A 55165-nucleotide genomic window follows, 5' to 3' on the forward strand; every position below is an offset into this window, starting at 1 on the left:
GCGGTGGCGCAGCGCATCCGGGGCGCACTGCGGTTCCGCAACGCGCTGACCGAACCACCGTTGGCGGTGTTACTGGACCGTGACGACACCCTGATCTACGACGGCCCGTATCTGGCGGACCCGGACCGAGTGACTCCACTGCCGCACGCCCGCCGGGCGTTGAAGCGGCTGCGCCGCCACGGCCTGCGGCTCGCGGTGGTCAGCAATCAGTCCGGGGTGGCGAAAGGTTTGATCAGCCCCGAGCAGTTGGCTGCGGTCAATTCCCGGGTCGACGAACTGCTCGGTCCGTTCGACAGCTGGCAGGTCTGCCCGCACGACGACGGCGACGACTGCGCGTGCCGCAAGCCGGCCCCGGGGCTGGTGTCCGCGGCGGCCGACGCGCTGGATGTGCAGCCTCGCCGTTGTGTGATGATCGGCGACACCGGTGGCGACGTGGCCGCCGCTCGGGCCGCCGACGCCGACGCGATCCTGGTCCCCACCCGGCGCACCCGGGACGCCGAAATCGCCGACGCTCGCGCCAACGCCGCGGTTGCCCGCTCACTGAACGCGGCAGTGACGTTGGTGCTCAAGGAGGTTCGATGAGCACCGCGGTGGTGGCGCGGCTGGACAGCCTCGGTGACGTGCTGATCTCCGGCCCCGCCGTGCGGGCCGTCGCCGCAGCGCACGACCGGGTGGTGTTTCTGGCCGGTCCGCGCGGCGGTGCGGCCGCTGAGATGCTGCCCGGAGTGGACCGCGTGGTGCGGTGGAGCGCCGGCTGGGTGGACTTCGACGCAGGACCGGTCACCGCGGGTGCGGTGACGCAACTGGTCGACGTGCTGGCGGCTGAACGGCCAGACGCGCTGCTGGTCCTCACCTCGTTTCACCAGTCGCCGCTGCCGCTGGCGCTGATCGGCCGGATGGCGAGAGTGGCCTGGATCGGGGCGATCTGCTCCGACTTTCCGGGACATCTGCTGGACCTGCGTCACCCCGACCCCGGCGACGTGCCCGAGCCGCTACGGGCACTGTCGCTGGCACAGGCCGCCGGCTGGCAGCTGCCCCCCGGCGATGACGGACGCTTACGGGTCCAGCCGCTACCGCGGCTTTCCGGACCACTGCGGGCGGCGCTGCGCGGCGGCGACTACGTGGCATTCCATCCCGGAGCCGCGGTACCGGCCCGGCGGCCCTCGGCCGGAAAGTCCGCAGAACTGGTGCAGGCGTTGACGCGGGCCGGCCATCACGTCGTCGTCACCGGCACCGCCGCCGATCGGCAGCTCACCGCTCGGGTCGCCGGTGACGCCGCAACCGACTTGGGTGGCCGCACCACGCTGGCCGACCTCGGCGCGGTGTTCGCCGGCGCTCGGGTGGTGGTGGCGCCCAACACCGGGCCCGCGCATTTGGCTGCGGCGGTCGGCGCGCCGGTGGTCTCGCTGTTCGCGCCGGTGGTGCCCGCCGGTCGCTGGAGTCCGTATGGAGTTCCGGTGGTGCTGTGCGGCGACCAGACGGCGCCCTGCCGTGGCAGCCGGGCACGAGACTGCCCGGTTGCGGGCCATCCCTGTCTGGACGGCATCGCTGCCGACGAGGTGGTGGCGGCCGTGGCCCAAATCGAAAGTCGAGGTGCGGCATGATCGCACGGCATATGGCGGAGCTGCAGCGAGCGATCGTCCGGGTGCGCCCGGCGGCCGCCCAGCTCTCGGAGTGGGGTGCTCGACTGGCCGAGGTGCTGGCCGGCGGCGGGCGGTTGCTGGCTTGCGGCAACGGCGGCAGTGCCGCCGAGGCTCAGCACCTGACCGCAGAACTTGTCGGCCGCTTCCATCATGAACGAGAACCGCTGTCGGCCATCGCATTACACGCCGACACCTCGGCCAGCACGGCGATCGTCAACGACTACGGCGCCGAGGAGATGTTCGCTCGAGGGGTGCGTGCCCATGGCCGGCGCGGTGACGTGTTGATCGCGCTGTCCACCAGTGGCACCAGCCGCAACGTGCTTGCCGCGGTCAAGGCGGCGCAGGAGATCGGTGTGACCACATGGTCGTTGACCGGGCCGGCGCCCAACCCCCTGCTGGCGATGAGCGACGACGGGATCGGCGTAGACGCCGATTCGACGGCCACCGTGCAGGAGATCCACCTGCTGCTGCTGCACAGCCTGTGCATGGCCGTCGACGCGGTGCTGCTCGACACGGATCGGACACGCAGATGAAACCGCTTGTGGTGGTGGGCGACACGATGCTCGACGTCGACGTTGACGGCATGGCCAGCCGGCTGTCACCGGAAGCGCCGGTCCCGGTGGTTGACCCGGAGCGGATCTGGCAGCGGCCCGGGGGAGCCGGGCTGGCGGCGGTGCTGGCCGCCCGCGAGTATCCCAACGTCGTCCTGATTACCGCGACCGCCGACGACGCCACCGGCCGTAGCCTGGCCAGGATCTTCGCCGACGACTACCCGGGCATCCGGGTGATCGGGCTGCCGCTGTGCGGCGGCACGCTCAGCAAGATCCGGATCCGCGCCGGGGGGCAGTCGGTGGTGCGCGTCGACCACGGCGACGGCTACGCAGCCGACAAGCGACTTCCCGCCGAGATCACTGAACTGCTCGGCGAGGCAGCCGCGGTGTGCGTCGCCGACTACGGTCACGGCGTCGCTGCTCACGAGGGGCTGCGTTCGGCACTGACCACCACGGCGGCGCGTACACCCGTGGTCTGGGACCCGCACCCGCGCGGCGCGGTGCCGATCCCGGGGTGCGCGCTGGCTGCGCCGAACGAGAATGAGGCGAAAACCTTTGCGCCGTCCTGCGGCGGCGGGCAGCGGGCCGACGCACTGCGGCGAGCGTGGGATGCCGGCGCGGTCAGCATCACCTTGGGCGCCGGCGGCGCGCTGTTCGCCGACGCCGGGCATGCCGCGCACCACATCCGCTCGCCCGGCACCGCCGGCGGTCACAGCGATACCTGCGGTGCCGGTGACCGTTTCGCGGTGGCCGCCGCGCTTGCCCTGGCTGACGGCGCCGACGCGCTGGCGGCGGCCACGGCTGCGGTCGCCGCGGCGTCGCGCTTCGTGTTGACAGGCGGTGCGGCCGCAGTGTCCAGCGTCATGCCGATCCCGGGCGGGATCGACCTGGCCACACCGGGCGGCGCGGTGACCGGGATGGCAGCGGTGAGCGCACTGGCGCAGCGGGTCCGCCACCGCGGCGGCACCCTGGTGGCCACCGGTGGGTGTTTCGACCTGCTGCACACCGGACACATCCGGTTGCTGCGGCGGGCTCGCGATCTGGGCGATGCGCTGGTGGTGCTGATCAACTCCGACGATTCGGTACGCACGCTCAAGGGCGCCGGGCGTCCGGTGGTGGCCGCTGAAGACCGCGCTCGGGTACTGGCGGCCTTGGCCTGTGTGGACGGGGTGGCGATCTTCCATGAGACCTCGCCGACCGCGGTGCTGGAGCGGCTGCGGCCCGACATCTGGGTCAAAGGCGGCGACTACGGCGGGGTGGAGCTGCCCGAGGCGGACACGGTGCGGCGCAACGGCGGCCAGGTGATGGTGCTGCCCACCATCCCGGGCTACTCGTCGTCGAAGTTGATCGCAGCCGTGCGCTAGCGAGGAAAGAAGAGGTGCGGGAGATGGAGATGACAGCAGCTTTGGGCAATATTTTGATCGCCGGGGGCGCCTCCGGTCTGGGCGCCGCCACGGTGCGAGCGGTGCGGCGCGCCGGCGGGACACCGCTGGTGATCGACATCAACCAACCGGCCGAAGATGTCGCGTATCGGTCCGCCGATCTCGCCGACACCGCGGCGGTGGAGGACGCCGTCGCCGATCTGGCCGGAACCGCCGACCAGCCGCTGCGCGGGGTGTTCACCCCCGCGGGTATCGACAGTTGCGGTCGGCTGGATCGGGTCCCGGCCAAAGACTGGGAAAGGGTGTTGCACGTCAACCTGCTGGGCACGGCCGCGGTGATCCGCGCCGCGCTGCCGTATCTCGACGCGGCGGGAGCGCGAATCGTCACCTGCGCATCGACGCTCGGCATCAAGGCGGTCAGCGACGCCACCGCCTACTGCGCGTCGAAATTCGGGGTGGTCGGCTTCACCCGGGCGCTGGCTGCCGAGCTGGCCGGCGAAGTCGGCGTGACGCTGCTGATCCCCGGCGGAATGACCACGCCGTTCTTCGACGGCCGCGCCGAGCAGTACAAGCCGCCGCCGGATGCCAACCTCAACGATCCCGACCGGGTGGCCGAAGCGGTGTTGTTCGCGCTGCGCCAACCTCCCGGCAGTGAAATTCGGGAAATGGTGGTGTGTTCCAGCGAGGAGTCATCGTGGCCGTGACCGGCGACACCAGCGTGTTGGTGTTGCGTGCGCTGGGGCTGGGAGATCTGCTGACCGGGGTTCCCGCGCTGCGGGGACTGCGGCGGGCTTATCCGTCGGCCCGGATCGTGCTGGCCACTCCCGCGGTACTGGAGCCGCTGGCGCTGTGGTGCACCGGCGTGGACGAAGTGGCGCCGACCGCCAGGCTGGGGGAGCTGTGCTGGGCCGGTCCGGTGCCGGACGTAGCGGTGAATCTGCATGGGCGTGGCCCGGAAAGCATTGCTGATCTGCTGTCCACGGGCGCGAAAACCATTATCAGCCATCGTAATTGCGCCTACCCGGACGTGCGCGGTCCACTCTGGCGGGACGACATCCATGATGTGGATCGGTGGTGCGTGCTGCTCGAATCAGCGGGGATCGGCTGCTGTGGCGATGAACTCGGGATCGACCGGCCGCCGGGATATCCGCGGAGGGAAGGCGTCGTGGTGATTCATCCTGGCGCTGCCGCGCCGGCGCGGCGCTGGCCGCCGGACCGGTTCGCCGCCGTCGCCGCGGCGCTCACCCGGTCGGGATATCGGGTGGTGGTCACCGGGTCGGCCGCGGAACGGTCACTGACCGAAATCGTCGCCGCCTATGCCGGATTGAGGTCGACGTCGGTGCTGGCCGGCGAGCTGGACCTGCTCGGCATGGTCGCGTTGATCAGCGATGCCAGGCTGCTGGTCTGCGGGGACACCGGAGTCGGCCACATCGCCACCGCCACCGGAACTCCCTCGGTACTGCTCTTCGGTCCGACGCCACCGGCCCAGTGGGGCCCGCGCGGCTCAGGGCGTCACATCGCCTTGTGGACTGGTGACCGCGGCGACCCTCACGCCGACCGGCCCCACCCGGGCTTGATGCTGATCACGGTGGCGCGGGTGATCGCCGCAGCCCGAGAGCTGCTGGCGGAGTGCGCATGACGGTCCGGACCGTGGGTGTCGTCGGAGCCGGATATGTCGGGTTGACCAGCGCGGTGTGTCTGGCGGCCAAGGGCATCAACACGGTCTGCATCGACACCGACCGGCACCGCGTCGCAGAATTGCGCGGGGGCCATACGGCCATCGACGAGCCGGGTGTCGACGACCTGCTGCGTGCCGGGCTGGGCGACGGAACCCTGCGTGTCACAGACGACTACCGCATGCTAGCCGACCGCGAGGTTGTGTTCGTGTGCGTGCCGACGCCGACCGGCGAAGACGGCAGCGCTGACCTGCGTGCCGTCGAACTAGCGGTGGCCCGGCTGGCCGAGACGCTGTCGCCCGGGTCGGCGGTGGCGATGAAATCCACTGTCCCGGCCGGGACCTGCCGCCGGATCGGTGAGACGCTGGCCGCCCGCGACATCCACATCGTGGCCAATCCGGAGTTTCTGCGGGAAGGTTTCGCCGTTGAGGATTTCCAGCATCCCGATCGGGTGGTGATCGGCGCGGACGCCCAGCAGGCTGCGACGGCCGACCGCGTGGCAGAGCTCTATGACGGCCAGTCCGGCGGCATCATCTTGCGGATGAGCTTGGAGAGCGCGGAGCTGGCCAAGTACGCCAGCAATTCCTTCCTCGCGGTCAAGCTGTCGTTCGTCAATTCGCTGGCCCAGCTTTCCAGCAGGGTCGGGGCCGACATCAGCGACATCGCTCGATGCATGGGTGCTGATCCGCGGATCGGGCCGCACTTTCTGCGGCCGGGACCAGGCTGGGGCGGTTCGTGTTTACCGAAGGACAGCGCGGCGCTGGTGAGCACCGGCCGGGCGCAGGGCGTCGAGCTGCGCGAGATCGAATCAGCCCGGCGCACCAACACCGCCCAGGTGCACCGGATCGTCACGATGCTGAAACGCCAGACGAGCCGGCCACTGTCGGAACTGAAGGTGACGGTACTGGGCGTGACGTTCAAAGCGGGCACCAGCGACATCCGTCACTCGCCGGCGCTCCAGGTGTGTGCCGAGCTGCTGCGGGCCGGCGCGCAGGTCACCGCCTATGACCCGCGGCTGGCGGTGATCGGGGCCGCGCGACTGCCCACTGCGGTCGCCGATGACCCGTACGTCGCAGCCAAGGACGCCGACGCGATCGTGGTGCTCACCGAGTGGCCCGATTTTGCCGAGTTGGATTGGGAAGCGGTGTCCCGCTGTGCCGCCGCCGGGGCGGTGGTGGTCGACACCCGCAACATCGTGGACCGCCGCGCCGTCCGCGGCGCCCGAATGGCCTGCTTGGGCAACGGGACACCGGGCGGGTACTGAGTATCCGACTACAGCGCATGGTCGCCGGTGCGATCCGCATCCGAGATGTAGAGGTCGAGCCCGATACCCGAGCCCGAACCGCTAACCACGATTAGTCACGCCCACGACGGGTATGTCTGACTCATGACGACCCTGGGTTATGCGTTGTCCTGCGAGGAATTCTCTCCCCAGGAGCTGGTTCGCCAGGCGGTCCGGGCACAGCAGGCCGGGTTTCAGGCGCTGTGGATCTCCGATCACTTCCACCCCTGGACCGACCGGCAGGGGAACAGCCCGTTCGTGTGGTCGGTGATCGGCGCGCTGTCGCAGGCCTGCGCTTTGCCGATCACCACCGCGGTCACCTGCCCGATTGTGCGGACCCATCCGGCGGTCGTCGCGCAAGCGGCAGCCACCAGCGCCGCGCAACTCGACGGCCGCTTCACCTTGGGTGTCGGCACCGGAGAGGCCTTGAACGAACACATCACCGGCCGGCGCTGGCCCACGGCCGCCATTCGGCGCGGCATGCTCGAGGAGGCTGTCGCGGTGATCCGCGAGTTGTTCACCGGCGCACAGGTCAACCACCACGGGCGTTACTACACCGTCGAAAACGCCCGGCTCTACACGTTGCCGCCGCGGCCGACCCCCATCTATGTCTCCGGGTACGGACCGCGCTCGGCGCGGCTGGCGGGCCGGATCGGCGACGGCTACCAGTGCAGCATGCCGGCGGCAGAGCTGGTGTCGGAGTTCCATCGCGCCGGCGGTATGGGCAAGCCCACCCAGGCCGGCTTCAAGGTGTGTTACGGACCGTCGAAGGACGATGCGGTGCGCACCGCACACGCGATGTGGCCCATTGAGCATCTTCCCGGTGAGCTGGGCCAGAACTTGCCCACGCCGGCGCATTTCGAGCAGGCGTCGAGCTTGGTGACCGCCGAGGCGGTGGCACGGTCAATCCCGGCCGGGCCGGACGCCAAACCCTATCTGGACCGGATCCGCGAGTTCGCCGACGCCGGCTTCGACGAGGTGTACGTCCAGCAGATCGGGAAAGACCAGGAGAACTTCTTCGCCTTCTGGGAATCCGAGATCGCGCCGGAGCTGGCGGCGTAATGGTGGCGACGAAAGAGCCTGGGGCACAGCGCTACCTGCCGGAGCGGCGGACGCTGGACGCACTGCGTGAGGCGGCTGCACAGTGCCGCGGCTGCGCGCTGTACCGCGACGCGACGCAGACCGTGTTCGGTGAGGGTCGGCGGGGCGCGCCGCTGATGCTGGTTGGGGAGCAACCCGGCGATCACGAGGACCTCGAGGGCCACCCGTTCGTCGGCCCGGCCGGACGCTTGCTGGACCGTGCGGTGCGGGACGCGGGCATCGATCCGGCGCAGGCGTATGTGACCAACGCGGTCAAGCACTTCAAGTTCACCCGCCGCGAGGGCAAACGCCGGATCCACCAGAAGCCGGGCCGCACCGAGGTGGTGGCGTGCCGGCCGTGGCTGATCGCCGAAATCGACTCGGTGCGGCCGCAGGTGGTGGTCTGCCTGGGCGCCACCGCCGCACAGTCACTGCTGGGTCCCTCGTTTCGTATCTCCACCGGTCGCGGTGAGCTGCTGTCCCTGCCTGGCTTGGCGGGGTCCAACGGCCGGCCGAGGGTTCTGGCCACCGTCCACCCCTCGGCGGTGCTGCGTGACCGCAGCGACCAGCGTGCGCAGGCCTACGACGCTTTCGTCGACGACCTGCGGATAGCCCGCAACGCCGTGACCGGAGGTGGCGCACCACTGGTGCACCCCGCCGTTTGACAAAGCCGCTGGCGGGTAACCGTGTGCGTGTTGAAGGGAGCAAACTATGCCGAAAACCGCGGACTTCATCCTCGACAGGCTCCGTCAGTGGGGGGTGCACCGGATCTTCGGCTACCCCGGTGACGGGATTCTTTCGATGATCGGGGCCTTGGACCGGGCCGGCGGAGACCCGGAACTCATCCAGCCGCGCCACGAAGAGATGGCGGCCTTCATGGCCACCGGCCACGCCAAATTCACCGGCGAGCTCGGCTGCTGCCTGGCTACCTCCGGCGGCGGGGCGATCCATCTGCTCAACGGGCTCTACGACGCCAAGCTCGACCACCAGCCGGTGGTCGCGATCATCGGTCAGCAGAAGCGGATGTCGCTGGGCGCGGCCTTCCAGCAGGAGATCGACCCGAACTCGCTGTACAAGGACGTCTCCTCGGACTTCGTCCAGACCTGCATGGCGCCGGTCCAGGCCCGCCACCTGGTGGACCGGGCCTGCAAGGTGGCGCTGACCAACCGAACCGTGGCCACCATCATCCTTCCCGAGGACGTCGCCGAGGAAGAAGCGGTCCCTTCGCCGCCGCGCCAGCACGGGGCCGTCTTCAGCAGTGTCGGGTGGACCAAACCGCGGATGATCCCGCCGCAGAACGAACTGCGCAAAGCCGCCGAGATCCTCAATGAGGGCGAGAAGGTGGCGATCCTGGTCGGCGCTGGAGCCGCCGACGCCGCCGACGAAGTGGTGGAGGCCGCCGATCTGCTCGGCGCCGGGGTGGCCAAGACGTCGTTGGGACGCGCCGCGCTGCCCGATGAGCTGCCGTACGTGACCGGGCCGATCGGCCTGCTGGGGTCCACGGCCAGTGAGGCCATGATGTCGGGAGCCGACACCTTGCTCATGATCGGAACCAGCTTTCCCTACGCCGAGTGGCTGCCCAAGGAAGGGCAGGCCCGCGGAGTGGAGATCAACCACGACGGTCGGATGATCGGGGTGCGCTACCCGGTACAGGCCAACCTGATCGGCGACTCCAAAGACACGCTCGCCGAACTGATCCCGTTGCTGACTCGGAAGAAGGACCGGTCCTGGCGGCGCAAGATCGAAAGCGAAGTGGAGACTTGGTGGCGGGTCCTGGACGACCGGGCCCACGACAAGGCCAGCCCGCTCAACCCCGAGTTGGTGGTCCACGAACTCTCCAAGCGCCTGCCTGACAACGCCGTCGTCACCACTGACGCCGGGTCGGTCGCCAACTGGTGGGCACGGCACCTGCGGCTGCGGCGCGGGATGGCGGCCTCGCTGGCCGGGAACCTCGCCACGATGGGGCCCGGCACCCCGTATGCGATCAGCGCCAAGCTCGCCCAACCCGACCGGCCGGTGATCGCCGTTGTCGGTGACGGCGTCTTCCAGATGAACGGGATGGCCGAAATGATCACCGTGAAGCGCTATCTGGACCGGCTGTCCGACGGGCCGCTGATCTTCTGCGTGTTCAACAACCAAGACCTCAACCAGGTGACGTGGGAGCAGCGAGCGATGGGCGGCGAGCCCAAGTTCGAAGACTCGCAGATGATCCCGGACGTGCCGTACGCCGAGTTCGCCAAGCTGCTGGGACTCACCGGCATCCGGTGTGACAGCCCGGACACGATCGGCCAGGCGTGGGACCAGGCGCTCTCCGCGCCCGGTCCGGTGGTGCTGGAAGTCGTGGTGGACCCCGACATCCCGCCGGTGCCGCCGCACATCGAGAAGATGATCGCCAAGAACACTGCCAAAGCGATCCTCAAAGACCCGGACCGCGTCAGCGTGGTCACCAAGGGCGCGAAGCAGAAGATGCATGAGTTCACCGAATCGGCCAGGCAGTCGGTGCGCGACATCCGTAGCAAGAACGGCGGGTAGGCGCCGATGACCACCTTGGGCGTGCCCGGCGCGCTGCGCCGCCGGCTGCCGAAACTGGACGGTGTCTACGTGCCGCAAGAGGATTCGCATCTTCTCATCGAGACCATCGAACGCACCGGGTTGGCCCGCGGGGCCCGTGTGCTGGACCTGTGTACCGGCAGCGGCGTGGCGGCCATCGCGGCCGCCGAGCTGGGCGCCGACAGTGTCACCGCGTTCGATATCTGCCCGCGGGCGGTGCGCTGCTCTCGGCACAACGCGCGTGCCGCCGGCGTGGACATCACGATCCGGCAGGGACCGTGGAGTGGCGCGTTACGGTGCGCCCCTTTCGACCTCGTGGTGGCCAATCCGCCCTATGTGCCCTCGCCGCGAAACGGTGGACCCATCCCGTCCGCGGGCGGTCCGGAGTGGTCGTGGAACGGTGGCGTGGACGGGCGAGTTGTGCTGGATCCGCTGTGCCGGTCGGCAGCGGCGCTGATGCACAGGGGCGGTTCCCTGCTGCTGGTGCAATCCGCTCTCGCCGACGTCGCGCACTCCTTGCAGACCCTGCGGGAATCGGGTCTGTCTGCTGAGGTCGCTGCCGTCCGAAGCGTCCCGTTCGGCCCGGTGCTCTCGGCGCGCGCCGAGTGGCTGGAATCCACCGGCTTGGTGCCACCGGGCTGCCGCGTGGAACAGCTGGTGGTGATCAGGGCGGACAAGCCATGACCGGGCGGCAGCCGACGGTGGTGCAGCCCGTCCGCAACGGCCCGGTCCTGATCGCCGGACCGGTGCGCATCGAGACACCCGAGGGCGTTGTCGAATCAGATCGCTTCATGGTGGCGGTCTGCGCCTGCGGGCGCAGCCGCAATTACCCGCTGTGCGATACCAGTCACCGGTGCGCTACTCGCCGGTCTCGTAGTCGTCCTCGGGAAGCGGCACGCTGATCGCCTGATCGATCACATCGGCCGGGTTGGCGTCGACCTCGGCGATATTCTCCACGGCGGCGGGGTCCAGACCTTCGTCGTCGTCATCGGCCCCGATCCACTGTTCCGCGAGGTCTGCCTCTGGAACGGCTTCGGTCGACGGTAGCCCGTCAGGGTTGGTCATCACGACCCCTTTCGTTTCCGCGCTCGCGGCGCGCCCGAGGCCGCCCGGTCGGCGCGCTGGGCGGCCAACAGGGCATAGTCCGACTTCAGCTGGGTGTTGTCCGACCTTAGCCGAGTGTTGTCGGATTGCAGCTTGCTGTTGTCGGACTCCAATCGGGCGTTGCGCGCTTCCAGGCCCAGGATCTGTCCGATACCTGCCACATTGATGCCGATGTCTACCAGTTCGGTGATTCGTCGCAGCCGGGCGAGATCGTCATCGCTGTAGCGACGCGTCCCGCCCGCGGTGCGCGCCGGGGTCAGCAGACCGCGGCTCTCGTAGAGCCGCAAGGTCTGCGGACCGACACCGGACAACTCGGCAGCCACCGAGATGCCGTATACCCCAAGCCCGGATCGGCCATCCATTTCGTCGACCATTGCGCATCGCTTCCCGCTCGTCGGAAATTCCTCGTGCACCTCTTGCGCGAACCTACCACGAGTGCTATATAAAAATCTATGTCGGCAGACATAGATGATCTGCCACAGATCTAGGAGGTGGAGATGATGTTGATGCGTACCGACCCGTTCCGTGATCTCGACCGCTGGACCCAGCAGGTGCTGGGCACCGCGGCACGGCCGGCGGTCATGCCGATGGACGCCTGGCGTGACGGCGACCAGTTCATCGTCGAGTTCGACCTGCCCGGGGTCGCGGAGGACTCCCTGGATCTCGATGTCGAACGCAATGTGCTGACGGTGCACGCCGAACGTCCGGGGCTTGATCAAAGCCGCGAGATGGTGTCCGCGGAACGGCCGCGCGGCGTGTTCAGCCGCCAGTTGTTCCTCGGCGACAATCTCGACGCCGACCAGATCCAGGCCAGCTATCAAGACGGCGTGCTGCGGCTGACCATCCCGGTCGCCGAGAAGGCAAAGCCGCGGCGCATCAAGGTCGCCGGCAGCCACGGCGAGCGGGCCATCAACTCCTGATTGCGAGGGGCCGGGCGGCGGCCTGCTACCCGGTGAAGGAGGTGAGCAACATGACCACCGACACGCTGGCCGCGGAGGTGCTCGACGAGGCGGAGAGCATCGTGCGCGCCGAATGGCTGCGCCTGTTAACCGCCGGGGCACCCGGAAACTGCACCGCGGCACCCACCGAAATGCCCGTCGCCCGGCCTCGTCCCCCGAAGCTCGCCCTTCGTGGCGCCCCTCCTGATCGGCGTGATGCGCCACTACCAGCCAGTCGCCGGCATCGTTCGGCCACGCGGCGGCGCAACAGGCGAGTGTGGCCGACGCAGCGGTCTCCTCCGTGATGCCGCTGCCGACTTGGTCAAGCAGTTGCCGACGAGGGAGGTGATGGCCTTACGCGATTAACACCAGCGGACGGTGACTCTCGTGCGTCGCTCACGGCTATCCGACCATCGTGAGCGCGTCGACGCAGCCCGGTTCTGCGCGCGCATCGCCACCGATGTGGCAGCGAAATGACGTGGGCCGCGCACGATGTCACCGCAGGGTTCGACGGGGCCCTGCTGCCGTCAACGCTCTCTCTCCGGCAGCAGGCCTCGCCGGCCGAACGGCAAGTCGATCAGGTACGACCAACCCCTGCTTGGCCCTTGGTGGCGTTATGAGCAAGAGTCCCGACCCCTACGCAGTGCTGGGTGTGACAGCGGCGGCCACGCCGGCTGAGATCAGCCATGCCTTCCGCGCCAAGTTGCGCACGCTCCATCCCGACGCCGGCAATGCGGGCCGTCCGCCGACCGCCGACGCGGAGGAGCAGTTACAGCAGCTGCTGGGCGCCTATGCCCGGCTGCGCCAGGGTAGCCGCCACCAGGCCGGCGACGAGCGGCCTCCGCCGGCATCGTCCAACGCGAATCGACAAGGGCCGGTACAGGTCCCGGTCACCTACCGCGGCGAGCCCGCTCCGACACCACGGAAAGACCTGTGGGCCGGCCCGGTGCGCCGGCATCGCTGACAGCTATGGCCCGGGCGCGATCGCCACGCCTGGACGCTCAAGCGTCAGGTGGTCTCGATCTGGACGTTAACGAAGTCGAGGAGGGCGACCAGCCGGCGCACTACTGCTCGATCGCTGCGCAGCACGGCCTTTCGGCCGTGGGCGGCGCAGTAGCGGTCGAGCAGGCAGAGCTGACGGTGCCCGACGAACTCCAGTTCCCGCGCGTCGATCTCAAGGGTGTCGTGCGACAACAGCGGCAGAACCCCGCCGCAGGGTGGTGACGAACAGCGGCTCGCTCGCGGCGTCGAGATTGCCCGCCAACGCGATCGCGTTGCGCCCAGCAGGCTGGGCGTACAGCTGGAATGGCACCGAACTGGGGCCGGCCGCCGGGTGGAGGCACACCAACCCGGCTGCGGCGTCACCGAGTTCGGCGACGTCGTAACCGCACATCGCCGCGACAGGCAGCGTGGCGATCCGGCGGTCTCCGAGGAACTCCAGTGCGGCCTGCGCTTCGCGCTGCGCGGGTGTGCGAGCCGCCGACGTTGTATCGATGACGACCCGCAGCCCGTTGTAGCCCCCGGCGACGGCCTCGACTGCGGCCGCCGCGTAGCGCTCGGTCATGCGCTCGGCGTCGACGACGTCGCCCCGGAACACGAAGTGCTGCAGAACCGTCTTGACGTGCACTTCGCCCGCATCACCGCCGAGCCCGGCAGCAGCCAGGCTGGCCCGCATGGTCACCGGATCGTCCTCTCCGACGTAGGTGACCCGCTGGCCCAGGTTCAAGCCATCCGCGATGTACTCGGCCGCGCGGTACAGAAATTCGCTCCGATCCCGGTATTCCCAACCCACGTGGCCGAATTCGCCCGAGGGATCCGCTCGATAGCCGCCCATCACGCTGACTTCCTCATCCGTAGGTGCGCCTGCACCGTGGTTCCGGAGGCTGCGGTGTGGATGCGCACCAGATCCGCGGTCGCGTTGACCACGAACAATCCGCAACCGTGATCGCCAAGTCCGAGGATCGGCCGCCGCCCGGCCAGCCGGTCGGTCAAGCGGCCGGTGTCGCTTACCTGGCAGATCAATTGGTCGTCGGCCTCCCACAGCAGCAGGGTGCACGGTCCCCGTCCGTGCTGCAGGCTGTTGGACGCCAGCTCATTGACTATCAACTGCAGGTCCGCGATCTCGGCGGCGGCGAAACCGAACCAGCGTGCGTACTTGGCGGCGAATTGGCGGGCTCCGGCCAGGTCGGTAAGTCGGTTCAGGGTGTAGCTTGCCGCTGTTGGGCTGCTGGGCAGCGGTTCGTTGTAGCGCACCCAGGCGGCATCGGGAGCGAAGCCCGCGCTGGTGCGGTCCGGTTGTCCGACGTGGCCCAGCCATGGATGGGTGATCTCGGCGTCGACGAGGATATCTGAGTCCAGATGTGTTGCGTCGTAAGGGCAGAGAAGGGTCAGACCCCGGCCGGTGAACGCCTCATTGACCAGGGCCTCATGCTGAACGCAGGCCGGATACTCCAGCTCCGACCGGTCGCTCCAGACCGGTTCGCCGACCATTCGCACCGGCCACGATGGATGCCGGGCCGCGAAAGTGCCCAGCACGCCGCCCAATATGTGGGTCGGGTTGCGTCCGACTTGGCTCATGTCGGCCAGCGTCACGAATTCGACTGCGTCGTTGGGGAGTGCGGCGCGCAGCAGCGAGAGGTTGGGTTCAGGTACGGCCACCAAGACCGGGAGACCGTCGGCGACGCCCTCGGCGACGAATGGCACCAGGTAATCCAGATATTCCTGCGGCGACCGGTAGAACAGCGCGATATGCCTGAAGGAACCGCGATCAGCGTCGGCAGCGACGGTCATCGCATTGTTCGCGGCGTGCTTCGGTTGCGCTCACTACCTGATCAATACCAGTAGCGCCGCCCCGCGACCGGACGACCGACCGCGCCCAGAATCCAGAGTGCCGCGCCGACAACCAGCAGAATGACGCCGACCGTCCATAGGACGTTGATCTTGAAGATGAGCGCCAGAATAATCAGGACCACTCCGAGGGCAATCATCACCAATCCCTTCTCTCACACAATCAAACCCACCGCACCCAACGAAGAGGGTTGCGGCAGATGGCAATCGGACACGACCGGGTTGAGCCCGAAGTAGTTCAAGGGACCCGCCAGCGTAGTGACGGCGATGGTTCCGGCATTTGCGCAACTGGTTTGGCTGCCGTGGAAATAGTCGCGCTGCCATGCGGCGAAAACACCTATCAGCAGCCAGAGCAGCACAATGGTTCCGGCCAATCCGCCGATTCGCATCCGTCCTCCATTCATCTGTACCCCGATCAGTTCCCCGTTCCACCGCTGTCGAAACCTGGCACCAAAAGCGCGCGTCGGGCGATGTTTGACCGCGGTGGCGGCAGGGTACTGCCGGGTTTTGGGGATGAAACGTCGGCGAGCGGGACGGAATGCGCAGATGATGTTGCTGGAGACAGGCGGGTCCGGTGCGCGGGCAGGTAGTCACGCGGAGTGGATCGGCGAAGCCGGCGATATCGTCGATCGGATGCTGCGTAACGTCGCGCATGGTCGCTTCGAAAGGTCGCTATCGGCGATGACGGCGTTCGCCGCGGTTGTCACGACTGCCGAGATCTATCTCGAGCACTACAAGGCCGGCTTCGGTAACAAGTGGATGTGGAGCCCGGTTCTGGTCACGCCACCGGTGGTGGTCGCCGGGATCGGCGGGGTGTTCTCCCGCCGCTGGGCCAAACGCTGGCTGCCGTTGACCGCAGGCGTATACGCCGCCAATGGGCTGCTGGGGGAGTACCTGCATGCCCGCGGGGTGGCCCGCAAGCCCGGCGGCTGGAAGATGGCGTCCTACAACGTTCCGATGGGTCCGCCGATCGCAGCGCCCGGCTTGATGGCGATGGTCGGCGGGATGGGCTTGCTGGCCGCGGTGCTGCGCCGCGAACGCTGAGGCGCCGGCAGCCATGGCCGACACCTCCCGTCCCGACCACCTGCCGAATCTCCGGGCCGATCGCCAACCCCCGCACCCGTCCTGGTTGCCCCGGCAACGTCGCGGTGTCACCCCGCAGATGATCGGGCGCTACCCGGACTTCGACGTGCTCGCGTCGAAAGACAGCTGGGACGAGGCCACCAGGAAGGTGGTGCTGGCCCGGCTGGAACCGCCGGGGCCGCTGCGGTTCTTCACCGCCGCCGAGGAGCCCACCCTGCGGGCGTTCTGTGACATCGTGCTGGCCCAAGATGATGAACCGCGGGTGCCGGTTGCCGAGTTCGTCGATGCCAAACTGGCCGACGGTCAGCTCGACGGCTATCAATACGCCGATATGCCCGATGACCGGGAGACCTGGCGTCTGGTGCTGCGCGGCTTGGACGAGGCCGCCGGGCAGCGGTACGGCAAGGCATCGTTCGCCGCAGCCGAAGTCCCGACCCAACTGGCACTGGTCGACCAGTTCTCCCGAGGCCGGCTGCAGGGCGGCGCCTGGTCGCAGCTGAACGAGATGCGGGCATGGTCGGTGTGCATGCGGATGGCGTTGTCGGCGTTCTACTCCCATCCCTGGGCGTGGAACGAGATCGGGTTCGGCGGTCCGGCCTATCCACGCGGCTTCATGCGGCTGGGTGGCCCGAGCGGGCCGGCGGCGGTGCGTGAGCCGTTCGAAACCCGCGGTGCCATCGACAAGGACCCGGTGGAACTGGTGCTGGAAGAGGATTCGTAGTGGGCGATTTCTGGCGCGGCCTGCTCAAGGGATCGCTGGGCCCACCCGACAATGACTCGCGGTTCCTGCTGGACGTGCAGTCGCGGGAGCTGCCCGGTGAGAAGACGATGCGCCGGTATGCGACCGATGACGAGGTCGACCTGGTCGTCGTCGGCGCCGGGGCCGGGGGATCGGTGCTGGCGCAACGACTGGCGCGGGCCGGCTGGCGCGCCGTGATCATCGAGGCGGGCCCGTTCTGGCATCCCGACAGCGACTGGGTCTCCGACGAAGCCGGATCGCATCCGCTGTACTGGACGCAGAAGCGCATCATCGGCGGCGACGATCCGATCGAGTTGGGCAAGAACAATTCCGGCCGCGGCGTCGGTGGCTCGATGGTGCACTACGCCGGTTACTGCCCACGCTTTCACCCCAGCGACTTGCGCACATTCAGCCTCGACGGCGTCGGGGCGGACTGGCCGATCGACTATGAGGACATCCGACGTCACTACGAAGTGCTCGAGGCCGAACTGCCGGTAGCCGGACAGAACTGGCCATGGGGATATCCGCACCGCTACCCGTCGTCGCCGCACCCGATCTCCGCTGCCGCGTCCAAGCTGTGGGAGGGCGCGCGCAATCTGGGGATCGAGATGCGGGTTGGGCCGGTTGGAATCGTCAACGGCACCTTCGGAAACCGGCCGCACTGTATCTACCGCGGCTACTGCCTGCAGGGCTGCAAGGTCAACGCCAAGGCCAGTCCGTACGTCACCCACCTGCCCGACGCCTTGGCGCACGGTGTGGAGATCCGTGCGGACTGCATGGCCGCCCGCATCGAACTCGATGACGCCGGAGCGGCGCGCGGCGTCGTCTACCACGACAAAAGCGGCGCCGAGCACCTGCAGTGCGCGAGGGTCGTGGCGGTTGCCGGGTACTCGATCGAAACGCCACGGCTGCTGCTCAACTCGACCAGCACTCGGTTTCCGCACGGGTTGGGAAACAACTCCGATCAGGTCGGCCGTTACGTCATGGTTCAAGGCGCGGCCCAGACCGCGGGGCGGTGGCCCGAGGAACTGCGGATGTACAAGGCTCCGCCGCCGCAGGTGAGCAGCGAACAGTTCTACGAGACCGACACCGCTCGGGGATTCGCCCGCGGCTTCTCCATCCAGACCGTGTCGCCGCTGCCGATCGGCTGGTCAGAGCACGTGCTCGCCGACGGGCACTGGGGCCGGGCGATGCGTGAATACATGCGCGACTACAACCATTGGAGCACGATCGGCGTGCTCAACGAACTGCTTCCCCTGCCGGACAACCGGATCACCCTGGCCGACGAAGTCGACGGCAGCGGGATCCCCGTGGCCCGAATGGATTACACCCGCTGCGACAACGACAAAGCGAACATGGCCTATTCGACCCAGGTGATCACCGACATCCTGCACGCGGCAGGCGCGCAGGACGTGCTGACCATCCAGCGCTACGCCCACCTGATCGGCGGTGCTCGGATGGGTACCGCACCGGAGAACTCCGTCGTCGATGCCGACCATCGGGTATGGGGGGTGCCCAACCTGTTCATCTCCGACGGCTCGGTATGCCCAACGCAGGGGTCGGCCAACCCGGCGCTGACCATCATGGCGCTGGCTTCCCGGCTCGCCGAACGGCTTGCCGGAAAGCGCATCTCGCAGAAGGGAGTCCAGCCATGACTCACACCGTCGTTGTCACGGGAGCCAGCGCCGGGATCGGCCGCGCCGTCGCGCAGCTGTACGGCAAACGGGGAGCCAACGTCGCCCTGCTCGCGCGCGGTGAAGCAGGGCTGCGGGGCGCGGCGCGTGATGTCGAAGACGCCGGTGGCACCGCCCTGGCCATTCCCACCGACGTCGCCGACTACGACGCGGTGGCGGCCGCCGCCGACCGTGCCGAAGCCGAACTCGGCCCGATCGACACGTGGATCAACGTCGCCTTCGCATCGGTCTTCGCGCCGTTCACCGAGATCGGACCCGCGGAGTTCAAACGCGTCACCGAGGTCTGCTACCTCGGCTTCGTCTACGGCACCATGGTTGCGTTGGCGCGGATGAAGCCCCGCGACCACGGCACCGTCGTGCAGGTGGGCTCGGCGCTGGGGGAGCGGTCAATCCCGCTGCAGTCGGCGTATTGCGGTGCGAAACACGCTGTCAACGGTTTCACCGAATCGGTGCGCTGCGAGCTGCTGCACGACGGTTCGAAGGTGAACGTCACGCTGGTGCAGATGCCGGCGGTCAATACGCCGCAGTTCTCCTGGGTGCTGTCCCGGTTACCCCGCCACCCGCAGCCGGTGCCACCGATCTATCAGCCGCAGCTGGTTGCCCAGGCGGTGCTGCGGGCCGCCGACCATCCCCGGCGCAAGCAGTACTGGGTGGGTGAAAGCACCGTCGCCACCCTGTTGGCCCAGCGATTCGCCGCACCGCTGCTGGACCGCTACTTGGCCCGTACCGGCTACGACTCGCAGCAGACCGGTGAGCGCGTCGACGGCGACAAGCCGTACAACCTTTGGCAACCGCTCGACGAACGGCCGGGCAGCGACCACGGAGCGCGCGGCGAGTTCGACGACTCCTCACACGCACACAGCCCGCAGATCTGGGCGTCCCGACACGCCGGACTGGTGGCCGGGGCCGCCACCGCGCTGGGGGTGGCAGGAGCCGGGGTGCTGGCCGCACGTCGTCCGCGTTGATCCCGACGCCTGAGTAAGACGCCCGGTGGTGCGGCGTCTAGGAACGGTTTCGGGCGGGTATTCGGCCGACGAAGACGAGGAAAGGATGCCGGCGATGACTGAAAGAAAAGGCCAGAAGGCCGAGGCGGACGTCGAATCCGACACCCACCAGGCGTGGTCGCGTGCCGGCAAGGGCGAAGATGGTAGCTACGTGGGGCGTACCAGTCCCGATGATGCAATCGATGTCGGAGAAACCGGCGCCGAAGCCAGAGGCGGTGACACGTAGGGGTTTGACATCAAGGCCCGATGGCTAACCTGCGCCCATTATGACTTCAGATACTGCAGGTGCCGGAATCGTCGTCGGTGTCGATGGGTCGTCGGGATCGAGGGCCGCTGTGCGGTGGGGAGCCCGGGAAGCGGAACGCCGTGCGTTACCGCTGACCCTGGTACACGCGGCCTCAACCCAGTTGTCCCCGCTGATGGCCCAGTGGATCGTGTTCGGCCAGCACGAATTGCCGCACCGGCGTGTGCAGCGGATCGTCGATGACGCCGTCGAAGTCGCCACCGACAGCGCTTCAGACGGCACGCCTTCGCAGCCGAACACCAAAGTGGAGTTCACCGACCCGGTCGACGCGCTGGAGGAGTTATCCCGGCAAGCCGATCTGGTTGTGGTCGGGTCGAGCAGCCGAAGACGGTTGCGGCACCTGCTTTTCGGCTCGGTCGGCTCGGCACTGACGCCGCGCTGCCACTGCCCGCTGGCCGTCCTGCAGGATGACGACCTCGAGGCGGCGCAGCCCGCGGGCGCCGAGGCGCCGGCCGACCCGACGGGATGGTGACTGGTTCGTCAGCGCCAGGTCAGCTCGCGTACGGCTGCCGAAATGGTTGCTGAGCCGCTACATCGGGTAACCAACCCGGATTGCAGTCGCTGATTGGAGGTCTCATGCCCAAGACGACGAAGAGCGGCACCGCCAAACGCGGCGAGTTGCCCAGCACACTGCAGCGCTCCAGCGCCAAGGCGCAACGCACCTTCGCCAAAGCGCACGACGCCGCCGCCAAGGAATACGGCAGCGAACAGCGTGCGCACCGGGTCGCCTACGCCGCGCTCAAGCACAGTTTCGAAAAGGTCGGGGATCATTGGGAGCCCAAGAAGAAGCGCGGCCCCTCGGACAAGCGCGCGGCCGGCGGCGGCCCGAACAATTCCGGACCGTCCGCAGAAGGCGTCGACGCCAACGCCAGCAAGCAGCATCTGCTCGATGTCGCCCGCCGGCTGGACATTCACGGACGATCGACGATGCGCAAATCCGAACTGGTCACGGCGATCAAGAAGCACAACCGCCGTGTCCGCGGTAAGTAGCCGGCTGACGGGGTTCATCGGCGAGACGCTGTCGTGGTGGTTGGCCACCGGCGCGGTGTGGGTGGTGACGCTCACGACGCGGACCGCCCAGGAATTGTTTGCGGCGGCAGTATGCACGGTTCCGTGTGCGGTGGTTGCCCACGCAGCACGGCGGGCCAACGGCGGTAGTTGGCGGTTTCGACTGGGGTGGCTGCGCTGGGTGCCGGCCGTCGCCGGTGAACTGCTGGCGCAGACGGCTCAGGTGTGGGCCTACGTCCTGATTCCGTCACGACGTCCCCGATCGGCGGTCGGCTCGGTGGTGTTGCCCGAGGAGCCGGCATCGGTCGCGGCCGCGCGCCGCGCCGCTGCGACCTTGGCCTTGGCCACCACGCCGGGAACCGTCGTGCTCGACGCGGCCGCGCGGACGGTGCGGGTACACCGGGTCGGGCAGCGTCCGGGCGCGCTGGAGCAGGCGGTGCGGCGATGAGCGCGGGTGAGCTGGCCGCGCTGGCGCTGCTGACCGGGGTGTTCGTGCCAGGCGTCTGGATGGCTTCTCGGGGCGCGGCCCGCCGGCGTCTGGTCGGCCTGGAATTCGCCGGTGTCGGCGCGGTCGCCACCCTGATGGTGCTGGCCGTCTCGTGGCGTCAGGACTGGACCCTGATCGTTGCACTGGTGTTGGCGCTGATCACCTTTCCCGGGACCCTGGTCTACACCCGGCTGCTGGCGAGCGAACCGTGATCGCCTGGCTGCTGGTCATCGCCGGCATATCGGTCATGGCCTGCTGCGCGGTCGCTGCCGCGGCCGTCGATGGTGTGTTGGACCGCCTGCACCTGCTGAGCGTGACCACCTCGGTCGGGTTCCCACTGACCGGGCTGGGCCTGATAGTGCAGCGCGGCTTCACCGAGGCCTCGGCGATGGTCTTGCTCATCAGTGTGCTGGTGTTGCTGACCGCGCCGGTGATGTCGGCAGCCACCGCCCGGCTGACCGCCCAGGACGCCGGGGTGGTGAAAGCCCACTCGCCATCATGACCACCCTGGTCCTGGTCTCGCTCACGACGGTCGGCATCACCGGAACCGTCGTCGCGCTGACCGGCGACCCGCAGCGGCAGGCGATCGTGCTGTCGGTGTTCGGCCTGGCCCTCACAATCTTGTTCGTACTGCTGCAGGCGCCCGACGTGGCGTTGTCCCAGTTGCTCATCGGCGGTGTGGTGGTGCCGTTGATGGTCATGCTGACCGTCCGGACGGTGCAGCGTCGACACCGGGAGATCAGCCGGTGAACCGCGCATGGCGCACGGCGCTGTTCCTCGCCGGCGCGGCCGGGTTGGGTGTGCTGCTGTGGCTGGGATTCGCCGAGCTGCCTGCGTTCGGCCAGGCGCATCACGGGTATCGGGATCTTGCGGTGCGGGCCGCCTTTTCGCACGCCACCGCCAACGTGGTGGCCTCGGTGAACTTCGACCAGCGTGCCCTGGACACGCTCGGCGAGGAGACCATCCTGGTCGCGTCGGTGACCGGTGTGATGGCCCTGCTGCGGCCCGCTGTCGAGGAGCGTGAGTATCACGACTCAGATGGCGTCCAAGGCCGCAGCACCGCCCTGGACGCCACCCGATTCGTCGGATACCTGCTGCTGCCGGTGACCCTGGCGGTGGGCATCGATGTCGTGGTGCACGGGCATCTGACCCCGGGCGGGGGTTTCCAGGGCGGCGTACTGCTGGCCGCGGGTCTGCATCTGCTCTATGTCACCGGAAGCTTCCGGGCGCTGGACCGGTTGCGCCCGGTCAACGTCTTCGACGTGGCCGAGGCGCTGGGCGCAGCGGCGTTCGCCGGTATCGGCGTCACCGGCTTGATCACCGGCGGAGCATTCCTGCTCAACGTGGTACCGACCGGCACCCGGGGGCAGTTGCTGTCCGCGGGGACGGTGCCGCTGCTCAACGCGGCGGTCGGCATCGCGGTGGCGTGCGGCATGACCGTGCTGCTGGCGCAGTTCCTGGCTCAGGAGATCACTGTCGCTCCGCGACGGGAGAAGTCGTGAGCAGCTACATATACGGCGTGGCGGGCTGGCTGGTGCTGATCGGATCGTTCGGAATCGTCCGTAGCCACAACCTGATTCACGCGGTGGTGTGCTTGTCGGTGGCGCAGGCCGGTACTTACCTGCTGTTGTTGACGGTCGGTTACCAGCGTGGCGCGGCGCCGCCGATCTTCGTCGATTCGCCCGGACCGGCTGCAGTGGTCGACCCGGTGGTGCAGGCGATGACACTCACCGACATCGTCATTCAGGCCACCGTCACCGCGCTGCTGCTGGCGCTGGCCATCCAGGTCCACAAACGCCACCACACTCTGGACCCGGACCAGTTGTCGGCACTGCGGGGCTGAATCGCCGTGCCGGCCACCACCGCCGCCGTGCTGCCGCTGCTGGTCGCGGCACCGATCCTGTCGGCTTGCCTGCTGCTGGCGCTGCACGGCCGGGTGTCCCGCCCGGCGGCCAATGCGCTGGTGCTGGCCGTGTCGGCGGCCTCCACTGCGGCGGCCGGCGCCGTGCTGGTCGCGGCATCCGGCCGCACGATGGTGGTCTGGATCGGCGACTGGCGCCCGCACGCCGGCCTGGCGGTCGGTATCGCTTTGGCCGCGGATCCACTCTCGGCGGGACTGGCGGTCCTGGTGGGTTCGCTGACCGTCTGCGCGGCCCTGCACAGTCGCCGCGGCCTCGACGAGGCCGGTACCCGCTTCGACGCGCTGCTGTTGATCTTCCTGGCGGCGATGAACGGCTTCGTGCTGGCGGCGGACCTGTTCAACCTGTTCGTGTTCTTCGAGCTGATGGGTGCGGTCGGCTACGCACTGACCGGAATCAAGATCGAGGACCGGTCGGCGATCCAGGGCGCGCTCAACTTCGGCATCATCCAGTCACTCAGTGCCTGCCTGACGCTGATCGGCATCACCGTGCTCTACGGGCGCGTCGGCCAGTTGGGGATGGCCCAGCTCGGTGCGGCGCTGCGCGGCCCGCCCGACGCCCTGGTGGTGGCCGCCTTCGTGCTGGTGTCGGCGGCGCTGTTGGTCAAGGCCGCCATCGTGCCGCTGCACTTCTGGCTGGCCGACGCGCACGCCGTGGCACCGGCCGGGGTGTGCGTGTTGTTCTCCGGGGTCATGGTCGAACTGGGGCTCTACGGGCTGTGGCGGGTGTATTGGGAGGTGTTCGCGGGTGCGCTGCCGCCGGCGGTGGTCAGCCGGGTGTTCGTGGTGGCAGGTGCGCTGACCGCCGGTGTCGGCGCGGTGATGTGCCTGCTGCAGCGGCACCTCAAGCGGCTGCTGGCCTATTCCACCGTCGGCCACCTGGGGTTGTCGCTGGTGGCCACCGCGACGCTGACCTCCCACGGCATAGCGGGCGCTGCGGTGTACCTGATCGGCCACGCCGGGGCCAAGTCGGCGTTGTTTCTGATCGTGGGAGTCCTGTTGGACCGCCACCACAGTGTCGACGAATGGGAGTTGGCCGGACGCGGCCGGGGTCAGCCCCTGCTGGCGGCCTGCTTCGGCACCGCGGCCGTCGCGCTGGCCGGCCTGCCGCCGTTCGGCACGGCACTGGGCAAGTCCCTGTGCGAGGAGGCCGTCGGCAGCGGCTGGGGATCGGCGCTGTTTCTTGGGGTTTCGGCGTTCACCGGCGGTGCCGTGCTGCGGGCCGGCGTCCGGTGCTTCACCGGCATCGGCGGACGAACCGAGCCGTCCGACGACCCGCGCCGGACCCGAGGCGACGAGGAGCCCGATACCTGGCTGCGGCGCACTCCGCCCAGCATGTACCTGGCGATCGGGCTGCTGCTGGCCGGTTGCCTGGCCGCCGGCGTACTGCCCGGGGTCGCGCACGGGGCGCAGAGCGCCGCAACGCGTTTCGTCGACGCCGGCGCCGCGACCGCGGCGTCCATGCCGGGCTGGTCGGTGGCCGGGGCCGCAATGAGCGCCGTCGGTGCGCTCGCGGCGGCCGGGGTGGCGGCCGCCGGACTGTTCCGCTGGACTCCAGCGGTGCACCGAACTGCCACCACCGTTGCCGCACCGCTGTTCAGCGCCCTACGTGCCGCGCACTCCGGACACATCGGCGACTACGTGGCATGGATGTTCGCCGCGCTCGCCGCGCTCGCCGCCGCAATCGGATTGCCGCTGACCTGATACACGGCATAGGGCGCCCGGATCAGCGGGCGGGCCACATTGCGCACCGCGACACCACCGGCGGTGCGGCCCTTCTCGATTCCGGCGTGGGCGTGACCGTGCACGGCCAGGTCGGCGCCGGCGTCGTCGATGGCCTCGGCCAGCAGACACGATCCCAGAAAGGGGTAGATCTCCGGGGGCTCGCCGTACAGGGTGTCGGCGACAGGGGAGTAGTGCAGCAGCGCGATCCGATAGTCCGTGCGCAGCGCACGCAGGCCGTCGCGCAGCTGGTCGGATGCGGCCTGGGTGGCGCCGACGAAGGCCTTCATCTCCGGTTCCCCGAAGGCGGTGGCACATCGGCCGGCGAAACCGCCGCCGAAGCCCTTCACACCGGCGACACCGACCCGCTGCCGCTGCACGTCGACGGTGTGGGTCTCGCCTTCCAGGACGGCGATCCCGGCGTCGCGCAGCGCCGCGGTGATCTCGTGCTGCTGATTCTGGTGATAGTCGTGGTTGCCGAGCACGCACACCACCGGCACCGGGCAGTCCATCAGTTCCTCGGCGACCACCCGGCCCTCGGCGGCGGACCCGTGACGGGTCAGGTCGCCGGCCACCAGCAGCATGTCGGCCCGGGTGTCGAGACCGTGCCAGTGCAGGGTGCCGCGCGAGTCCTCGCCCAGATGAATGTCTCCGACGGCCGCTACCCGAATCACCCGGTCACCTGCTCTGCGGGTTCGACCAGCTGCACCACCTCGATGTCGTTGATGACGTTGCGCGGACCGACGAGGCGACGCACCGCCGACTCGATCGTCGCTCTGCGTTGCGGGCCGTTGACCGACCCGGTCAAACACACCGAGTCGTCGTCGATGTCGATCCCGATGCCCAGCTCTCCGATTTCCGGGTCCTCCGCGAGCGTCCGGCGTACGACGGCGACCAGATGGGCGGGCGGCTGGTGCTGCGCGGTGTGATCGTCGTCGACGATGGACAGCCCGCGCAGCAACTGCCAGAACGCTTCGGCGAACGGCGAATTCCGCAGACGCCGGCGCACCTGCGGCCAGTCCACCTGTTCGCGCAGGATTCGCGCGACGATGAGGAGCTCGGCGAAATCGCAGCGGTGGCAGTCCAGCACCGCAAGCTTCTGCACCATCAGGTCGGTGGCGGTGATGACTCGGGCGATCACCGAGCCGACCTGAACCGGCGGCGCGCCCGAAATGGTCTCGGCACTCACGGGAATCTCGCCGAGATGATGGATCAGGTCCACCAGCACCTCGCCGTCGAAGACCTTGAGCAGCCAGTCTTCCGGCGGCTGAACCCGCGACATACCGGCCTCGGCTAGGGCTTTCGCCGCCCGCTCGGCTTCGGACGGTTCGACCAGCAGGTCGATGTCGTGGTGGGAGTGCGGACCGCCGCGGGCATACACCGCCGCGCCGCCGGCCAGCGCGAACGGCACGTCGGCGCGATGCAGCGCGCCGACCACTCGGGTCAGGGTGGTCAAGAACGTGGACTCATCCATGCTCGCCCCTTCCGTCGGTCAGGCCGGCGATCGGTGTCTGATCAAGGTGCTCGAGCAGATCCTCGGCGTTGTCGAAAACGGCAGCGGCACCGGCTGTTTCCAGTTCGGCGCGAGAGACGCCGCCGCTGAGCAGACAGATGCTGGGCACCCCGGCGCGCAGACATGCCTGCGCGTCCCAGACCGCGTCGCCCACGAAGACCGCGCGCTGCGCCGTTGCGCCGACCCGGTCCAGCGCAATCCCGATGATGTCTGGATTCGGCTTCGCGACGTCGACATCGGCCGACGAGGTGACGGCCGCGACCAGGTCGTCGCAGCCGAGCACTTTGCGCAGCACCGCCAACTCATCGTCGGGCGCCGAGGTGGCCAGCACCACCGCAAGGCCGAGGGCAGCCACGCGTTCCAGCAGCTTCCGGGCACCAGGCAGCGGCGACAGCAAGGCCGAGGACTGCAAGTAGTACTGCGAGTGCAGGTCTTTGAGCCGCTGGCGGACGTCGTCGGATGCGTCGTCGGACAACACGCGCACCAGCTCGGATCCGTCCATTCCGATGGCGCGGTGGATGCGCCACGACTCCACCTCGAGGTGCAGCTCGGCGAATGCGCGCCGCCAGGCGTACACGTGCAGATAGTTGGAATCGACCAGCGTGCCGTCGACGTCGAACAACACAGCCGAGTGGGCGCTCACGGTGTTCCTCTCTCGTTTGCCGATGTCCGGGCCGTTTGCGGATGTCCCGGCTGGGATACCCACCCACGGACTTCCCAAATACTGACGAGAGGAAAAGCGGTGGCTACCGAGGACCGTGATGCCAAGCAGCGACAGCTCGACGAGTGCCGGGTCGACCGGCAGTCCGGGTACCTGACGACTCAGCAGGGGGTGCGAGTCGACCACACCGACGACGCGTTGACCGTCGGTGAGCGTGGGCCGACCCTGTTGGAGGACTTCCATGCCCGGGAGAAGATCACCCACTTCGATCACGAGCGGATCCCCGAGCGGGTGGTGCATGCCCGCGGTTCGGGCGCTTACGGTTACTTCGAGCCCTACGACGACTCGCTTGCGCAGTACACCGCGGCACGGTTTCTGACCACGCCGGGTACCAAGACGCCGGTGTTCGTGCGGTTCTCCACCGTGGCGGGCTTCCGCGGCTCGGCCGACACCGTGCGCGACGTGCGCGGCTTCGCCACGAAGTTCTACACCGAGGCGGGAAACTACGATCTGGTGGGCAATAACTTTCCGGTGTTCTTCATTCAGGACGGCATCAAGTTCCCGGATTTCGTGCACGCGGTGAAACCCGAGCCGGACAACGAGATTCCGCAGGCCCAGTCCGCTCACGACACGCTGTGGGACTTTGTGTCGCTGCAGCCGGAGACCTTGCACGCCATCATGTGGCTGATGTCGGACCGCGCCTTGCCGCGCAGTTACCGGATGATGCAGGGCTTCGGCGTACACACCTTCCGTTTCGTCAACGCCAAGGGCGAAGGGACATTCGTGAAATTCCACTGGAAGCCGAAGCTCGGAGTGCATTCGCTGATCTGGGACGAATGCCAGAAGATCGCCGGCAAGGACCCCGACTTCAACCGCCGGGACCTGTGGGACGCCATTGCGGCGGGTCAGTTTCCGGAATGGGAACTCGGCGTGCAGCTGGTGGCGGAAAGCGACGAGTTCAATTTCGACTTCGACCTGTTGGACGCCACCAAAATCATTCCCGAAGAACAGGTTCCGGTGCGCCCGGTAGGAAGGATGGTGCTCAACCGTAACCCGGAGAACTTCTTCGCCGAAACCGAGCAGGTGGCCTTCTGTACCGCCAACGTGGTGCCGGGAATCGACTTCACCAATGACCCGTTGCTGCAGTTCCGCAACTTCTCCTACCTCGACACCCAGCTGATCCGGCTCGGCGGGCCCAACTTCGCCCAGCTCCCGGTCAACCGGCCGATCGTCGATGTGCGCAATAACCAGCACGACGGCTACGGCCAGCACGCGATTCCGACGGGGAAGTCCAGCTACTACAAGAACTCAGTGGGGGGCGGTTGCCCGGCGCTGGCGGACGAAGGGGTGTTCCGGCACTACACCGAGAAGGTGGACGGCGCCAAGATCCGCAAGCGCGCCGCGAGTTTCGAGAACCACTACAGCCAGGCGCGGATGTTCTGGCGCAGCATGTCCGAGCCGGAGGCCAAGCACATCGTCGCCGCCTACGCCTTCGAACTGGGGAAATGCGAGACCATCGAGATCCGGCAGCGGGTGGTCGAACAACTCAACTTGGTTGACCACGGCCTGGCGCGGCAGGTGGCCGAGAAACTGGGCCTGGCGGCACCCGACGAGCGGCCCGTCGACGAGGTGGTGCTGTCACCGGCGCTCTCGCAGCTGAGCGACGCCGGTGTTCCCGCCGGGACGGCTGCGCCCGGCATCGAAAGTCGCAAGATCGCAGTGCTGGCCGCCGACGGGGTGGACGTCGAAGGGGTCGAACGGTTCGTCGCGGCGATGCGGGAGCGTGGCGCGATCGCCGAGGTGCTGGCGCCCATCGCCGGTGGTCAGCTCGCCGGCGGCTCCGGTGGGCAGTTGAGTGTCGACCGGGCCTTCACAACGATGGCGTCGGTGCTCTACGACGCGGTGGTCGTGCCATGTGGGCCAGACGCCGTGCAGGCGCTCTCCGGCGACGGGTATGCGATGCACTTCGTCACGGAGGCCTACAAACACCTCAAGGTGGTCGGGGCGTTCGGGGCTGGTGTCACGCTGCTGCCCAAGGCCGGCATCTCCGAGCAGCCGGCCGAGGACACCACGGTCGTGGTCTCGTCCGGGGTGGTGACGACGACCGCAGCCGCGGATGACCTCAACGACGAGTTCTTCGACGCGTTCGCCGCCGCACTCGCCGAGCACCGCGCCTGGAACCGCGCTGCCGACGCGGTTCCCGCCTAGGTCTCCTCGATCAGGGCACCAGGCGAAGTGGGCGGCCGGACCGCTGCACCTCGGCCAACGCGTCCGTCAGCGAGTCCACCAGCGGAAGCCGAGCGTGCGGATCGCAGATCCGCAGCAAGGTCGACAGCGCGGGACTCTGGACCACCTTCAGTTTGGTCTGTGCGCTGCAACATTGCGCGCTGATCGACTGAAGAGCTGAAAACCCGGTGGTCCCAATAAATGTCAGTTCAGAGAGATCCACCACCAGCCATTCGCAGCATTCGGCGCAGCGTTTGGCGTAGTCCGCGAATGAGCTGGCGTTCGCCGCGTCGATCTCCCCGTTCACGGCGACGACGGCTCCGGTGCGACCCCAGTGGACAGTGAACTTGGCGGTGTGATTCCGCCAAACTTGAGTGGCTTCCGTTGCGGGAGTGGCGAAAGCGTTCTGAGTAATCTTGCTGATCGTCATGTTGTGGCTCCATCAGTCGACGAATCGTGCTGTTGGATCACGTCAACGTAATCACTTCCGGGTCTGCGTTTACGCGGTGACGTTTCACTGCGGCTGTGAACTCAACCGGAGGAACCAGACGTTACCGAGGTCCACTCCGATTGGCCAAGAGATACCCGACAATTTCTGGAAAATCCCAGTGAAACCTTAAGTTTCAGTTTGTGAGCAGCGATGAACGTCCGGCCGACCAGGCCGAGGTCATCAGGTCGGCGAGCCGATTTTCCACAGCGTCGAGAGCTCGCATACCGAATACGACATCCGTCTCCAATTGCGGAGCACCGTCCAACAGGTCGCCGATCACGTCGGTGCGCACCACCTGTTCGTGTACCGCATCGGCCTCGACGTGCTCGGCGTAGAACGCCACGCACGGCTCCGGCGCGCCCATCCGCCGCAGCGCGGAAACCAGGCGACGTGAGCCGGGCGGGGAGGTGATCTCGGTGGCCGCGAAGTGTCCGGCGGCCGCACCCCGCCAGCGGCGGTGCAGCCCGAACAGCGACATCAGGTTCACTACCGCCAGCGACTCGGCGGGAACAACGTCGAGGTAGGCGAGGTAACCGGCATCCAGCCCGGCAGCGGTGAGCAGGTCGGCGAAGAGCTGCTGGTGCACCCGCGGCCCTCGCCCGGCGCCGTACTCGTCGTATTCGACCGCGACGAACGACGCCTTGGCCTGGCCGGTCAGGCGCGGGATGAGCCAGGCGTGCGGATCGCCCTCTTTGAGGTGGTACAGCGATCTGTGCACGAAGTACTCGCGCGCCTGCTCCCAGGTGCCCTGATCGCGCAGGAACCACGAGGGCCCGGTACCGTGTACGGGCTCGGTTGCCGCAGCATCCATTTCGGCATTGGCCGTCGCGTCCGGGGGGATCACTCCGACATCCCGGCGGACGCGATCGAGGAACGCGTGCTCCAGTTGTGCACGCAGCTCCAGCAGGGTGGCGTCCCACTCCCAACCCGGGTCCACTCCGGCGAACCCGCGGTAATGCAACTCGTAGCAGACGTACAGCGCCAGTTGCAGGTCGCGGCCATAGGGGTCGGCGTCGGCGGTCGGGGGAATGAACTCGTGGGCCGCCCCGGCGGGCCGACGCACCAGGCCGCACACCGCCGCGGACAACGGCCCGCACGCGACGGGCAGACGCGGCTCGGTGTGGATCATTGCGCTGGACACGCTTGCGGGTACCCCGCGTGGGGACTGTGCCAAACGGCGCCGCGTCGTTTCGGCGGTCGGCCGTTGGGTATCCCGAGCAGCATGACACGCTTCGGCTACACCCTGATGACCGAGCAGAGCGGGCCGGCAGAGCTGGTCCGGTACGCCGTTGCCGCCGAAGAACGCGGTTTCGACTTCGCGGTGTGCAGCGATCACTTTTCGCCGTGGTTGGCATCGCAGGGCCACGCCCCCAATGCGTGGGCGCTGCTGGGGGCGGTCGCGCACGCCACCCAGCACATGGGTCTGTACAGCTACGTGACCTGTCCGACGATGCGCTACCACCCAGCGATCGTGGCCCAGCAGGCCGCCACCGTGCAGATCCTCGCCGAGGGCCGGTTCACCCTGGGCCTGGGCAGCGGGGAGAACCTCAACGAGCACATCGTGACGGGAGCCGGTTGGCCGAACGTAGCGCGCAGGCAGGCCATGCTCGGCGAAGCCATCAAGATCATCCGCGAGCTGCTGATGGGCGAGACGGTCGACCACGACGGCGACTACTTCCATGTCGACCAAGCGCGGCTGTGGGACCTTCCGGACATCCCGGTCGCGCTGGCCGTGGCCATGTCGGGACCCAAGGGCGTGGACAGATTCGCCGCGGCCGCCGATCACCTGATCGCGGTGCAGCCCGACCGGGATCTGGTCCAGTCCTGGCATGCCGCACGGCAGGCGGCCGGGCTGGCCGGCGGTGGGCGAGTCATCGGTCAGCTGCCGGTGTGCTGGGACCCCGACCGGGATACGGCGATACAGCGCGCCCATCGGCAGTTCCGTTGGTTCGGCGGCGGATGGCTGGTCAATTCCGAGCTACCGACACCGGCCGCGTTCGCTGCCGCCACCCGCTACGTGCAGCCGCGGGATGTCGCCGGCGCCATTGCATGCGGACCGGATCTGGATGCGATCGTCGATGCGGTCGGCGCCTACCGGGACGCCGGATTCACCGACATCGCGCTGATCCAGATCGGCGACCAGTCCCAGGAGGCATTCCTCAAGGAGGCCGCAGAGCCGCTGCTGGCGGCGCTGCGCGACGCACCGTAACGGTTTCGGGTGCAAGCGCCGAGGGTACAGGGACCTCATGGACGACACCGATGAGGGAATCGATCGCAGGCGTACTACCCAGCCGCGGGCCGGACTGGTGTTCAAGGACCGCCGCGAGTTGCCGGGATTGGTCATGCTGCTGATGGCGGCACTCGCATTGGTGGGTTTCATGAGCGCTGCCGCGCAGCACGACGCCGGGTGGACGCTCGGCTTCGGAATCTCAGTTCTGGTGCTGGCAATCGGCGGCTTGACCTGGGTTTTCATCGGTCGAAACCGCACCACCCACGCCGGCAATCACCGGCGTCAGACCTAACGCGCCCGCGGCGAACCGGGACACCGCCTGTGCTCCGGTGAGTGCCGCCTGGTCATGCCCGGAGCGATGGCGGCTGCCGATCTCACCCGAGGCTGGATTCAGCGTCACCTCGGCCAACAGTTCGCCCGTCGTCGGCTCGCAGACCGCCCAGAAGTAGCGCGAGTCATCGGCCCAGCCGGAGGCTGCCTTCGCGACGTAGTCCGGGTCGGATTCACCCAGATCGGCCAGGGTGGGACGGTCGTCGACTCGGTCGTCAGCCCGTGGCATCCGCAGATACCACGGGCCGGCGTTGATCTCGACGGGTTCGATGTCGCTTACTTGATCTCGCAGAGCACGGTGCCCTGCGTGATGGCCGAACCGGCCTCTGCCGACAGGCCGGTGATGACACCGTCCTTGTGCGCGGTGACCGGGTTCTCCATCTTCATGGCCTCCAGGACGACGACCAGGTCACCGGCGGCGACCTCCTGGCCCTCCTCGACGGCCACCTTCACCACGGTGCCCTGCATGGGTGCGGTCACGGCGTCACCGGACGCCGCCGCACCGCCATGGGCGCCACGCTTGCGAGCCTTGGGCTTCTTCCGGATGACTCCGGCGGCACCGCCGCCGCCCGCACCGCCGCCGCCCAGCGCCAGGTCGCCCGGCAGCGACACCTCCAGGCGCCGTCCGCCGACCTCGACGACCACCTTCTGCCGCGGCTGCGCGTCCTCGTCGTCGAGCGGCTCGCCACCGGTGAAGGGTTCGATGTTGTTCTCGAACTCGGTCTCGATCCATCGGGTGTGCACCGAGAAGCCGTTCTCGTCACCGACAAAGGCCGGGTCGCGAACCACCACCCGGTCGAACGGGATGACCGTGGCGAGCCCCTCCACGTGGAACTCGTCCAGGGCGCGCCGGGCGCGCTCCAGCGCCTCGGTGCGGGTCGCGCCGGTGACGATCAGCTTGGCCAGCATCGAGTCGAACTGGCCGCCGATCACCGAACCGGTCTCCACGCCGGAATCCATCCGGATGCCGGGGCCGGTCGGCGGGTCGAAGCGGGTGACCGGGCCGGGGGCGGGCAGGAAGCCGCGACCGGCGTCCTCGCCGTTGATGCGGAACTCGATCGAGTGGCCTCGGGGCGCGGGGTCTTCGGTGATGTCCAGCGTCTCGCCGTTGGCGATCCGGAACTGCTCACGCACCAGGTCGATGCCGGAGGTCTCCTCGGTGACCGGGTGTTCCACCTGAAGACGGGTGTTGACCTCCAGGAAGCTGATCAGGCCGTCCTGGCCGACCAGGTACTCCACGGTGCCGGCGCCGTAGTAGCCGGCCTCCTTGCAGATCCGCTTGGCGGACTCGTGGATCTCCTTGCGCTGCGCGTCGGTCAGGAACGGCGCCGGGGCCTCCTCGACCAGCTTCTGGAAGCGGCGCTGCAGCGAGCAGTCGCGGGTGCCCGCGACGACGACGTTGCCGTGCATGTCGGCGATGACCTGCGCCTCGACGTGGCGCGGCTTGTCCAGGTAGCGCTCCACGAAGCACTCGCCGCGACCGAACGCGGCCACCGCCTCACGGGTCGCGGACTCGAAGAGCTCGGGGATCTCCTCGATGGTGCGGGCCACCTTCATGCCGCGGCCACCGCCGCCGAACGCGGCCTTGATCGCGACCGGCACGCCGTACTCCTTGGCGAAGGCCACCACCTCGTCGGCGTCCTTGACCGGGTCCGGGGTGCCGGGCACCAGCGGAGCCTTGGCACGCGCGGCGATGTGGCGCGCGGTGACCTTGTCGCCTAGGTCGCGAATCGACTGCGGGCTCGGCCCGATCCAGATCAACCCGGCGTCGATGACGGCCTGGGCGAAGTCGCCGTTCTCGGAGAGGAAGCCGTATCCGGGGTGGATGGCGTTCGCGCCCGACTGGGCGGCGGCGTCGAGGATCTTCTCGAACACCAGGTAGGACTCGGCCGACGTCTGCCCGCCCAGCGCGAACGCCTCATCGGCAAGCCGGACGTGCGGTGCGTCGGCGTCGGGCTCGGCGTACACGGCCACGCTGGCCAGTCCGGCGTCGCGCGCGGCGCGGATCACCCGGACTGCGATCTCTCCGCGGTTGGCGACGAGCACCTTGGAGATCTTCGAGCTGGCATCGTTTGCCACTGGCCCTCCTGACGGCATGTTTAAGAAAGGTCTTTAAGAATCTAGCTTCAGGCAGTGTAAGGCGCGACCGCTGAACCTGTTCCAGGTGCCCCTTACGCGGCGCGTAAATGCCGCTTGATGCGGGTCAACATGGCCGACATCCCGCGCAGGCGCAGCGGGCTGATCAGTGCGGCCAGCCCCAGCCGGGACGCGAAATCCTCCGGCACGCCCAGGATGACGTCGGCCGGCTCGCCGTCGAGGCCGGCGGCCCAGATCGATGCGAAGCCGCGCGTCGTCGGCGCCTCTACAGGCGCGCTGAAATACAGCCGAACCCGCTGCGGGTCGGCGGCATCCACATGCAGGAACAACGGCGACTGGCACTCCGGTACCGGTTCCATGGCGGATTCGGTCAGCTCGTCGGGCAGGTCGGGCAGTTCGTCGGCGAATTCGAGCAGCAGCTTGAGCTTGTCCTGGCCTTCGACTTCGGCGAAGTCGGACACCACCTGCGCCAATCCCTCCGGCAGGCTCATCAGCCGACGAGGCTCCCAGGGGCCCCGGGCAGCTCTCCGGGCTCGGGTCCGTCCACGATCGGCACGCGAACGGTGTTGCCCCACTCGGTCCAGGAACCGTCGTAGTTGCGGACATCGTCGAGGCCGAGCAGGTGGGTCAGCACGAACCAGGTGTGGCTGGAGCGTTCCCCGATGCGGCAGTAGGCGATCGGCTTGTCGCCGGGCTTGAGGAAGCCGTAGAGCTGTTCCAATTCCTCGCGCTTGCGGAACCGGCCGGCGTCGTCGGCCGCCTTGCTCCACGGGATGGACACCGCGGTCGGGATGTGGCCGCCGCGCAGCACACCCTCCTCCGGGTATTCCGGCATGTGAGTGCGCTCGCCGGTGTACTCCTGCGGCGAGCGGACATCGATCAGCGGCACCTGGCCGATATTGGCCAGCACGTCGTCCTTGTAGGCACGGATCGGGGCGTCGTTGCGCTTCACGACGGGGTAGCCGGTCGTGGTCTTGCTCGGCACGTCCAGGGTGGTCTCGCGGCCCGAGGACACCCACAGGTCGCGCCCGCCGTCGAGCAGCCGCACGTCTTCATGGCCGAACAGGGTGAACACCCACAGCGCGTAGGCGGCCCACCAGTTGGACTTGTCGCCGTAGATCACCACGGTGTCGTCGCGGGAGATGCCCTTGCGGTTCATCAAGTCGGCGAACTGCTCACCGGTGATGTAGTCGCGGACCGGCGAATCGTTGAGGTCGGTGACCCAGTCGATCTTGACCGCGGTGGGAATGTGGCCGATGTCGTAGAGCAGGACGTCCTCGTCGGACTCCACCACGACGAGGCCGGGCGTGCCCAGATTGCCCGCGAGCCAGTCGGCTGTCACCAGCCGTTCGGGGTGAGCGTAGGACTGCAGGGCGGGGGTGGGGTCGGCAGGCACTGGCACGATGCCGAGCCTACCGGGCGATAACCGTTGTGCCACTCCCATGCCGGGAAATCTCTCCGGCGTCAGGTGGGCGCGACCTGGGTCAGGTGACGGGGTTGGCCGCCCACAGCGCAGCGACCGAGAGTCCGGCCGGGCGCAGCAGCCGGCGCAGCATCGGCAGGCTGATCCCGATGACGCTGGAGGGATCGCCGTCGACGCCGTCGACGAACCAGCCGCCCAGACCGTCCAGGGTGAATCCGCCGGCCACCCGCAGCGGCTCGCCGCTGGCCAGGTAGGCCTCCAGGTCGTCATCATCGGGCCGACCGAAACGCACTGTGGTAACAGCTGTTTCGGTGATCTGATGAGTGACCTCGTTGTTGCGCAACCGGATCAGGCTATGGCCGGTGTGGAGCTGGCCGGAATTGCCGGCCATCTCGCGCCAGCGGCTGCGGGCCTCGTCGACGGTCGGCGGCTTGCCGCACAGCTTGCCGTCGATGTACAGCATCGAATCACAGCCGATCACAACGCAATCGGTGCTCACCGGAGGCTGCAGTGTGGAGGCGACCTGCTCCGCCTTTGCGGCGGCCAGAGCGCCGGTCACATCATCCGGGGAGGCAGTGGCGGGTAGGCCGGCCATCACGGCGTCCTCGTCGACACCGGAGACCACCACCAAGGGATCGATCCCAGCGCCGCGCAGGACGGTCAGCCGGCCCGAGGACGCCGAGCCGAGGACCAGCCGCGTCACCGACGGGTCACCGGCGCATGTGGGTGCGCTCCAGCAGAGTGATCCGCTGCCAGCTGAACAGCGGAAGCCGCAGCTTGTCCACCGGATGGCCCCACATATTGCGTTCCCGCGTGCCGGATTCGGCGCCCCCGCCTCCCGCCGCGCCGAGCACCGCGACCAGCGCCGCGATCTCCTCGGCGGTGGGGTTGCCACGCAGCACCTTGATGTGCGGCTCGGCGGCAGCAGGAGTCTCCTCGACCACAGTGGTGGCTTCGTTCTCTTCGCTCACAAGCGCGCTCCGCTCACAGTGCCTTCGCTGCTCGCGTCACTCGTGTCATTCGCTGCGCTCACTCCACTCGTTCCGCTCACAGTGCCTTCGCTGCTCGCGTCATTCGTGTCATTCGCTGCGCTCACTCCACTCGTTCCGCTCACAGGGGAATGTTTCCGTGCTTCTTGGGCAGCGGCTGGACGATCTTGCGTTCCAACAGCCGCAGCGATGTCGCGATGTAGCCGCGAGTGTGCGACGGCGGGATCACCGCGTCGACATACCCGCGTTCGGCGGCGACGTAGGGGTTTACCAGCGTGTCCTCGTACTCCTGCTGGAGTTGGAGTCGCAGCGCGTCGACGTCGTCGCCGTTCTTCGCGGCCTCGTTGAGCTGCTGGCGGTAGACGAAACCGACCGCGCCGGAGGCGCCCATCACCGCGATCTGGGCCGTCGGCCACGCCACGTTGACGTCCGCGCCCATCTCCTTGGACCCCATCACGCAGTACGCACCGCCGTAGGCCTTGCGGGTGATGACGGTGATCTTGGCGACGGTGGCCTCTCCGTAGGCGTAGAGCAGCTTGGCGCCGCGCCGGATGATGCCGTTGTATTCCTGCTCGGTACCGGGCAGGAAGCCGGGCACGTCGACCAGCAGCACGATCGGGATGTTGAAGCAGTCGCAGGTCCGGATGAACCGGGCGGCCTTCTCCGAGGCGTTGATGTCCAGGCAGCCGGCGAATTGGGTGGGCTGGTTGGCCACGATGCCGACGGTGCGGCCCTCGACGCGGCCGAAGCCGACGATGATGTTCTGCGCGTAACCGGCCTGGACTTCCAGGAACTCGTCCTCGTCGAGGATCCGGGTGATGACCTCGTGCATGTCGTACGGCTGGTTCGGCGAATCCGGGATCAGCGTGTCGAGCTCGAGATCCTCGGCGGTGAGGTTGTCCTCGATGGCGCCCTCGGGTGCCGGCACCGGGAAGTGCGGCGGGTCGGCGTAGTTGTTCGGCGGCAGGTAGCTCAGCAGGTCGCGGACATACTCGAAGGCGTCCTGCTCTCCGGAGGCGACGTAGTGCGCGGTGCCGGACTTGCCCATATGGGTGTGGGCGCCGCCCAGCTCTTCCTGGGTGACGTCCTCGCCGGTGACAGTCTTGATCACGTCGGGGCCGGTGATGAACATCTGGCTGGTCTGGTCGACCATCACGATGAAGTCGGTCAGGGCGGGGGAGTACACGTGACCGCCGGCGGCCGCGCCCATGATCAGCGAGATCTGCGGGATGACGCCTGAGGCCAGGATGTTGTTGTGGAAGATCTTGCTGTACAGGCCGAGCGAGACCACACCCTCCTGGATGCGGGCGCCGGCGCCGTCGTTGATCCCGATCAGCGGCCGGCCGGTCTTCATGGCCAGCTCCTGGACCTTGACGATCTTCTCGCCGTAGACCTCGCCGAGGCTGCCGCCGAACACGGTGGCGTCCTGGCTGAAGATGCAGACCTCGCGGCCGTCGATGGTGCCGTAGCCGGTCACCACGCCGTCGCCGAGCGGACGCTTCTCGGCCAGGCCGAAGTTGGTGCTGCGGTGCTTGGCCAGCGCGTCGAGCTCGACGAATGAGCCCTCGTCAAGCAAGGCGTAGACCCGTTCACGAGCGGTCAGCTTGCCCTTGGCGTGCACCTTCTCGACCGCGGCCTCACCGACCGGGTGCAGAGTCTCCTCGGTCCGACGTTTGAGGTCGGCGAGCTTGCCCGCGGTGGTGTGGATGTCGACGACATGCTCGGCTTGCGCCTCTACGTGGGCCTCACCGGAGTGCTCAGTAACACTGGTCATAAGAAAGGATCTTAAAGTGTGGGCCCTCGGATCGCCCGACCGGACCGGTTAGGGAACGTCGTCGTCTTCGCTTTCCCGCAGCAGCCTCTCGGGGTGGTGGTAGTGGTTAGTGCGGGTTTGGCCGCCGTGGGGGTACCTCCCGCTTGCGGGGGAGTGCGGTGGGGGCAGGGTTTGGGTGGTTCCGTCGTGGTGTTTGCGGGTTTTCCAGCCGCCGGTGGTGATGAGTTGGTGGTGGGGGCCGCAGCGCAGGGTTAGGTCGGTGATGTCGGTGCGTTGGGTGGTGGCGTAGTCGTGGTCGTGATGCACTTGGCAGTTGTAGCCGGGCACCGGGCAGTTGGGGTGGGAGCAGCCGCGTTCTTTGGCGTAGAGCACGATGCGTTGTCCGGGTGAGGCCAGGCGTTTGGTGTGGAAGAGTGCCAGTTCTTTGGCGCCGTGATAGATCCGCAGGTAGTGATGGGCATGCGAAGCCAGGGCGATCACGTCGCGCATCGGCAGCCAGCTGCCGCCGCCGGTGTGGGCTTTGCCGGTGCCGGTTTCCAGGTCGGCCAGGGTGGTCGAGACGATGATGGTGGCCGGTAGCCCGTTGTGCTGACCGAGGTCTCCGGAGGCCAGCAGCGCGCGGGCCATGGTGGTCAGGGCGTCGTGGTTGCGTTGCGCGCTGCTGCGGGTGTCGGCGTCGATCGCGGCTTGGGTGGGGGTGCCGGCCACGCAGGGGGTGGAGTCGTTGGGGTTGCACATGCCGGGGGCGGCCCAGCGGGCCAGGACCGCATCCCAGGTGGCGCGGGCTTGTGGGTCGAGGTAGCCGCTGATGGGGGTCATGCCGTCGCGGTCTTGGGGGCCCAACACGATGCCGCGGCGTTGGGCCCGGTCCTCGTCGGAGTAGTTGCCGTCGGGGTGCAGATGGTCGGCCAGGCGTTGGGCGAGTTTGGCGAGTTCGTCGGGTCGGCATCGGGTGGCCAGGCCGGACAGGTGCGCTTCGGCCTGGGTCAGGGTGCTCGCGTCGATGTCGGCGGGCAGGTAGCGGAAGAAGGAGCGGATCACCGCGATGTGCTCAGCGCCGGCCTGTCCCTGGCGTTGGGCGGCGGCCAGGCTCGGCAACACCGGCTCCAACGGTTCTCCGGTCATGGCCCGGCGGGGCCCTAATTCGGCGGCGTCGGTGATGCGGCGCCCGGCTTCACTCCGGGTGATGTGGAGTTCGTCGGCGAGCGCCCAGCGGGGTTTGCCGCCGATCTCGCCCGGATCCGCGGCGGCCACCTGATTGACCAGGGGATGTTCCACCGCGGGAAGCCGCCGCCGCAGCTTCTCGCAGCGCCGCAGCAACGCCAGGCACTCCCGCGGCGTCAACGCGTCGAAGTCCAGGTCCAGCGCCCGATCCAGATCAGCCGAGAGCGCGTCGAAGACCTCGACGACCGCTTCCCGACCATTCGAACACATGTGCTAATCGTAGCGACGCCCACTGACAAGAAGCCTGTGCCAAAACTGCTGTGACGCAAGTGAATGCAGTGGCGGAAGCGGACGTTTGGCGCCCGTAGTCAGGCGGCTGCTGTGCCGGGCTCGGGTGGCGCGGTGACTTCCTTGACGAACTCGCCGATGTAGCGGATGGCCCGCCGTCCCTCGGGGAGCACATCGGCCGCCAACGGAAAGTCGTGAATCTGGCCTTCCCACAAATGCAGATCACAACGCACTCCGGCAGCATCCAGCCGTTGCGCCATGGTCTCGGCGTCGGGCAGCAGTAGCTCGTCAGTACTTGCGTGGATGGCGACCGGTGGCAGTAACGACAGGTCGGCGTCCATCGGCGACGCGGCCCGGGCGCGTAGCAGGTATCGGGTGAAAGCCATCAGTGCCTCACACGGGAACATCGCGCAACGCCGGGCGTTGCGGTGCTGAAGCTTTGCGGTGGGGTCTGCATCGGTGAACGGTGAAACCGTAGCTATTCCAGCAGGTTTCACCAGATCCAACTGCGCGGCCGCCAGGGCGGTCATGAAGGCCAGGTATCCGCCCGCGGAGTCGCCGGCGATCACGATCTGCTCCGGGTCATAGCCCCGTCGAAGCAGCCAGCGCAATCCACTCAGGCCGTCCTCGACGGCGTCGGCGATCCGGTGCGCGGGCAACATCCGGTAGTCGATGTTGAGAACGCTGGCATCGGCCGCTCGGGACAATCGGGTCACGAGTGAGCGGTGGGTGTTGAGCCCGCAGGACATAAACGCCCCGCCGTGCAGATAGAGAATGGCCCGCTGCGTCGAGACGTCCGCCGCCTGAACCCGTTCGGCGACACAGTAACCCAGGCGGAAGCGCTCGACACGCGCCGCTCGGCGGAGCGGGACCATCCCGGCCAGTCGGTCGACCGATCCGAGCGGCCAGGCCAAGTCCGGCCGAACGGCCCACGCGCGCACCAGGTTCTTCACGACGAACCGGCTGGCCAGCGACACAGCGACTGATTGTGCGCTGTGGCGGCGGTGAATTCGCCGCGTCAGGCCCCTGGTGACCATGTCGATCGCCTCCTCACCTGTCCGATTACCCGCACGTCGGGCGTTTCAACCGGTGTGGCTGCAGCGCCGGTGAGTAAGCTGGCGAAATGAGTCTTGCGCCACGGCCTCCGCTGGATGTCACCGCTCTGCGGAACGGGTTGACCGGGCCGAATGGGCCGTGGCGTGCCGTGGATGTCGTCGAGGACACCGGTTCGACCAATGCCGATCTGTTGGCCCGCGCCGCAGCGGGCGAAAACATCGACGGCGCCGTGCTGCTGGCCGAACATCAGACGGCTGGCCGTGGGCGTCACGGTCGACAGTGGAGCGCCCCGGCGCGCAGCCAGCTCGCGCTGTCGGTGGGAGTCGCCGCGGACACGGTGCCGACATCGGGCTGGGGTTGGCTGACGCTGGCCACTGGGGTCGCGGTCGCCGATGCGATCGCCGAATGTTCGGGCCTGCAAGTCGGCCTGAAGTGGCCCAACGACGTCATTGCGGGCGACGGCAAGCTGGCCGGCATTCTCGCCGAGGTCGCCGCGCCACAGCAGCTGATCGTGGTGGGGCTCGGGGTCAACGTGACCATGACCGCCGAGGAGGCGCCGGATCCCGCAGCGGTCTCGTTGGCCATGCTCGGCGCCTCGGTGGTTGACCGAAACACCCTCGCCGACAAGGTCCTTCGTCACCTCGCGGTTCGGATCGCGGGGTGGCGTGCGGCCGGTGGGGCAGACGACGCCTTGGTGTCGGACTACCGGCGGCACAGCTGCACGCTGGGGGCCCAGGTGCGTGCCGACATGCCGGGAGACCAACGAGTGGAGGGCCTTGCCGAGGCCATCGATGACACTGGCCGCCTGGTGATCAACACCGGGGATGGCACCGTCACGGTCTCGGCCGGCGACGTCACCCGACTGCGGCCCAACGGTTAGGGCAGCCCGTGGGTTACCCGGAGAACGTGCTGGCCGAGGACGAGCAAGTGGTGTTGCACCGCCACCCCCACGTCAAACGGTTGATCCTGCCCGTGCTGGCGCTGTTGCTGGTCACCGCCTGCGCCGCATTCGCCGCCGGGTTCGTCAACTCGCGGGCCTGGGACCCGACCGCTAAGAACGTCGTCTTCGGGGTGATCTGGGCGATCTGGCTGGTGGTCTTCGGCTGGCTGACACTCTGGCCGTTCCTGACTTGGCTGACCACGCATTTCGTGGTCACCGACCGGCGCGTGATGTTTCGGCACGGGTTGTTGACCCGCAGCGGCATCGACATCGGCCTGGCGCGCATCAACAGCGTGGAGTTCGTGCATGGGTTCATCGACCGGATCTTGCGTACCGGGACGCTGATCATCGAGTCGGCGTCACAGGAACCGTTGGAGTTCTACGACATCCCGCGCGTGGAGCAGGTCCACAGCCTGCTCTATCACGAAGTCTTCGACAGCCCGTCCGCCGGCGGCTGATGACGGGCCGGACGCCGGAACAGCGTCACCACGCCGGTGTCTGGACCGCTCTCCAGCGAGTCCTCGATCGCTTCGGCCAGGGCGCCGGTCTCGATCGTTGCGGCCTGCGCGGCGTCGGTGCTGCGTGCGAACTCGTCTGGAAAGACCCAGCGGCGGAACGCCCAGAACCGGAACGCCATCTGCAGCAGGTTGCCGATAATGTAGGCCGAGACGAAGTCCGAGAGGTTCTCGACGGTCAACGACACCATGGGCACCCGCAGCTGCAGCACGTAGCTGGAGAACCACAACGGGGCCATGGACAGCACCACGCCGACGCCGCTGACCCCGAAGAACAGCAGTGCCTCGTGGTGGCGCTCGCGACCGCCCCGGTCTTTGAAGCTCCACTCGCGGTTGAGGATGTAGGAGGCGATCACCGCGACGATCCCGGAGATGACCTTGGCGGTGACGGGCTTGGGCGACAGGATCGTCAGCTTGAGGGTGTAGAACAGCGCCGAGTCGATCACGAAGGTGGTCGCGCCGACAATGGCGAACTTGATCAACTCATGGTGGCGCTCGGCCAGCGGCCGGATCACCCGCGGCAGGCGGGCGATCGTGGCGTCGGTAAAAGACACAAGTTGCCAGTGTACGGACTCGGCGCGATCTGCGCCTAACGACTGCATAACGACCTCGTGGCCGGACGTGACACGATATTGCCCGTGCCGAACCCCCCAACCACTGCGCCGCCTGCCGGTGGACGCAGCCCGCTCGTCGCCATGGTGGGTGGCGGTCAGCTGGCGCGGATGACCCATCAGGCCGCGATCGCGCTCGGACAGCGGCTGCGGGTGCTGGCCGCGGCGGCCGACGAGCCGGCTGCCCAGGTCACCCCGGACGTTGTGCTGGGCTCCCACACCAACCTCGACGACCTGCGCCGGGCCGCCACCGGGGCCACCGTGCTCACCTTCGACCATGAGCACGTCCCGGGCGAGCTGCTGGACCAACTGGTCGCCGAGGGCATCAACGTTGCGCCTCCGCCGGCGGCGCTGCTGCATGCTCAGGACAAGCTGGTGATGCGCCGGAAGCTGTCGGCGCTGGGGGCGCCGGTGCCGCGGTTCGCCGCGATCGAGACGCCCGAGGACCTCGACGACTTCGCCGCGCTGACCGGTGGCCCGATGGTGGTGAAGGCGGCCCGGGGCGGTTACGACGGGCGGGGGGTATCCCTCGTCGACGACGTGGCTCAGGCCCGGGCGGTCGTCGCTGACTATCTGGCCGCCGGAGTGCCGGTGCTGGCCGAAGAGCGGGTCGCGATGCGCCGGGAACTGTCGGCGCTGGTGGCCCGGTCACCTTTCGGCCAGGGCGCGGCCTGGCCGGTGGTCGAAACCGTGCAAGAAGACGGTATCTGCGTGACGGTGATCGCACCCGCCCCCGATCTTTCGGATGAATCAGCGGCTGCTGCACAACAATTGGCGCTGAGGTTGGCCGATGAGCTGGGCGTGGTCGGGGTGCTGGCTGTCGAGCTCTTCGAGACCTCCGACGGGCAGTTGCTGGTCAACGAGCTGGCGATGCGACCGCACAACTCGGGGCACTGGACCATGGACGGTGCGGCCACCAGCCAGTTCGAACAGCATCTTCGCGCGGTGCTGGACTATCCGCTCGGCGCCACCACACCGGTGGTTGCGGTGACCGTGATGGCCAATGTCCTGGGCGCCCCGCAAACGCCGGCGATGACGATGGACGAGCGGCTGCACCACCTGTTCGCGCGTTATCCCGATGCCCGAGTCCATCTCTACGGCAAGGACGAACGGCCGGGCCGCAAGATCGGCCACATCAACCTGCTCGGTGAGGACGCGAAGGACTCGGCGAACCTGCGCGAGCGGGCCGAAAGCGCGGCACACTGGTTGTCGCACGGGGAATGGAGCGATGGATGGGATCCGCATGAGTGAACACAGGCCCGGTCCCCGGGTCGGCGTCATCATGGGCAGCGACAGCGACTGGTCGGTGATGGAAGAAGCGGCGCTCGCGCTGGCCGAGTTCGAGATCCCGTTCGAAGTCGGGGTGGTCTCGGCGCACCGCACCCCGCAGCGGATGTTCGACTACGCCCGCGACGCCGCCGGCCGCGGCATCGAGGTGATCATCGCCGGGGCGGGCGGCGCCGCCCACCTGCCCGGGATGGTGGCTTCGGCCACACCGCTGCCGGTGATCGGGGTGCCGGTCCCGCTGGCCCGCCTGGACGGGCTGGATTCTTTGCTGTCGATCGTGCAAATGCCGGCCGGGGTGCCTGTGGCCACTGTTTCTATCGGTGGTGCGCGCAACGCGGGTTTGCTCGCGGCGCGTATTCTGGGCTCGGCCGACGCGACGTTGCGGGCCCGCATGGCGGCTTTTCAGGACCAGCTGGCGCAGAGCGTGCTTGCGAAGGACGCGATGCTTCAAGGTAAAGTTACCGGCGAGTAGCTTAGGAGGCTGTGATGGCTGGGTGGGCCGGGAATCCGTCGTTCGATCTGTTCAAGCTCCCCGAGGAGCACGACGAGTTGCGGGCGGCGATTCGGGCGTTGGCGGAGAAGGAGATCGCTCCTTACGCCAAGGAAGTCGATGAGCAGGCCCGGTTCCCCGAAGAGGCCCTGGCCGCGTTGAACGCGTCGGGTTTCAACGCCGTGCACGTGCCTGAGGAATACGGCGGTCAGGGTGCGGACTCGGTGGCGGCCTGCATCGTGATCGAAGAAGTCGCCCGGGTGTGCGCCTCGTCGTCGCTGATCCCTGCGGTGAACAAGCTGGGCACCATGGGGCTGATCCTGTCGGGTTCCGACGAGCTCAAGCAGCAGGTGCTGCCCGGGTTGGCGGCCGGCGAGGTGATGGCGTCTTACGCGCTGTCGGAGCGCGAGGCGGGCAGTGACGCCGCGGCGATGCGTACTCGTGCGAAAGCCGATGGTGATGACTGGATCCTCAACGGGTCCAAGTGCTGGATCACCAATGGTGGCAAGTCCAGCTGGTACACCGTGATGGCGGTGACCGACCCGGATCTGGACGCCAACGGGATCTCGGCGTTCATGGTGCACATCGACGACGAGGGCTTCACGATCGGGCCCAAGGAGCACAAGCTCGGCATCAAGGGTTCACCGACCACCGAGTTGTACTTCGAGAACTGCCGCATCCCCGGTGATCGGATCATCGGGGAGCCCGGCACCGGGTTCAAGACCGCGCTGCGCACCCTGGACCACACCCGCCCGACGATCGGTGCGCAGGCGGTCGGTATTGCCCAAGGCGCGTTGGATGCGGCGATCGAATACACCAAGGACCGCAAGCAGTTCGGCAAGAACATCAGCACCTTCCAGGGTGTGCAGTTCATGTTGGCCGATATGGCGATGAAGCTCGAGGCCGCTCGGCTGATGGTCTACTCGGCCGCGGCGCGTGCCGAGCGCGGCGAGACCGGGTTGGGTTTCATCTCGGCGGCGTCGAAGTGTTTCGCCTCCGATGTGGCGATGGAGGTCACCACCGACGCCGTGCAGTTGTTCGGTGGGGCGGGCTACACCACCGACTTCCCGGTCGAGCGGATGATGCGCGACGCCAAGATCACCCAGATCTATGAGGGCACCAACCAGATCCAGCGCGTCGTCATGAGCCGACACCTACTGCGCTGACGCGGTCTGATGACCTCTGATCTGTGAACCGGAGGGGAGCGGCAGCCCTAAGATTGGCTGTCGGCGCTGTCCGTCCCACCTAGGAGAGGCTTCATGCCAGGACTTCTGCCCGAGGTCGACCCCGACGGTTTGCTGGAGTACTCCGTCGTCTACACCGACCGGGCGCTCAACCACATGTCCGCACGCTTCCAGGACGTCATGAACGATGTCTCCGCGATGCTGCGCGAGGTGTACCACGCCGACGCGGCAGTCGTCGTACCCGGAAACGGAACGTGCGGAATGGAGGCGGTAGCACGCCAGTTCGCCAACGGTGCGCAGGTGCTCGTCGTCCGGAACGGGTTCTTCAGCTATCGGTGGAGCCAGATCCTGGAGACCGGCCGCATCACCGACCGCGTCACCGTGCTCAAAGCACGTCCGACGGGCGACGGCGACCAGGCACCCTTCGCTCCTGCACCCATCGATGAGGTCGAGGAGGCGATCGCGCGGACCCGGCCGGCGGTGGTGTGCGTCCCGCACGTCGAAACCGCCAGCGGAATCCTGCTGCCCGACGACTACCTGGCGCGCATCGGCACGGCGACGGCGGCCGTGGGCGGCCTGTTCGTCCTGGACTGCATCGCCGCCGGCGTGGTCTGGGCCGATATGGCGGCGCTTGGGGTGGACGTCTTGGTGACCGCGCCGCAGAAGGACTGGAGTGCCGAGCCGGGCTGTGCCATGGTCTGCCTGTCCAACCGGGCACTGGAGGTCATGGAGCGCACCCAGAGCACCAGCTTCGCGCTGGACCTGAAGAAGTGGCGAGAGATCATGGTGGCCTACGAGAAGGGCGGCCACGCCTACCACGCCACGATGCCCACCGGCGTGATCAGCGGCCTTCGCGACGCCATGGCCGAGACGCGCGCCCGGGGCTTCGACGCGGTGCGCGAGCAGCAGTTCGCCTTGGGACGCAAGGTACGTGCGTTGCTGGCCGAACGCGGCTTCCCCAGCGTGGCCGCACCGGGATTCGAAGCGCCTGGCGTGGTGGTCAGCTACACCACCGACCCCGACATCCGCACCGGGAGAAAGTTTCTGGCCCAGGGCCTTCAGACCGCGGCGGGAGTGCCGCTGCAGTGCGACGAGCCGGCGACGTTCAGCACCTTCCGGGTGGGGCTGTTCGGTCTGGACAAGCTGGCCGACATCGAGGGAACGGTGGCGCGACTGAGCTCCGCGATCGACCGGATCACCTCGGCCTGATTCGATGTCAGAAGGTAACTCCGGCACGTCGAGCATCTACCTCGCCGCCGCCGAGGGCGGCACCGGAAAATCCGTGCTCGCGCTGGGCCTGCTGCACCTGTTGGCCGCCTCGTCGGCCCGGGTCGGCGTGTTTCGCCCGGTCGTGCGATCGCTGGACGAGCCTGACGGCCAGCTCGAACTGCTACTTGCGCATGCCACCGCCACCATCGACGATCACAGTGCGTGCCGTGGCGTGACCTACCAGCAGGTGTTCGCCGACCGGGAGGCGGCGCTGGGTGAGATCGTCGCGCGATTCCACGAAGTCGCCCGGTGCTGCGACACCGTACTGGTAGTGGGCAGCGACTACACCGACGTGGTCAACCCGAGTGAGTTGAGCTTCAACGCCCGTGTCGCGGTGAACCTGGGCGCGCCACTGGTGCTGGCAGTCAACGGCCACAACCGCGACCCGCAGGACGTCGCTGAGATCACCGAACGCTGCCTGGCCGAAGTGGCTGCGGTACATGCCCATCCGGCAGCGGTGATCGCCAACCGTTGTGACCCGGACCGGCTGGCCGATGTCACCCGGGCGATCTCGGGACGCCTGGCCGGCGCGGGCATTCTGGCGTTCGCGATCCCCGAGGTGGCGCTGCTGTCGGCTCCGACGATGGCCGAACTCTGCACTGCGCTGGAGGGCACCGTCTACAGCGGCGACCCGGAGTTGCTGCGCCGGGAAGCGCTGAGCGTCATGGTCGGTGGCATGACCGCTGAGAACATTCTCGATCGGCTGAGCGAGGGCCAGGTGGTGATCGTACCGGCCGACCGCTCCGACGTGCTGCTGGCGTTGGTGAACGCCCATGAGGCGCAGGGCTTCCCATCGCTGGCGGGTATCATCCTCAACGGCGGCCTGCTGCCGCACCCGGCCATCGACAAATTGGTCAAGGGACTGCGGCCAACCCTGCCGTTGATCGCCACCAGCCATCGCACCTACGACACCGCCGAAAAGGTGTCGAACACCGGCTCGAGGATCACCGTCGACGCGCTGCGCAAGATCGACACCGCGCTCGCGCTCATCGCCGAACATATCGACGGCGCCGAGCTTGCCGAGCGGATCCGGGTGCCGGCATCGTCCGTGATCACCCCGCAGATGTTCGAGTATCGGCTGCTGGAACGGGCCCGATCCGACCGCCGTCACATCGTGCTGCCGGAAGCAACAGATGACCGGATCCTGTTGGCGGCCGGGCGGTTACTGTCCCGCGGGATCGTCGATCTGACCCTGCTCGGCGTGGAAGGTGCGGTACGCCAGCGCGGTGCCGAGCTGGGCGTGGACCTGGACGCCGCGCGGGTGATCGACCCCGAGACCAGCGACCTGAGGGACACATTCGGCGCCGAATACGCTCGACTGCGTGCCCACAAGGGCATGACCGAGGACCGTGCCCGCGAAATCATGCGCGACATCTCCTATTTCGGCACCATGATGGTGCACCTGGGGATCGCCGACGGAATGGTGTCGGGTGCCGCACACACCACAGCCCACACGATCAGGCCGGCGTTCGAGATCATCCGGACCGCGCCGGGGGTGTCCACGGTGTCCAGTGTGTTCCTGATGTGCCTGTCGGACCGGGTGCTGGCCTACGGGGACTGCGCGGTGGTGCCCGACCCGACCGTCGACCAACTCGCCGACATCGCCATCTCCTCGGCGGCTACCGCGGCCGCGTTCGGCATCGAACCCAGGGTTGCGCTGCTGTCTTACTCGACCGGCGAGTCCGGTTCCGGTGCAGGTGTGGACAAAGTCCGTGCCGCAACGCAATTGGTGCACGAGCGCCGGCCGGATCTGCTCGCCGACGGTCCGATCCAATACGACGCCGCAGTCGACGAGGGGGTGGCCGCGGCCAAGATGCCGGACTCGCCGGTGGCGGGGCGGGCCACCGTGCTGGTGTTCCCGGACCTCAACACCGGCAACAACACCTACAAGGCGGTGCAGCGCAGTGCCGGTGCCATCGCCATCGGTCCGGTGCTGCAGGGACTGGCCAAACCCGTCAACGACCTGTCCCGGGGCGCGCTGGTCGACGACATCGTCTACACCGTGGCCATCACCGCGATCCAGGCGCAGGAAGTCCCCCGGTGACGGCAACCGCGTCCGGTCTGGTGCTGGTGCTCAACTCCGGCTCGTCATCGATCAAATTCCAATTGGTCGACCCGGTGGCCGGGACCGCGCTGCTGTCCGGACTGGTGGAGCAGATCGGCGAGGACGACAGCCCGGTGGCCGACCACGCCGCCGGGCTGCGGCTGATCCATCGCCAGCTCGTCGACTCCGGTATCGACCTGGCCGCCGTTCGCGCCGTGGGGCATCGGGTGGTGCACGGCGGCAACCTGTTCCACGCACCCACACTGATCACCGACGAGGTGGTGGCCGAGGTGGCGCGGCTGGCCGAGCTCGCGCCGCTGCACAATCCGGCCAACGTGATCGGGATCGAAGTGGCCCGTGCCGACTTTCCCGACGTCCCGCACGTGGCGGTGTTCGACACCGGCTTCTTCCACTCCCTGCCGGCGGCCGCGGCCAGCTATGCCATCGACCACGACGTCGCGAGCCGATACGGCATCCGCCGCTACGGATTCCACGGCACATCGCACGAATACGTCTCTGCGCAGGTCGCCGCCGTGCTGGGCCGTGACCCCGGCGAGCTGAACGTCATCGTGCTGCACCTGGGCAACGGGGCCTCGGCCTCGGCGGTGCAAGGCGGGGTGGCCGTCGAGACATCGATGGGGCTGACTCCGCTGGAGGGCCTGGTGATGGGGACCCGCAGCGGCGACATCGACCCCGGCGTGCTGTTCCACCTCAACCGCACCGCCGGGATGGGTGTCGATGAGCTCGACGAGCTGCTGAACCGCCGCTCCGGGCTCAAGGGGCTGTGCGGGGTCAACGATTTCCGGGAGTTGCTGGAGCAGCGGGAGGCCGGCGGCGCGCTGGGCGAGGCGGCCGGGCTGGCCTACGACGTCTACGTCCACCGACTGCGCAAGTACGTCGGCGCCTACCTGGCCGTGCTGGGCCGAGTCGACGCCATCGCCTTCACGGCCGGGGTGGGGGAGAACGCGCCCAGCGTGCGCGAAGACGCGCTGGCCGGCCTGGGCGGGCTGGGCATCGTCGTGGACCCCGAACGCAACCGCACCGGCAAGGGCGCCCGGATCATCTCGGCCGACGCATCGCGCACCACCGTATTGGTGGTTCCCACCAATGAAGAGCTGGCGATCGCGCGGGCCGCCTGGCAATTCGTGTGAGCACCCACCGGACTCCGGGCCCGCCACCCCGGCTCTGACCGAGCGGGAGACCGAGGTGCTGCGTCATGTGTCAGGGCGAAGTCGAGTAGCCCTACTCGTCCGATTTTCGCCCGCGATGCGGCATCGTTGCCTGCGTGACCGAACCACATGCCGTACTGCAGCGGCTTACCGCGGAATGCCACGCATTGTCCTGGCAGCTCTACCGGGTCTCGACTGAACTCGCCGAATTGGATCGGCAGCTGCACACCGCGGCAGCCCCGGTTGCCCCAGCTGTCCCGGTGGCGCCGACGGCCGTGCCGGTGCGACCGGGACCGCCGGCGACCGCCGCGGAACCGAAACCTGTGACCGCAGTCGGTGACTCGGGGTGGATCGGCAGACTGCTGGCTGTCGCGGGAGTCGCGGTGACGCTGGTCGGCGTGGTGCTGCTGCTGGTGCTGGCCGCCCAAGCCGGCATCCTGCGCCCGCAGATCCGGGTGGCCGGTGGCTTCGTGCTCTCGGCGGCGCTGGTCGGCGCGGCGTGCCGGTTGCGTAACCGGCCGGGCGGACGGACCGGGGCCATCGCCTTGGCCGCCACCGGGATCGCCGCGGCCTACCTGGACATCCTCGCGATCACCGCCTACTACCACTGGGTGTCGGCAGCCGTCGGGCTGGTGGTCGCGGCTACGGTCGGCGGGGCCGGCCTGGTACTGGCCCGGCGCTGGGACTCCGAACACCTCGGGGTGCTGGTGCTGGTCCCGCTGATCGGCCTGGCCCCGATCCTTACCGGCGACGTCGACCTGCTGCTCATCGGTTTCCTGCTGGCGCTGTCGGCGGCGGCGCTGCCGGCGCAGCTGGGCAAGGACTGGACCGGGATGTTCGCCGCCCGCATCGCAGCGGCGACGCTGCCCCTGTTGGCGGCGCTGATCGCCATCAACGGTGACGACCACCGGTGGCTGATCGGCGGCGCCTGCGCCGTGGCCGCGGCGCTGGCCGTCGTCAGCGGGCTGTTGGTGCTGCCCACCGCCACCAGGCCGGGCGCACTCGCGTTGCTGACCGCCGCCGGAACCCTGCCGGCGTTGGCGGCCAGAGCCGTGCTGGAACCGGTGCCGGCCACGGTGCTGGCAGCGACGCTGTCGGTCGTCATGCTGGCGATCGTCCTCGCTCACCGGGCACTGCAGCCGGTCGTCGTGCAGGTCTTTTCGGCACTGTCGGCGGGCGCCGCACTGATCGCGGTGACCACGGCATTCCACGGCTCGGTGCTGGCTCCGGTGTTGCTGGCCATGGCCGTCGTCGTCGCGGTCGCCGGCCGACACAGTCGCGTGGCCCGTTGGTGCGCAGCCGGTTTCGGTTTCGCAGGCGCCGTCGTCTACCTCGGCTACGCGTCACCGGACAAGCTGATCACCGCGACGGCGATGTCGACCGCGGACGTGGTGTCCACGCTGGTCGCCAGCCTGCTGGTGATCATGCTGGTGGTCGTCATGGCACGCGCATACGCCGTCGCCGACGGCACCAACCCCGCCAATGCGCCGATCCTGGCGGTGGCCGGCGGGGCACTGATCGGCTACGCCGTCACCGCGTTCACCGTCACCGCCGGCGTCGCGATCGGCGGTACCGGCGGCGGGTTCCTGACCGGCCACATGGCGGCCACCCTCTGCTGGATCGCGATGGCGGCCGTCCTGCTGCGCTACGCGTTGCGCCTAGCCGACCGCGGGGCCCGCACCTGGGCGATCACCGCCGGCCTGGCGCTCACCGGAGCCGCCACCGCGAAGTTGTTCCTGTTCGACCTGGGCACCCTCGACGGCATGTTCCGGGTCGCGGCGTTCATCGTCGCGGGCCTGCTGTTGCTGGGCATGGGCACCGGTTATGCCCGCAGCCTGGCGCAGCAGGACGAGAGGTGACCGACAATTTCGTAGCCGTCAACACCGGGTGGCAACCGCATTCGGCGGTACCAGGTCCGGCTACGGCGGGTAGCGGTACAGTTTCGTCCTGTGAAATTCGGCCGATCGACCGTGGTGGCGGCCCTGCTGGTTGTTGGCGCACTGACGGTTTCGGCCTGCGGCGGCGGCTCTGCTCAAGTGCTGTCCGCCGAGGACCCGGCGGCCGGCGTGGACTGCGGGGGTAAGCAGGAACTGCATGCCGGCGGATCGACCGCCCAGGCTAACGCGATCGAGCAATTCGCTTACGCCTATTCCCGGGCCTGTCCCGGGCAGGCGCTGGTCTACAACGCCACCGGCTCCGCCACCGGAGTGGACGACTTCATCGCCAATGAGATCGACCTGGCCGGCTCCGAGCTGGCCATGGACCCCGCCAAGACGCAGCCGGAACGGGCCGCGGAGCGGTGCGGTTCGCCGGCCTGGGACCTGCCGGTGGTGTTCGGTCCGCTCGCCGTCACCTATCACGTCAACGGGGTGAACACCCTCAACCTGGACGGGCCCACCCTGGCGAAGATCTTCAACGGAACGATCGGTAGCTGGGACAACCCCGCGATCAAGGCGCTCAACACCGGCGTCGCGTTACCGGCGCTGCCCATCCATGTGGTGTACCGCGGCGACCGATCGCCGAGCACCGCCAGCTTCCAGAAGTACCTCGAGGTCGCTTCTGACGGTGCCTGGTTTGCCGGCGCCGGTGACATGTTCAACGTCGGCATCGGTGAGGCCGGCACCGGCAACAATGGCACCGCGGCGGCGCTGCAGACGACCGACGGATCCATCACCTACCACGACTGGTCGTTCGCGGTCGGCAAGCAGCTGCCGATCGCGCAGATCATCACCGCGGCCGGCTCGGCTCCGGTGGGCATCTCCGCCGACTCGGTCGGCAAGACCATCGCCGGGGCGAAATTCGTGTCCGACGCGAACCCGAACAACGACCTGGTGCTGGAGGCGGCGTCCCTCTACCGGCCCGCCGATCACGGCGCCTACCCGATCGTCTCGGCGACCTACCAGATGGTCTGCTCGAAGTACCCCGACGCCGCCACCGGCACGGCGGTCAAGGCGTTCCTGCAGGCTGCGATCGGTCCAGGCCAGGATGGGCTGGACCAGTACGGCTTCATTCCGCTGCCGGCGTCCTTCAAATCCAGGCTCCTGACGACGGTCAACGCGATCTCGTGACCGTTTGCGGCGTTGGCGCCGGTTAGTCTGGTAGCCAATCTTTCGCCGCAGTGCGCGGCACTGTGGTCGAAGGGAGCGTCGTCGGTGAACAATCCCGAGCCGGGTTCGCGGACCGGATCGCGGTTCGGCCCCTATCAAGTGGGGCGGTTGCTCGGCCACGGCGTCGTGGGTGATGTCTACCGGGCCGAGGACACCCGCAACGACGAGACCGTGGCGCTGAAGCTGATCTCCGAGTCGCTCTCCGCCGATGAGGCGTTCCGCAGTCGGCTGGAGGACGAGGCTGAAGCCGCCGGTCAGCTGACCGAGCCCCATCTGGTGCCGATCCGCGCCTACGGCGAGATCGACGAGGTGCTCTACCTGGAGACGGGACTGATCGACGGCACCGAGCTGGCCACCGTCTTGGCCGACGGAGGTCCGCTGAGTCCGCCGCGTGCGGTGGCCATCGTCCGGCAGGTCGCCGCGGCACTGGACGCGGCACACAACGCCTATGTCGTCCACCGCGACGTCAAACCCGAGAACATTCTGCTCACCCAGGACGACCTGGCGTATCTGATGGACTTCGGGGTGGCCGCGGCCATCGCCGAACCGGGCGCACGGGCCAAGCCGGCGCTCGGCACCGTCGCCTACATGGCGCCGGAGCGTCTGACCGGCGAGCAGGTCACCCACCTCGCCGACATCTACTCGCTGGCCGCTGTGTTGGCCGAGGCGCTCACCGGGGTGCGTCCGTTCTCCGCCGAAACCGTCGAAGAGGCGATCGAAGAACGCCGCACCGCCGAGCCTCCGCAACCGAGCAAGCTGCGCCCGGGGCGGGTGCCGGCGGCCATCGACGCGGTGCTGGCCCGCGGGCTGGCTCGCAAACCCGAGGAGCGCTACAGCAGCGCCGGTGAGCTCGCCGCCGCCGCCTACCAGGCGCTGACCGAACCCGAACGCCACCAGGTGTCCCGGATCCTGCGGCGTGGCGAGCCGGCACTGCACCTGCCCGGCGGTCTGGAACCCGAGCCTAGATCCGAGGGCCGTGCCCTGTCGGCCGGCGTGAGCCGAGCCGGATGGGCACCGTCGGACACCGGATTCGGTGCTGCTTTGGGCGCCGGTCTGGGCGGCCCGCCCCCGGCGCCGTTCCCGATGTCCCCCCTGCTGCGGAGCGACCTGCAGACCGAGATCCCGGTCATGCCCACTCCGTCCCGGCGGTGGCGGCTGCCCCGCAAGCCGGTGCTGGCGGCGGCCGCCGCGATCGCCGTGGTCACCGTCGTCGCCGGCGTCGGGCACCTGGTGTCGAAGCCCTCGTCGGCGATACCGGTGGCCGCGCCCCCGCAGGACGTGTTGCCCTTCGCCGAC

Annotated in this window: 63 protein-coding genes (2 of these 63 cut by a window edge); 41 read left to right on the plus strand and 22 right to left on the minus strand. The window is 68.2% G+C overall.

What is annotated here, in order from left to right:
- From ABW16_RS08615 to ABW16_RS24285, 12 genes are all read left to right on the plus strand, one after another.
- Nucleotides 1-582: the final stretch of an HAD-IIIA family hydrolase gene (locus ABW16_RS08615; RefSeq protein WP_047318739.1), read on the plus strand. 927 nt of this gene lie to the left of the window's left edge; the window shows 582 of its 1509 coding nt (coding positions 928-1509); its start codon lies beyond the left edge, outside the window; its stop codon occupies nucleotides 580-582.
- Nucleotides 579-1604 (plus strand): glycosyltransferase family 9 protein, encoded by a 1026-nt coding sequence (locus ABW16_RS08620; protein ID WP_047318740.1) that lies wholly within the window; start codon nucleotides 579-581, stop codon nucleotides 1602-1604. The genes ABW16_RS08615 and ABW16_RS08620 overlap by 4 nt, the downstream gene beginning before the upstream one ends.
- Nucleotides 1601-2176 carry a D-sedoheptulose-7-phosphate isomerase gene (locus ABW16_RS08625; RefSeq protein WP_047318741.1) on the plus strand — a complete coding sequence of 192 codons (576 nt, stop codon included), beginning with the start codon at nucleotides 1601-1603 and terminating at the stop codon, nucleotides 2174-2176. The genes ABW16_RS08620 and ABW16_RS08625 overlap by 4 nt, the downstream gene beginning before the upstream one ends.
- Nucleotides 2173-3558, plus strand: coding sequence for a PfkB family carbohydrate kinase (locus ABW16_RS08630; RefSeq protein WP_047318742.1), 1386 nt, complete (start codon nucleotides 2173-2175; stop codon nucleotides 3556-3558). The genes ABW16_RS08625 and ABW16_RS08630 overlap by 4 nt, the downstream gene beginning before the upstream one ends.
- 29 nt (nucleotides 3559-3587) lie before the next feature.
- Nucleotides 3588-4280, plus strand: a complete 693-nt coding sequence (locus tag ABW16_RS08635; protein WP_047318877.1) for an SDR family oxidoreductase — start codon at nucleotides 3588-3590, stop codon at nucleotides 4278-4280.
- Nucleotides 4271-5215 (plus strand): glycosyltransferase family 9 protein, encoded by a 945-nt coding sequence (locus ABW16_RS08640; protein WP_233424727.1) that lies wholly within the window; start codon nucleotides 4271-4273, stop codon nucleotides 5213-5215. The genes ABW16_RS08635 and ABW16_RS08640 overlap by 10 nt, the downstream gene beginning before the upstream one ends.
- Nucleotides 5212-6516, plus strand: coding sequence for a UDP-glucose dehydrogenase family protein (locus ABW16_RS08645; protein ID WP_047318743.1), 1305 nt, complete (start codon nucleotides 5212-5214; stop codon nucleotides 6514-6516). The genes ABW16_RS08640 and ABW16_RS08645 overlap by 4 nt, the downstream gene beginning before the upstream one ends.
- 123 nt (nucleotides 6517-6639) lie before the next feature.
- Entirely contained in the window at nucleotides 6640-7596 is a 957-nt protein-coding gene (locus ABW16_RS08650) for a TIGR03557 family F420-dependent LLM class oxidoreductase (protein WP_047318744.1), read from the plus strand.
- Entirely contained in the window at nucleotides 7596-8279 is a 684-nt protein-coding gene (locus ABW16_RS08655) for a UdgX family uracil-DNA binding protein (protein WP_047318745.1), read from the plus strand. Before ABW16_RS08650 ends, ABW16_RS08655 begins: the two co-directional genes overlap by 1 nt.
- A 46-nt stretch (nucleotides 8280-8325) precedes the next feature.
- Nucleotides 8326-10146, plus strand: coding sequence for a thiamine pyrophosphate-requiring protein (locus ABW16_RS08660; RefSeq protein ID WP_047318746.1), 1821 nt, complete (start codon nucleotides 8326-8328; stop codon nucleotides 10144-10146).
- Between the two features lie 6 nt (nucleotides 10147-10152).
- A complete protein-coding gene (locus tag ABW16_RS08665; RefSeq protein WP_047318747.1) occupies nucleotides 10153-10848 on the plus strand; it encodes a HemK2/MTQ2 family protein methyltransferase in 696 nt (231 codons plus the stop codon).
- On the plus strand, nucleotides 10845-11066 hold the full coding sequence (locus tag ABW16_RS24285) for a CDGSH iron-sulfur domain-containing protein (RefSeq protein WP_082134005.1): 222 nt from the start codon (nucleotides 10845-10847) through the stop codon (nucleotides 11064-11066). The genes ABW16_RS08665 and ABW16_RS24285 overlap by 4 nt, the downstream gene beginning before the upstream one ends.
- Here ABW16_RS24285 and ABW16_RS08670 read toward each other — a convergent pair.
- Both ABW16_RS08670 and ABW16_RS08675 read right to left on the minus strand, forming a co-directional pair.
- A complete protein-coding gene (locus tag ABW16_RS08670; protein WP_047318748.1) occupies nucleotides 11023-11229 on the minus strand; it encodes a hypothetical protein in 207 nt (68 codons plus the stop codon). The genes ABW16_RS24285 and ABW16_RS08670 overlap by 44 nt on opposite strands.
- Nucleotides 11229-11630 (minus strand): MerR family transcriptional regulator, encoded by a 402-nt coding sequence (locus tag ABW16_RS08675; RefSeq protein WP_109519538.1) that lies wholly within the window; start codon nucleotides 11628-11630, stop codon nucleotides 11229-11231. The genes ABW16_RS08670 and ABW16_RS08675 overlap by 1 nt, the downstream gene beginning before the upstream one ends.
- A gap of 135 nt (nucleotides 11631-11765) precedes the next feature.
- Here ABW16_RS08675 and ABW16_RS08680 point away from each other — a divergent pair, with 135 nt between their 5' ends.
- Nucleotides 11766-12188: an Hsp20/alpha crystallin family protein gene (locus ABW16_RS08680; RefSeq protein WP_047318879.1), complete on the plus strand. Its 423-nt coding sequence runs from the start codon at nucleotides 11766-11768 to the stop codon at nucleotides 12186-12188.
- A 634-nt stretch (nucleotides 12189-12822) separates the two neighbouring features.
- Nucleotides 12823-13170 (plus strand): J domain-containing protein, encoded by a 348-nt coding sequence (locus tag ABW16_RS08685; RefSeq protein WP_047318750.1) that lies wholly within the window; start codon nucleotides 12823-12825, stop codon nucleotides 13168-13170.
- A gap of 44 nt (nucleotides 13171-13214) precedes the next feature.
- On the opposite strand, the gene ABW16_RS23835 is transcribed toward ABW16_RS08685, so the two are convergent.
- Genes ABW16_RS23835 through ABW16_RS08700 form a run of 5 tightly spaced genes read right to left on the minus strand, consistent with a single transcriptional unit; the run spans nucleotide 13215 to nucleotide 15442 of the window.
- The gene (locus ABW16_RS23835; RefSeq protein ID WP_052956815.1) at nucleotides 13215-13400 is read right to left on the minus strand and encodes a hypothetical protein; all 186 of its coding nucleotides are present in this window, start codon (nucleotides 13398-13400) and stop codon (nucleotides 13215-13217) included.
- The gene (locus tag ABW16_RS08690; RefSeq protein ID WP_052956816.1) at nucleotides 13381-14040 is read right to left on the minus strand and encodes an MEDS domain-containing protein; all 660 of its coding nucleotides are present in this window, start codon (nucleotides 14038-14040) and stop codon (nucleotides 13381-13383) included. The genes ABW16_RS23835 and ABW16_RS08690 overlap by 20 nt, the downstream gene beginning before the upstream one ends.
- Entirely contained in the window at nucleotides 14040-14996 is a 957-nt protein-coding gene (locus ABW16_RS08695) for a sensor histidine kinase (protein WP_047318751.1), read from the minus strand. The genes ABW16_RS08690 and ABW16_RS08695 overlap by 1 nt, the downstream gene beginning before the upstream one ends.
- A 41-nt stretch (nucleotides 14997-15037) precedes the next feature.
- Nucleotides 15038-15193, minus strand: coding sequence for a DUF6131 family protein (locus tag ABW16_RS26360; protein ID WP_220696846.1), 156 nt, complete (start codon nucleotides 15191-15193; stop codon nucleotides 15038-15040).
- A 15-nt stretch (nucleotides 15194-15208) separates the two neighbouring features.
- On the minus strand, nucleotides 15209-15442 hold the full coding sequence (locus ABW16_RS08700) for a hypothetical protein (RefSeq protein ID WP_082134006.1): 234 nt from the start codon (nucleotides 15440-15442) through the stop codon (nucleotides 15209-15211).
- Between the two features lie 244 nt (nucleotides 15443-15686).
- Between ABW16_RS08700 and ABW16_RS08705 the strand changes: the two genes are divergently transcribed.
- The 14 genes from ABW16_RS08705 to ABW16_RS08770 all read left to right on the plus strand — a co-directional run bounded on the left by ABW16_RS08705 (nucleotide 15687) and on the right by ABW16_RS08770 (nucleotide 24994).
- Nucleotides 15687-16097, plus strand: coding sequence for a hypothetical protein (locus tag ABW16_RS08705; RefSeq protein ID WP_412178190.1), 411 nt, complete (start codon nucleotides 15687-15689; stop codon nucleotides 16095-16097).
- A 13-nt stretch (nucleotides 16098-16110) separates the two neighbouring features.
- Complete coding sequence (locus ABW16_RS08710) at nucleotides 16111-16857, plus strand: gluconate 2-dehydrogenase subunit 3 family protein (protein ID WP_047318754.1); 747 nt, start codon at nucleotides 16111-16113, stop codon at nucleotides 16855-16857.
- The gene (locus ABW16_RS08715) at nucleotides 16857-18530 is read left to right on the plus strand and encodes a GMC family oxidoreductase (protein WP_047318755.1); all 1674 of its coding nucleotides are present in this window, start codon (nucleotides 16857-16859) and stop codon (nucleotides 18528-18530) included. Before ABW16_RS08710 ends, ABW16_RS08715 begins: the two co-directional genes overlap by 1 nt.
- Entirely contained in the window at nucleotides 18527-19534 is a 1008-nt protein-coding gene (locus ABW16_RS08720) for an SDR family oxidoreductase (RefSeq protein WP_047318756.1), read from the plus strand. The genes ABW16_RS08715 and ABW16_RS08720 overlap by 4 nt, the downstream gene beginning before the upstream one ends.
- Nucleotides 19535-19628: 94 nt before the next feature.
- Nucleotides 19629-19799 carry a hypothetical protein gene (locus tag ABW16_RS26760; RefSeq protein ID WP_167344269.1) on the plus strand — a complete coding sequence of 57 codons (171 nt, stop codon included), beginning with the start codon at nucleotides 19629-19631 and terminating at the stop codon, nucleotides 19797-19799.
- A gap of 40 nt (nucleotides 19800-19839) precedes the next feature.
- A complete protein-coding gene (locus ABW16_RS08730) occupies nucleotides 19840-20349 on the plus strand; it encodes a universal stress protein (RefSeq protein WP_082134007.1) in 510 nt (169 codons plus the stop codon).
- 104 nt (nucleotides 20350-20453) lie between these two features.
- Nucleotides 20454-20867, plus strand: a complete 414-nt coding sequence (locus tag ABW16_RS08735; RefSeq protein WP_047318758.1) for a ChaB family protein — start codon at nucleotides 20454-20456, stop codon at nucleotides 20865-20867.
- Complete coding sequence (locus tag ABW16_RS08740; protein WP_157864233.1) at nucleotides 20851-21333, plus strand: Na+/H+ antiporter subunit E; 483 nt, start codon at nucleotides 20851-20853, stop codon at nucleotides 21331-21333. The genes ABW16_RS08735 and ABW16_RS08740 overlap by 17 nt, the downstream gene beginning before the upstream one ends.
- Entirely contained in the window at nucleotides 21330-21584 is a 255-nt protein-coding gene (locus ABW16_RS08745; RefSeq protein ID WP_047318760.1) for an MrpF/PhaF family protein, read from the plus strand. The genes ABW16_RS08740 and ABW16_RS08745 overlap by 4 nt, the downstream gene beginning before the upstream one ends.
- Entirely contained in the window at nucleotides 21581-21874 is a 294-nt protein-coding gene (locus tag ABW16_RS08750; RefSeq protein WP_052956818.1) for a monovalent cation/H(+) antiporter subunit G, read from the plus strand. Before ABW16_RS08745 ends, ABW16_RS08750 begins: the two co-directional genes overlap by 4 nt.
- The gene (locus ABW16_RS08755; RefSeq protein WP_047318761.1) at nucleotides 21871-22122 is read left to right on the plus strand and encodes a Na(+)/H(+) antiporter subunit B; all 252 of its coding nucleotides are present in this window, start codon (nucleotides 21871-21873) and stop codon (nucleotides 22120-22122) included. The genes ABW16_RS08750 and ABW16_RS08755 overlap by 4 nt, the downstream gene beginning before the upstream one ends.
- On the plus strand, nucleotides 22119-22874 hold the full coding sequence (locus tag ABW16_RS08760; protein ID WP_047318762.1) for an MnhB domain-containing protein: 756 nt from the start codon (nucleotides 22119-22121) through the stop codon (nucleotides 22872-22874). The genes ABW16_RS08755 and ABW16_RS08760 overlap by 4 nt, the downstream gene beginning before the upstream one ends.
- Nucleotides 22871-23215, plus strand: a complete 345-nt coding sequence (locus ABW16_RS08765; protein WP_047318763.1) for a sodium:proton antiporter — start codon at nucleotides 22871-22873, stop codon at nucleotides 23213-23215. Before ABW16_RS08760 ends, ABW16_RS08765 begins: the two co-directional genes overlap by 4 nt.
- A 6-nt stretch (nucleotides 23216-23221) precedes the next feature.
- The gene (locus ABW16_RS08770; protein WP_200900630.1) at nucleotides 23222-24994 is read left to right on the plus strand and encodes a complex I subunit 5 family protein; all 1773 of its coding nucleotides are present in this window, start codon (nucleotides 23222-23224) and stop codon (nucleotides 24992-24994) included.
- On the opposite strand, the gene ABW16_RS08775 is transcribed toward ABW16_RS08770, so the two are convergent.
- Genes ABW16_RS08775 through ABW16_RS08785 form a run of 3 tightly spaced genes read right to left on the minus strand, consistent with a single transcriptional unit; the run spans nucleotide 24928 to nucleotide 27168 of the window.
- Complete coding sequence (locus ABW16_RS08775; RefSeq protein ID WP_047318764.1) at nucleotides 24928-25686, minus strand: metallophosphoesterase family protein; 759 nt, start codon at nucleotides 25684-25686, stop codon at nucleotides 24928-24930. The genes ABW16_RS08770 and ABW16_RS08775 overlap by 67 nt on opposite strands.
- Nucleotides 25683-26486: a nucleotidyltransferase gene (locus tag ABW16_RS08780; RefSeq protein ID WP_047318765.1), complete on the minus strand. Its 804-nt coding sequence runs from the start codon at nucleotides 26484-26486 to the stop codon at nucleotides 25683-25685. The genes ABW16_RS08775 and ABW16_RS08780 overlap by 4 nt, the downstream gene beginning before the upstream one ends.
- Nucleotides 26479-27168 (minus strand): HAD family hydrolase, encoded by a 690-nt coding sequence (locus ABW16_RS08785; protein ID WP_082134008.1) that lies wholly within the window; start codon nucleotides 27166-27168, stop codon nucleotides 26479-26481. The genes ABW16_RS08780 and ABW16_RS08785 overlap by 8 nt, the downstream gene beginning before the upstream one ends.
- Nucleotides 27169-27267: 99 nt before the next feature.
- Here ABW16_RS08785 and ABW16_RS08790 point away from each other — a divergent pair, with 99 nt between their 5' ends.
- Entirely contained in the window at nucleotides 27268-29394 is a 2127-nt protein-coding gene (locus tag ABW16_RS08790) for a catalase (protein WP_047318766.1), read from the plus strand.
- A gap of 10 nt (nucleotides 29395-29404) precedes the next feature.
- Here the strand turns inward: ABW16_RS08790 and ABW16_RS08795 are convergent, their stop codons facing one another.
- Both ABW16_RS08795 and ABW16_RS08800 read right to left on the minus strand, forming a co-directional pair.
- A complete protein-coding gene (locus ABW16_RS08795) occupies nucleotides 29405-29842 on the minus strand; it encodes an STAS domain-containing protein (protein ID WP_047318767.1) in 438 nt (145 codons plus the stop codon).
- Between the two features lie 193 nt (nucleotides 29843-30035).
- The gene (locus ABW16_RS08800) at nucleotides 30036-31043 is read right to left on the minus strand and encodes an iron-containing redox enzyme family protein (RefSeq protein WP_047318768.1); all 1008 of its coding nucleotides are present in this window, start codon (nucleotides 31041-31043) and stop codon (nucleotides 30036-30038) included.
- Between the two features lie 81 nt (nucleotides 31044-31124).
- On the opposite strand from ABW16_RS08800, the gene ABW16_RS08805 reads away from it, so the two are divergent.
- Nucleotides 31125-32111, plus strand: a complete 987-nt coding sequence (locus tag ABW16_RS08805; protein ID WP_047318769.1) for a TIGR03557 family F420-dependent LLM class oxidoreductase — start codon at nucleotides 31125-31127, stop codon at nucleotides 32109-32111.
- A gap of 220 nt (nucleotides 32112-32331) precedes the next feature.
- On the opposite strand, the gene ABW16_RS24290 is transcribed toward ABW16_RS08805, so the two are convergent.
- The 9 genes from ABW16_RS24290 to ABW16_RS08850 all read right to left on the minus strand — a co-directional run bounded on the left by ABW16_RS24290 (nucleotide 32332) and on the right by ABW16_RS08850 (nucleotide 41234).
- Complete coding sequence (locus tag ABW16_RS24290; RefSeq protein WP_082134009.1) at nucleotides 32332-32733, minus strand: GNAT family N-acetyltransferase; 402 nt, start codon at nucleotides 32731-32733, stop codon at nucleotides 32332-32334.
- 5 nt (nucleotides 32734-32738) lie between these two features.
- Nucleotides 32739-34541, minus strand: a complete 1803-nt coding sequence (locus ABW16_RS08815; RefSeq protein ID WP_047318770.1) for an acetyl/propionyl/methylcrotonyl-CoA carboxylase subunit alpha — start codon at nucleotides 34539-34541, stop codon at nucleotides 32739-32741.
- Nucleotides 34542-34633: 92 nt separating this feature from the next.
- On the minus strand, nucleotides 34634-35050 hold the full coding sequence (locus tag ABW16_RS08820; protein WP_047318771.1) for a SufE family protein: 417 nt from the start codon (nucleotides 35048-35050) through the stop codon (nucleotides 34634-34636).
- Nucleotides 35050-35961: a sulfurtransferase gene (locus ABW16_RS08825; protein ID WP_047318772.1), complete on the minus strand. Its 912-nt coding sequence runs from the start codon at nucleotides 35959-35961 to the stop codon at nucleotides 35050-35052. Before ABW16_RS08825 ends, ABW16_RS08820 begins: the two co-directional genes overlap by 1 nt.
- An 82-nt stretch (nucleotides 35962-36043) precedes the next feature.
- Nucleotides 36044-36685 (minus strand): Maf family protein, encoded by a 642-nt coding sequence (locus ABW16_RS08830; RefSeq protein ID WP_047318773.1) that lies wholly within the window; start codon nucleotides 36683-36685, stop codon nucleotides 36044-36046.
- Between the two features lie 7 nt (nucleotides 36686-36692).
- Nucleotides 36693-36953 (minus strand): acyl-CoA carboxylase subunit epsilon, encoded by a 261-nt coding sequence (locus ABW16_RS08835; RefSeq protein ID WP_047318774.1) that lies wholly within the window; start codon nucleotides 36951-36953, stop codon nucleotides 36693-36695.
- Nucleotides 36954-37092: 139 nt separating this feature from the next.
- The gene (locus tag ABW16_RS08840; RefSeq protein ID WP_047318775.1) at nucleotides 37093-38745 is read right to left on the minus strand and encodes an acyl-CoA carboxylase subunit beta; all 1653 of its coding nucleotides are present in this window, start codon (nucleotides 38743-38745) and stop codon (nucleotides 37093-37095) included.
- A gap of 48 nt (nucleotides 38746-38793) precedes the next feature.
- The gene (locus ABW16_RS08845) at nucleotides 38794-40179 is read right to left on the minus strand and encodes an HNH endonuclease signature motif containing protein (RefSeq protein ID WP_047318776.1); all 1386 of its coding nucleotides are present in this window, start codon (nucleotides 40177-40179) and stop codon (nucleotides 38794-38796) included.
- Between the two features lie 98 nt (nucleotides 40180-40277).
- Nucleotides 40278-41234, minus strand: a complete 957-nt coding sequence (locus tag ABW16_RS08850) for an alpha/beta hydrolase (protein ID WP_047318777.1) — start codon at nucleotides 41232-41234, stop codon at nucleotides 40278-40280.
- Nucleotides 41235-41320: 86 nt separating this feature from the next.
- On the opposite strand from ABW16_RS08850, the gene ABW16_RS08855 reads away from it, so the two are divergent.
- Together ABW16_RS08855 and ABW16_RS08860 are read left to right on the plus strand one after the other, a co-directional pair.
- Nucleotides 41321-42133: a biotin--[acetyl-CoA-carboxylase] ligase gene (locus ABW16_RS08855; protein WP_047318778.1), complete on the plus strand. Its 813-nt coding sequence runs from the start codon at nucleotides 41321-41323 to the stop codon at nucleotides 42131-42133.
- 8 nt (nucleotides 42134-42141) lie between these two features.
- A complete protein-coding gene (locus ABW16_RS08860; protein WP_047318779.1) occupies nucleotides 42142-42651 on the plus strand; it encodes a PH domain-containing protein in 510 nt (169 codons plus the stop codon).
- Here the strand turns inward: ABW16_RS08860 and ABW16_RS08865 are convergent.
- Nucleotides 42615-43262 (minus strand): GtrA family protein, encoded by a 648-nt coding sequence (locus ABW16_RS08865; RefSeq protein ID WP_047318780.1) that lies wholly within the window; start codon nucleotides 43260-43262, stop codon nucleotides 42615-42617. The genes ABW16_RS08860 and ABW16_RS08865 overlap by 37 nt on opposite strands.
- 141 nt (nucleotides 43263-43403) lie before the next feature.
- Between ABW16_RS08865 and ABW16_RS08870 the strand changes: the two genes are divergently transcribed.
- From ABW16_RS08870 to ABW16_RS08910, 9 genes are all read left to right on the plus strand, one after another.
- Complete coding sequence (locus ABW16_RS08870) at nucleotides 43404-44570, plus strand: 5-(carboxyamino)imidazole ribonucleotide synthase (RefSeq protein WP_047318781.1); 1167 nt, start codon at nucleotides 43404-43406, stop codon at nucleotides 44568-44570.
- Nucleotides 44563-45078, plus strand: a complete 516-nt coding sequence (purE, locus tag ABW16_RS08875; protein WP_047318782.1) for a 5-(carboxyamino)imidazole ribonucleotide mutase — start codon at nucleotides 44563-44565, stop codon at nucleotides 45076-45078. Before ABW16_RS08870 ends, purE begins: the two co-directional genes overlap by 8 nt.
- A gap of 14 nt (nucleotides 45079-45092) precedes the next feature.
- Nucleotides 45093-46262: an acyl-CoA dehydrogenase gene (locus ABW16_RS08880; RefSeq protein WP_047318783.1), complete on the plus strand. Its 1170-nt coding sequence runs from the start codon at nucleotides 45093-45095 to the stop codon at nucleotides 46260-46262.
- A 93-nt stretch (nucleotides 46263-46355) separates the two neighbouring features.
- Entirely contained in the window at nucleotides 46356-47489 is a 1134-nt protein-coding gene (locus ABW16_RS08885) for an aminotransferase class V-fold PLP-dependent enzyme (protein WP_047318784.1), read from the plus strand.
- A 4-nt stretch (nucleotides 47490-47493) separates the two neighbouring features.
- Nucleotides 47494-49593: a phosphate acetyltransferase gene (gene pta, locus ABW16_RS08890; RefSeq protein ID WP_047318785.1), complete on the plus strand. Its 2100-nt coding sequence runs from the start codon at nucleotides 47494-47496 to the stop codon at nucleotides 49591-49593.
- Nucleotides 49590-50744 carry an acetate kinase gene (locus ABW16_RS08895; protein ID WP_047318786.1) on the plus strand — a complete coding sequence of 385 codons (1155 nt, stop codon included), beginning with the start codon at nucleotides 49590-49592 and terminating at the stop codon, nucleotides 50742-50744. The genes pta and ABW16_RS08895 overlap by 4 nt, the downstream gene beginning before the upstream one ends.
- 134 nt (nucleotides 50745-50878) lie before the next feature.
- Complete coding sequence (locus ABW16_RS08900) at nucleotides 50879-52621, plus strand: DUF2339 domain-containing protein (protein ID WP_047318787.1); 1743 nt, start codon at nucleotides 50879-50881, stop codon at nucleotides 52619-52621.
- Nucleotides 52622-52711: 90 nt separating this feature from the next.
- Nucleotides 52712-53830: a phosphate ABC transporter substrate-binding protein PstS gene (pstS, locus tag ABW16_RS08905; RefSeq protein WP_047318788.1), complete on the plus strand. Its 1119-nt coding sequence runs from the start codon at nucleotides 52712-52714 to the stop codon at nucleotides 53828-53830.
- Between the two features lie 84 nt (nucleotides 53831-53914).
- A protein-coding gene (locus ABW16_RS08910) for a serine/threonine-protein kinase PknD (protein ID WP_047318789.1) crosses the window boundary here: on the plus strand, nucleotides 53915-55165 show its 5' portion. The gene runs 741 nt beyond the window's last position; only the first 1251 of its 1992 coding nucleotides appear in the window; it begins with the start codon at nucleotides 53915-53917; its stop codon lies off the right edge, out of view.

This window comes from Mycolicibacter heraklionensis (assembly GCF_001021505.1).
GTDB classification, from domain to species: Bacteria; Actinomycetota; Actinomycetes; order Mycobacteriales; family Mycobacteriaceae; genus Mycobacterium; species Mycobacterium heraklionense.

Coding starts and splice junctions, on each gene's coding strand:
- ABW16_RS08745 (WP_047318760.1), top strand. CDS start 21,330: ATGAGCGCGGGTGAGCTGGCCGCGCTGGCGCTGCTGACCGGGGTGTTC.
- pta (WP_047318785.1), top strand. CDS start 47,494: ATGTCAGAAGGTAACTCCGGCACGTCGAGCATCTACCTCGCCGCCGCC.
- ABW16_RS08685 (WP_047318750.1), top strand. CDS start 12,823: ATGAGCAAGAGTCCCGACCCCTACGCAGTGCTGGGTGTGACAGCGGCG.
- ABW16_RS08780 (WP_047318765.1), bottom strand. CDS start 26,486: ATGGATGAGTCCACGTTCTTGACCACCCTGACCCGAGTGGTCGGCGCG.
- ABW16_RS26360 (WP_220696846.1), bottom strand. CDS start 15,193: ATGATTGCCCTCGGAGTGGTCCTGATTATTCTGGCGCTCATCTTCAAG.
- ABW16_RS08855 (WP_047318778.1), top strand. CDS start 41,321: ATGAGTCTTGCGCCACGGCCTCCGCTGGATGTCACCGCTCTGCGGAAC.
- ABW16_RS08625 (WP_047318741.1), top strand. CDS start 1,601: ATGATCGCACGGCATATGGCGGAGCTGCAGCGAGCGATCGTCCGGGTG.
- ABW16_RS08635 (WP_047318877.1), top strand. CDS start 3,588: ATGACAGCAGCTTTGGGCAATATTTTGATCGCCGGGGGCGCCTCCGGT.
- ABW16_RS08710 (WP_047318754.1), top strand. CDS start 16,111: ATGGCCGACACCTCCCGTCCCGACCACCTGCCGAATCTCCGGGCCGAT.
- ABW16_RS26760 (WP_167344269.1), top strand. CDS start 19,629: ATGACTGAAAGAAAAGGCCAGAAGGCCGAGGCGGACGTCGAATCCGAC.
- purE (WP_047318782.1), top strand. CDS start 44,563: ATGAGTGAACACAGGCCCGGTCCCCGGGTCGGCGTCATCATGGGCAGC.
- ABW16_RS08650 (WP_047318744.1), top strand. CDS start 6,640: ATGACGACCCTGGGTTATGCGTTGTCCTGCGAGGAATTCTCTCCCCAG.
- ABW16_RS08695 (WP_047318751.1), bottom strand. CDS start 14,996: ATGACCGTCGCTGCCGACGCTGATCGCGGTTCCTTCAGGCATATCGCG.
- ABW16_RS08680 (WP_047318879.1), top strand. CDS start 11,766: ATGATGTTGATGCGTACCGACCCGTTCCGTGATCTCGACCGCTGGACC.
- ABW16_RS08880 (WP_047318783.1), top strand. CDS start 45,093: ATGGCTGGGTGGGCCGGGAATCCGTCGTTCGATCTGTTCAAGCTCCCC.
- ABW16_RS08655 (WP_047318745.1), top strand. CDS start 7,596: ATGGTGGCGACGAAAGAGCCTGGGGCACAGCGCTACCTGCCGGAGCGG.
- ABW16_RS08630 (WP_047318742.1), top strand. CDS start 2,173: ATGAAACCGCTTGTGGTGGTGGGCGACACGATGCTCGACGTCGACGTT.
- ABW16_RS24285 (WP_082134005.1), top strand. CDS start 10,845: ATGACCGGGCGGCAGCCGACGGTGGTGCAGCCCGTCCGCAACGGCCCG.
- ABW16_RS08670 (WP_047318748.1), bottom strand. CDS start 11,229: ATGACCAACCCTGACGGGCTACCGTCGACCGAAGCCGTTCCAGAGGCA.
- ABW16_RS08735 (WP_047318758.1), top strand. CDS start 20,454: ATGCCCAAGACGACGAAGAGCGGCACCGCCAAACGCGGCGAGTTGCCC.
- ABW16_RS08705 (WP_412178190.1), top strand. CDS start 15,687: ATGCTGCGTAACGTCGCGCATGGTCGCTTCGAAAGGTCGCTATCGGCG.
- ABW16_RS08690 (WP_052956816.1), bottom strand. CDS start 14,040: ATGGGCGGCTATCGAGCGGATCCCTCGGGCGAATTCGGCCACGTGGGT.
- ABW16_RS08805 (WP_047318769.1), top strand. CDS start 31,125: ATGACACGCTTCGGCTACACCCTGATGACCGAGCAGAGCGGGCCGGCA.
- ABW16_RS08850 (WP_047318777.1), bottom strand. CDS start 41,234: ATGGTCACCAGGGGCCTGACGCGGCGAATTCACCGCCGCCACAGCGCA.
- ABW16_RS08755 (WP_047318761.1), top strand. CDS start 21,871: ATGACCACCCTGGTCCTGGTCTCGCTCACGACGGTCGGCATCACCGGA.
- ABW16_RS08730 (WP_082134007.1), top strand. CDS start 19,840: ATGACTTCAGATACTGCAGGTGCCGGAATCGTCGTCGGTGTCGATGGG.
- ABW16_RS08870 (WP_047318781.1), top strand. CDS start 43,404: ATGGTGGGTGGCGGTCAGCTGGCGCGGATGACCCATCAGGCCGCGATC.
- ABW16_RS08820 (WP_047318771.1), bottom strand. CDS start 35,050: ATGAGCCTGCCGGAGGGATTGGCGCAGGTGGTGTCCGACTTCGCCGAA.
- ABW16_RS08665 (WP_047318747.1), top strand. CDS start 10,153: ATGACCACCTTGGGCGTGCCCGGCGCGCTGCGCCGCCGGCTGCCGAAA.
- ABW16_RS08795 (WP_047318767.1), bottom strand. CDS start 29,842: ATGACGATCAGCAAGATTACTCAGAACGCTTTCGCCACTCCCGCAACG.
- ABW16_RS08720 (WP_047318756.1), top strand. CDS start 18,527: ATGACTCACACCGTCGTTGTCACGGGAGCCAGCGCCGGGATCGGCCGC.
- ABW16_RS08845 (WP_047318776.1), bottom strand. CDS start 40,179: ATGTGTTCGAATGGTCGGGAAGCGGTCGTCGAGGTCTTCGACGCGCTC.
- ABW16_RS08645 (WP_047318743.1), top strand. CDS start 5,212: ATGACGGTCCGGACCGTGGGTGTCGTCGGAGCCGGATATGTCGGGTTG.
- ABW16_RS08660 (WP_047318746.1), top strand. CDS start 8,326: ATGCCGAAAACCGCGGACTTCATCCTCGACAGGCTCCGTCAGTGGGGG.
- ABW16_RS08620 (WP_047318740.1), top strand. CDS start 579: ATGAGCACCGCGGTGGTGGCGCGGCTGGACAGCCTCGGTGACGTGCTG.
- ABW16_RS08885 (WP_047318784.1), top strand. CDS start 46,356: ATGCCAGGACTTCTGCCCGAGGTCGACCCCGACGGTTTGCTGGAGTAC.
- ABW16_RS08675 (WP_109519538.1), bottom strand. CDS start 11,630: ATGGATGGCCGATCCGGGCTTGGGGTATACGGCATCTCGGTGGCTGCC.
- ABW16_RS08840 (WP_047318775.1), bottom strand. CDS start 38,745: ATGACCAGTGTTACTGAGCACTCCGGTGAGGCCCACGTAGAGGCGCAA.
- ABW16_RS08700 (WP_082134006.1), bottom strand. CDS start 15,442: ATGCGAATCGGCGGATTGGCCGGAACCATTGTGCTGCTCTGGCTGCTG.